The organism is Mycobacterium sp. NPDC050853 (assembly GCF_040653875.1).
In the GTDB taxonomy this organism is placed as follows: Bacteria; Actinomycetota; Actinomycetes; order Mycobacteriales; family Mycobacteriaceae; genus Mycobacterium.
In genome coordinates this window covers 115,343-170,638 of sequence record NZ_JBFAGW010000002.1, presented here as the reverse complement: position 1 = coordinate 170,638, position 55,296 = coordinate 115,343, and the positions used below count along the sequence as shown (strand labels likewise).

Below are 55,296 nucleotides of genomic sequence, written 5' to 3'. Positions count from 1 at the left end.
GGACGCCGGTGTTCCGGTGCTGCTGGCCTCGGCGACCGAGGCCGAGGCGGCACTGGGGGACGGATCGTGCGGAACGGTCTTCGCCGCACGACCGCAACGTATGTCGGCCCGTAAGTTCTGGGTGCGCTACGCCGCCGAGGCGACGGGTTCGCTGACGCTGGACGCCGGCGCGGTACGGGCGGTGGTGACTTCGCGGCGTTCGCTGCTGCCCGCCGGGATCACGGAGGTCTCCGGGCGGTTTCATGGTGGCGATGTCGTCGAGCTCCGTGATGCCGAAGGAGCCATGGTGGGCCGCGGTGTAGTGGCTTACGACGTGGGCGAACTGGCGACCATGCTGGGCCGGTCGACCAACGAGCTGCCGGAGGATCTTCGGCGCCCTGCCGTGCACGCCGACGACCTGGTCACCTGAGCGCTTCGCACATTTGCTCTAAAGAGTGGCGCATCGCAACGGTGCCTGATAGAAATTGTCAGCGGGTTCGCAGCTTGGGGATGTGCCCCGGGCTTCGTTTGGGAGGGTTTCAGATGGCAGGCCGGAAAATCGGGATCGTCAGCGCTTTTTTGAGCGCGGTGGCGCTAGTCGCGGGGTTGCTCAGCTCGATGGCCGTGGCAAGCGCCTCGCCCGACACCGCCGAGACGCAGATCAGGGGCCTCATCGCGGGCCAGCTGTCCGCGCTTCAGGCTGTCGATGCCGTGGCATACGGCGCAACCTACTGTGCGGAGTATCGCGACAAGATTGAGGCCGACCACAGCAAAATGTTCACGCCGCCCGATGTCACACGGCTTGAGGGTGCTAATGCCAAGAAGCTGCGCGCCAAGATCAAAGAGATCTTCCCCTCGGCGTCGAGCGTGGCAGTCGAGGCGTTTGTGCAGGCCGTTGCCGATGTGGACCAGAGCGAGGTTGACTCCGCGTGGCACCAGCTGTGGGCGAGCTCGTTTGCCAAGTTGTCGTATCGGGTGAAGAACGTCGACGTCACCGGTGACAGTGCCGAAGCCACCGTGGCAGTTCGCGTCGGCAGTAGCAGCAGTAACCAGCGCTGGGAGTTGATCCGCGAGGGCCAGGACTGGAAGGACTGCACAGCTCCGGCTGAGCAGGAGACCGCTCGTGGGCTTGTGGGCGGCCAAGGTCAGCAGGGTCTGCTGGACGCTCCGCTCACCGGGGAGTGACCCGAGTGTCGACAAGCAGAGAGGTGACGCACATGTCCCGACGGGTCTTCGGTTGGTTAGCAGCGTTTTTCGTGACCTTCGGGTTGCTTGCACAAACAGCGGTGGCGAGCGCCACGGAGACCGATGAGGCAGCGATCCGGGACGTGACCGCTGGTCGCCTCTCGGCACTGCAGACCGTTGACGCGGTTCAGTACGCCTCGTTCTTCTGTGGTGACTTGCGCGACAAGATCGAATCGGATTGGGGACAATCGTTCTCTCCGCCCGAGGTCAGCAAGCTGCAGGGTGCGAATTCGAAGAAGCTGCGCGCGAAGGTTCGTGAGATCTTCCCGCTCGCCTCGGACGCCACCATCAACGACTTCGTCACTGCGGTGGAAAACCAGGACCAGGACTCGTTTTCGTCCGCATGGCACCGTTTCTGGGTTGAGACCTTCGCCCACCTGACCTTCAAGGTGACCAAGGTGACGGTGAACGGTGATACGGCCAACGCCACCATCGCCTTCCGAAACACCCAGGGGCGCGGGAACGAGCCGAGGAAGTTTGTGCACGAGGCCGGAGTCTGGAAGGACTGCACGCCCGAGTCCACGCAGTCTGATTCGGCGATCGGTAACGATGCCCCCTTGCAGGAGAGCCTGATCGGTGCCGAGGGCTAGCCGGGCTGTTTCGGACGCGATCGCTAAGGCACCCGACCGGCTGCTGAGCGCCATTCCAGGCCCTCACTGACTGGTAGGTTTGCTCGGTGAGGGTGCACGAGCTGATCTTGACTGATAGAAATTAGCTCGGAGACGAGTGGTCGATACGAGCGAGGGTTGTCATGGTGTGCCGTAGATGGGCCGGAGCGGTGCTTTTGGGAGCGCTGCTGTTCGGTGGTGTGGGTTGCACGCAAACCGTCGCGGGGGACGGACAGCCCAACGCGGAAGCGCTCGCGACGGCGCATAGCGAGAATCAGATCAAGGCCCTGATCGAGCAGCAGAACACCTACACCGCGGGTTTCGATTTCGCGAAGCTGGCCGAGACCAAATGCGCCAAGTATCGGGAAGCCACCGCTAAGAGCGGACCGCCCATTCCGGCGATGAGTGAAATCGCGCCGCCGGAGATCGCCACGGTGCCCGGTGCAGGCGATGCGCTGCGGGGTTTGTTGGCTCAGAAGTTCCCCACGGTGCCGCCCGATGTCATCAATGCGGTGGTGGACAGCCTCGTCGCCCAGGATGAGCAGGCGTATCAGACGGCGATGCGGAATCTGCTGAAGTCGTTGATCACCGTCAAGGTCACCGATGTCCAGAACATCGAGATCAAGGGTGACCAGGCGACCGCGGATCTCACGATCACCACCACAGCGGGAGACAAGCCGCCGTCCCACGAGCAGCAGACCGTCAAGTACATCAAGGAAAACGGAAAGTGGCTGGACTGCGCGCCGCCGACCGGCGGGGCCTAGCCGGAAAGTAACGGACCCGGTGTCCTGGGGCGATAACGTCATGAAGCACTGCCAACCAGGGGAGGGAACCGTGAAGCGAGCGCTCGTCGTCGCCGCGGCGGTTGCCGTGCTGGCGACCCTCGGCGCCCCCGCTGCGGGTGCTGCGCCCAACCGAGACGCGGTGGCAGAACACGTTCGGGCCTGGGAAAAAGCGTACAACGATGTTGACACCAACAAGATCGGTGATCTGACCTGTGATAAGTACCGTGACCGGGAGATGGCGAACAACGAGTCCCGGATCCCGACCTGGGACGACTTCGTCAAGCCCACGGACCTGTACGCCAAGTTCCCCAAGCTCACCCAGGAAACCCTCGACCAGTTACTCGACGCCGCCAAGCGGAAGGATGCCGCAGCCTTCCGGCAGGCATCGGTCCAGGTGGTTCGGGAGAACTCGCATCTGACGGTCGCCAATATCGACAAGGTCAATGTCATCGAGGCCAAGAACGCGACGGTGACGGTGACCACGTCGACGGTGTGGGGCAACGACTCGCCCAAGACGTCCACGTCCGACTGGTACCTGACCTATGAGCGCGACGCGTGGCGCTACTGCAACCCGGTACTGACCGTCCGCTGATTCAGGCGCCCTTCAGCGACAGCTCGATCCGGGCCGCGCTCGGGGCGCAGTTCCCGGCGCCCGAGCGCAGCGTGGCGAGCGCACCGGCAACATTCGCGCGGCGTAGGGCGATCTCGGGTCCGTGCGGCCACCATGCCGCCAGCACGCCGGCGAATACGTCGCCGGCGCCGGTGGTGTCCAGCGGCCGCACCGGATACGACGGAACCGTGATCTCCCCCTGCGGGCTGCGGTAACGCGCCCCTTCGTCACCCAGCGTGGTCACCAGGTGTCGTGACGGGTACAGCCAGGATCTGGCCTCGGTCTCGTTGAGGACGACCACGCTCGCTCGAAAAGCCAGCTCCGCCAGGTCGGGCGAGCGTTCGGGCACCGGGGAAGCGTTGAGCACGAACTGTTTTCCCGCCTCGACGGCCCACCGCGCCGCCATCAGCGCGACGTGAACCGGGATTTCCAACTGGCATAACAGCACATCGTGGGAACAGATGATGTCCTTGTGCACCTTCTCGTCCAAGGCGAAGGCACCGTTGGCGCCCGGTGCCACCACGATGCTGTTCTCGCCGGAGTCCTCGACGGTGATGGCGGCCATTCCACTGGGACCGTCGACTTCGACGAGCCCGTCGACGCCGACATTGTTGTCCTCCAGGTGAGATCGCAGCATCGGTGCCGCGCCGTCGGTGCCCACCGCGCCGATGAACTGCACCGCGGCACCCGCGCGCGCAGCGGCGACCGCTTGGTTGGCGCCCTTGCCTCCCGGGGCAGGGCGAGCCGATGTGGCCAGCACTGTGGCACCAGGGGCGGGCAGCGAGTCCACCCGCAACGTCAGATCCATGTTGACGCTGCCGAGGACACATACCGTGGCTAACTCAGTCACTTGCCCAGGCTAGTACTGGCGAAGCTACATTTCGGGCACCCGGATACCCTGACACGATGAGCGTTTCAACCAACGAGTTGGCCCGCGGATCTGCCCAGCCCGCAGCGGGCGTCTCAGGCGCCCCTCCGGAGCCTGGAGTCGCAGTGTCGGCGACATCCGATCTGCGTGCGGACGTTCATGCTGCAGCCCGTCGAGCACGTGTCGCGGCCCGCGATCTGGCCCGGCTGACTGCCGACACCAAGAACACTGCGCTGCTCGCGGCCGCCGATGCCCTCATCGCCGCCACCGATTCCATCATTGCGGCCAATGCCGATGACCTGCAGCGCGCACGGACTGCCGGTATCGGTGACGCCATGCTCGATCGCCTGGCCCTCGACGCAGGCCGGATTGGCGGTATTGCTGCCGGGTTGCGTCAGGTCGCAGGTCTGCCCGACCCGGTCGGCGAGATACTGCGCGGCTCCACGCGACCCAACGGACTGCGACTACGCCAGATCAGGGTGCCGCTCGGGGTCGTCGGCATGGTGTACGAGGGGCGACCGAACGTCACGGTCGACGCCTTCGGATTGACCCTCAAGTCGGGAAACGCGGTGCTGCTTCGGGGTAGCTCCTCGGCCGCAACCTCCAATACCGAACTCGTCCGGGTGCTGCGTGAATCGCTGGTCGCCGGCGGGCTGCCCGCCGACACCGTCCAGCTGCTGGACAGCCAGGACCGGGCGACCGTAATCCATCTCATCCAGGCGCGCGGTCTGGTGGACGTGGTCATTCCGCGCGGTGGAGCCGGCCTGATCGATGCCGTGGTCCGCGATGCGCAGGTGCCCACCATCGAAACCGGGGTCGGTAACTGCCACGTGTACGTGCATGCCGATGCCGACCTCGATCTGGCCGAGCGGATCCTGTTGAACTCCAAGACCCGTCGGCCCAGTGTGTGCAACGCGGCAGAGACGCTGCTCATAGACCGGGATATCGCGGAGACGGCGGTGCCCAGGTTGATTGGCGCGCTGCAGGCGGCCGGGGTCACCGTGCACGGCGATCTAGCGGTACCGGGCGTCGTTCCGGCGACGGAAGAGGACTTCGGTACCGAATACCTATCGTTGGATATCGCGGCCGCCGTCGTGGACGACCTCGACGCCGCGGTTCGCCACATCGAGCAGTACTCCAGCGGTCACACCGATGCCATCGTCACCGCGAATCTCGGTGCGGCCCAGGAATTCACCGATCGCGTCGACAGCGCAGCCGTGATGGTCAACGCCTCTACGGCGTTCACCGATGGCGAGCAGTTCGGCTTCGGCGCCGAGATCGGCATCTCGACACAGAAGCTGCACGCCCGCGGCCCGATGGGGCTGCCCGAACTGACCACAACCAAGTGGATCGTCTTCGGAGACGGTCAGATCCGTCCCGCCTAACACCTGGAGAACGAGTGGATCGAACCGAGACCGCGCCGATGTTCACGAGCATCGACGACGTCATCGCCCGGCTGGCCGAGACCGGATATCTCGCTGACACCGCCACGGCGACAGCGGTATTCCTTGCCGACCGGCTGGGCAAGCCGCTGCTGGTGGAGGGGCCCGCGGGTGTCGGTAAGACCGAATTGGCCAGGGCGGTAGCGCAAACCACTGGCTCGGGCCTGGTGCGTCTGCAGTGCTACGAGGGCGTCGACGAGGCGCGCGCACTCTACGAGTGGAACCACGCCAAGCAGATCTTGCGTATCCAGGCCGGGTCCGGCGACTGGGACGAAACCAAGACCGACGTCTTCACCGAGGAATTCCTGTTGTCGAGGCCGCTGCTCACCGCGATCCGCCGCGAGGACCCCACGGTTCTGCTCATCGACGAGACCGATAAGGCCGATATTGAGATCGAGGGCTTGCTGCTGGAGGTACTCAGCGATTTCGCGGTCACCGTGCCCGAACTGGGCACCATCCAGGCCAGCCGGAAGCCCTTCGTCCTCTTGACCTCCAACGCCACCCGCGAGCTGTCCGAGGCGCTCAAGCGGCGCTGCTTGTTCTTGCACATCGATTTCCCCGATGCCGAGCTGGAGCGACGCATCCTGCTCAAGCGGGTGCCGGAGCTGCCCGCCGCGCTGGCCGAGGAGCTGGTGCGCATCATCGGCGTACTGCGCAATATGCAGCTCAAGAAGGTCCCGTCGGTGGCCGAGACCATCGACTGGGGGCGCACCATTCTGGCGCTCGGCCTGGACACCCTGGACGACGCGGTGATCGCGTCCACCCTCGGAGTGATTCTCAAACACCACTCCGATCAGCAGCGCGCCGCAGGAGAGTTGAGGCTGAACTAATGCCCGCGCGTAAGCCTCCCAAGGCGGTGCTGCCCCTGGCACCGCACGGGCTGCCTGGTCATCTGGTGGGCTTCGTGGAAGCGCTACGTGAACAAGGGATCTCGGTGGGCCCGTCGGAGACGGTGGACGCGGGCCGGGTGATGATGGTGCTGGGGCTGCAAAGCCGCACCGAGCTGCGCGAAGGCCTGGCCTGTGCGGTGTTGCGCCGCGCCGATCACCGGCCGACATTCGATGTGTTGTTCGACCTGTGGTTCCCACTCGCGCTGGGCGCGCGGTCCGTGGACGTTTCAGAGGGTGAGCCGCTCGATATTGACGATATCGAGCAAGTGCGTGATCAGCTGGTGGACCTGTTGGCTGCCGACGCGGGGGACGTTCCGCTCAACTCCTTGATTGCCCAGATCGTGGAGGCCTACGGCAAGTACAACTCGACACGGGGCACCTCGTACTCGGCGTACCAGGCCATGAAGTCGCTGTCGCTGGACCAGATCGAGGCCAAGCTGCTGATGGGCCTGCTCGGCAGTGGCGACGATGCGTCACCAACGGACCAGGCGGTCGCGAAAGCTGTTGCCAAACAGCGCATCTCAAAGGTGCGTCAGCTCGTGGAGGCGGAGACCAAGCGCCGCACTGCCGAACAGCTGGGGCGGGAACGGGTCACCGCCTACGGGGTGCCGCAGCTCGCCGAGAACGTGGAGTTTCTCCGCGCCTCGGGGGAGCAACTGCGCAATATGCGCCGGGTGGTGCAGCCGTTGGCGCGGATGCTGGCCAGCCGATTGGCGGCCCGGCGTCGGCGTGCGCATACCGGCCAGATCGATCTGCGTCGCACCCTGCGCAAGTCGATGTCTACCGGTGGCGTGCCGATCGACGTCGTGCAGAAGAAGCCGCGCCCGGCCCGCCCCGAGCTGGTGGTGCTGTGCGATGTGTCGGGATCGGTAGCAGGGTTCTCGCATTTCACCCTGCTGCTGGTGGACGCGCTCCGTCAGCAGTTTTCGAGGGTTCGCGTTTTTGCCTTTATCGACACCACGGACGAGGTGACTCACCTTTTCACGCCAAATACCGATCTGGCTGAGGCCATCGTGCGGATTACCCGGGAGGCGCAGGTGTTCACCGGCGACGGGCACAGCGACTACGGGCACGCCTTCAAGACGTTTGTCCAGAATTTTCCGACGGCACTGTCCCCGCGCAGCTCACTGCTCATCCTTGGCGATGGGCGCACCAACTACCGGAGTCCCGAGCTCGACACCCTGCGATCCATGGTGTCCTCCAGCCGCCACGCACATTGGCTCAATCCCGAGCCGAAGAACCACTGGGGAACGGGTGATTCGGCCGCCACTCGGTACCAGGACGCCATCACCATGCATGAATGCCGATCGGCTAAGCAGCTGGCTGCGGTGATCGACAACCTGCTACCGGTCTAACGCCGACCATCACTCCAGTAAGCTGGCCATTCGTGCCATCCGACCCGTCTCCTCTGCGCGTGAGCGGCTCATCGGCCCGACGACGACTTGGGGTAATGGGCGGAACCTTCGACCCGATCCACAACGGTCACTTGGTCGCCGCCAGTGAGGTCGCCGACCGGTTTGGGCTCGACGAGGTCATCTTCGTGCCGACGGGCCAGCCATGGCAGAAGCAGCGACGCAATGTCAGCGCCGCCGAGCACAGATATCTGATGACCGTCATCGCCACCGCGTCAAATCCGCGGTTCACCGTCAGCCGGGCAGATATCGACCGCGGCGGGGCCACCTACACCGCCGACACCCTCACGGATCTGCGTGATGCGCATCCCGATGCCGACCTGTACTTCATCACCGGTGCGGATGCGCTGGCATCGATCCTGTCGTGGGAGAACTGGGAACAGCTCTTCACCCTGGCCAAGTTCATCGGAGTGAGCCGACCCGGGTACGAACTGAGTTCCGATCACATCGCCCATGCCGAGCTGCCGCCGGACGGGCTCACACTTGTCGAGGTGCCGGCGCTCGCCATCTCGTCGACCGACTGCCGGGTACGGATGGGCCAATCGCGGCCCATCTGGTACCTGGTACCCGACGGGGTGGTGCAGTACGTCGCCAAGCACCAGCTCTACAGCGAAAATCGAGGAGACCCCGCATGACCGCCGCCCCAGACGCCATCGAGCTGGCGTCGCTGGCCGCCCAGGCCGCCGCTTCCAAGCTTGCCACCGATGTCGTCATCATCGACGTCTCCGAGCAGTTGGTCATCACCGACTGCTTCGTCATCGCCTCGGCGGCCAATGAGCGCCAGGTGAACGCGATCGTCGATGAGGTCGAGGAGAAGTTGCGCCGGGCCGGTCACAAGCCGGTACGGCGGGAGGGCGGCCGCGAGGGCCGTTGGACGCTTCTGGATTTCGTGGACGTCGTCGTGCATGTTCAGCACGAAGAAGAGCGTAATTATTACGCGCTGGAGCGTCTTTGGCGTGACTGTCCGACCATCCCGGTTGACCTGGATGCGCTGCCGGTGGACGGCCCGTCCGATGCTGAGGAAGACGCGTGATTCGGCGGTTGGTGCTGCTGCGGCACGGGCAGACGACCTTCAACGCCGATAGCCGGATGCAGGGACAGCTGGATACCGGATTGTCGGATCTGGGCCGGGCGCAGGCCATTGCCGCCGCCGAGGTGTTGGCCAAACGGCAGCCCCTGACCATCGTGTCCTCGGATCTGCAGCGGGCGTACGACACCGCAACAGCGCTGGAAGAGCGCTGCCATGTCCAGGTGTCCGTCGACGAACGCCTCCGGGAAACACATCTCGGCGATTGGCAGGGCCTGACACATCATGAGGTCGATGCCATCGCTCCCGGTGCCCGGGCCGCGTGGCGCGATGACGCAACGCTGGCGCCACATGGGGGAGAGAGCCGCATAGACGTGGCGAACCGCAGTAAGCCCCTCGTCGCGGAACTCGTTGACACGGTGAAGGAATGGGGAACCGATGAGCGCGATCATCCGGTGGTTCTCGTTGCGCACGGAGGTCTGATTGCGGCACTCACCGCGGCACTGCTTCGGTTGGACGTGAGCAATTGGCCGGTGCTCGGCGGGATGGGCAATGCGAGCTGGGTTCAGCTGGGCGGACATTCGGCGCCGGATGCCGGGTTCGAGGACATCCGGTGGCGTCTGGACGTGTGGAACGCCTCAGCGCAGGTAACCAATGACGTCCTCTGATCGGACCGACGACACCGAACGCAAGACGCTCCTGATATTCGCCGACTCGCTGTCGTACTACGGCCCCACCGGCGGCCTACCTGCCGACGATCCCAGGATATGGCCCAATATCGTCGGTCAGCACCTCGGTTGGGATGTCGAGCTGATCGCGCGAATTGGCTGGACCTGCAGGGACGTCTGGTGGGCGGCCATCCAGGACCCGCGGGCATGGGCGGCGGTACCACGCACAGGGGCGGTCATCTTCGCGACCAGCGGGATGGACTCCCTGCCGTCGCCGCTGCCGACGGCATTGCGGGAGTCGATCAGGCTGATCCGTCCGCCCAGATTGCGGAGCTGGATCCGCGACGGGTACGGCTGGCTGCAGCCCCGGCTTTCCCCCATTGCTCGGGTCGCGCTGCCGCCCAAACTCACCGTGGAATACCTCGAAAAGACTCGTGGTGCACTGGATTTCAACCGTCCAGGGCTTCCCATGATCGCCTCGTTGCCATCGGTTCACATCGCCGAGTCGTACGGTCGCGTGCACTCCGGCAGGGAGGCGACCGCGTCGGCCATCGAGGCATGGGCGTCCGAACACAAGATGCCCGTGGTGGACCTGAAGGAAGCCGTCGGCGAGGAGATCTTCTCGGGCCGGGGAAATCCGGACGGGATCCACTGGAACTTTGTCGCACATGAACGCGTTGCCGAATTGATGATCAACGCACTGCAGACCGTGCTGCCCGAGCTCAAGGTTCGGTGATCTATGCCGGTTGTAGTGGTGACGGATTCAGGGGCGCGACTGCAACCGCAAGACGTCGAGATGCTGGGCATCCGACTGGTGCCATTGCACGTGCTGACCGGCGATCTGGATCTGCGCGATGGCGTGGATCCCATTCCTGCTTCGGTGTATGAGAAGGGTCGCGCCACCACCGCAGGCGCGTCGCCTGCCGAGCTGGCCGAGGCTTACCAACGGGCCCTCATCGACAGCTGCGGCGACGGTGTGGTCGCGGTGCATCTGTCGGGACGGTTGTCGAGCACATTCGAGGCCGCCGAGCAGGCGGCCCGCGAATGCGGTGAGCAGATACGAGTGATTGATTCGCGGTCGGCGGCGATGGGCAGTGGTTTCGTCGCGCTGGCCGCGGCACGGGCCGCGGCCGCCGGCGCCGATCTGGGTGCGGCGTACCAGGCCGCACGGGATGCGGTGGGGCGCAGTCGATGTGTCATGGTGGTACACAAGCTGGACCATCTGCGGCGCAGCGGACGAATCAGTGCAACCTCGTCCTGGCTCGGCACCGCATTGGCCCTCAAGCCAGTGCTACAGATCGACGATGATGGCAAACTTGTTCTCGCGCAGCGTGTTCGTACCGCCACCAAGGCAATCGGGGCGATGGTCGACAACATTGTTGAATTCGTGGGTGAGCGTCGTGTCTCGGTGACCATCCATCACGTCGATAACGCCGAAACTGCCGAGAAGGTGAACGAGCTGGTGTGTTCCCGGTTGATCACCGCTCATGATCCGGTGATCTCGGAGATGGGTCCGGTGCTGGCGGTGCATGTGGGTCCCGGTGCCGTCGGGGTATGTGCCGAGCCCGTGGACTGACGTACGGCGTCCGCGGTTCTCCACAGATCAGAATTGATCCACAGTTTCCGTTCGTCCGCTGGTGGGACGGTCCGATGCTTTCTAGCGTCGAGACATGGAATCCGAGCTGCTGCACCGACGCCTGGCTCCGGCCGGTCGCGAGCTTGATGACGATGATGATGATGACGTCGTGGGGACGACGGCTGGGTTGGAGTCGGAATCGGCGTTGCGCTGGCTCCCGGATTCACTGACGACGGGCGGTGCGCGCGGCTGGCTGGAGTCCATCCGCACCGATCCTGGTCGTGCCGGCATAGTCGCGCTGGGTGCGGTCGGTGTGTTGGCGGTACTGGTCACTGTCTTCACGGTGATGCGTCAGCCGCCGCCTCCGGTGAGTGCGAACCTCCCTCCGGTGCAACCTGCTTCGTCGAGCTCGGTATCCGCGCCAAGTTCACTGGTCATCAGTGTGGTCGGACTGGTCAAGCGGCCCGGGCTGGTCACATTGTCCGGTGGCGCCCGCGTCGCCGACGCGGTGACCGCGGCCGGGGGAGCCGCGGACGGCGCCGATGTGGTCACGCTGAACATGGCTCGACCGGTGGTCGATGGCGATCAGATAGTGGTCGGTCTGGCTCCGGCGCCGGGACAGCCGGTCGGGATGGCGAGCTCGATTATCGCTGCCGGGCTGGCGTCGACCGGTAGTCCCGCCCCCAAGGAGACGGTTCAGTCGGGTCGGGTAAACCTCAACACCGCAATAGAATCCGAGCTCGATGCGCTACCCGGTGTGGGGCCGGTTATGGCGGCGTCAATAGTGCGGTGGCGATCCGAACATGGGAAGTTCACCAGCATCGACCAGCTGTCGGAGGTGGACGGAATCGGTCCCGCGCGGCTGGATAAGCTGCGAGCTTTTGTCGTGCTGTGACGCGTGCCCGCTCCGTGCATTCGGCCGGCGCCGACGAGCCTCTCCTGGATCTGCGACTGGTGCCGCCCGCGCTCGCCGCCTGGGCGGCGACCGCCGCGGGAATCCTGTGGCCGGTCGGCTATGTCACCGCAACAGTGCTAGGGAGCGGAGTACTTGCGGTGCGGCTGCTTCGCGGGCGGCTGGCCAAGGGCCTGGTCACCATGGCGCTAGCGGTCCTCATTGCCGGTATTGGATTCTCGGTGGCAGCGGCGATGAGATACCACGGGGTGCAAAATCACCCATTGGGATCCCTTGTTGGAAAAGTCGTTACGGTGCATCTACGGGTGACCGACGACCCGCGGACCATCACCGGTGGCCGCGCGATGGTGCGCGCAGATCTCGTCTCGATGGGCGAGCCGGCGCAGCCGAGCGCCGGCCCGGTGGTGGTCTTCGGGTCATCGTCGTTACTCAGCGCGGTCGCCGTCGGTGACACGTTTCAGTTGCGCGCGGCGGTCACGCGCTCCCGACGGCATGATCTGACTGTCGCCACACTAGCGGCGACCGGAGACCCCCGGGTGATCGGTGGCTCGCCAATTCATGGCACGGCCAACAGCATTCGTGATCGATTTGTCGATATTGCGCGAAGTGTGCTGCCCGCTGATCAGGCCGCGCTGTTGCCGGCGCTGGTCCTCGGCGACACCAGTGCGCTCGATGCGGGCACCATCGGGATGTTTCGGACATCGGGGCTCGCTCACCTGATGGCGGTGTCGGGAGCCAACGTGTCGATCGTGTGTGGGGCGGTGCTGCTGCTGGGGCGGCTGATCGGGCCGCGGGCCGCGGTGGTGTTGGCGGCGCTGGTTCTCGTCGGCTTCGTCATCCTCGTCAGACCTTCCCCGAGCGTGCTGAGAGCTGCGGTGATGGGTGCGATCGGCCTGCTTGGCGTGCTGACCGCGCGTCGCCGACAAGCCGTACCTGCCTTGGCGGCAACGATTTTGGTGCTGCTGGCAGTGTCACCAGGTCTTGCCGTTGATATCGGTTTTGCGCTGTCCGTGGTTGCCACCGCGGCGCTGGTGGTGTTGGCACCGCGGTGGTCGGCGCGCCTGACCTCGCGGGGCTGGCCCAAGCCGGTCGCTGACGCGTTATGCATTGCCGTGGCAGCCCAGTTGGTGACCGCGCCGCTGATCGCCGCGATCTCAGGGAGCGTCAGTGTGGCGTCCGTTGCCGCCAATTTGGTTGCGGGACTGGTCATCGCGCCGATTACCATCCTCGGCACCGCGGCAGCGGGGCTTGCCGTCATCTCCCCGGTGGCCGCGGGTCTCCTCGTGAGGTTCTGCGGCCCGGAACTGTGGTGGCTGCTGCGAGCCGCGGACTACTCGTCTGCGGGCGGATCGACCGCGATCCCGGTGCCATCGGGCGCGATCGGTTTCGTCGTTATCGCTGTCACGGTTGGAATTTCGGTGTGGCTATGGCGTCGACGGTGGTTCCGCTGGGTGGGGTGGTGCGGCGCGCTGTGCGTACTCGCGTTGATAGTGTCGGCAAGATTGGTGAGCTAGACGGCGACGCTTCCACTTGCCAATGTTGGGTCCGTTCCGGTCATTCGATGAGGTCGTCCAGGTTCGTGTCGCTCGTAGTCGGGCACCGCGGACTATGCCGCGGAAACGGCGAGTTCGAGGCGAGGTGCCTCCGCCGCTACCTTGTGTCGTCGCCAACTATGAGCGGCAACCCGGAGCAGGAATGCGGGTCGTCGCATCAGCGATGGTGAGTCGTGCAGGTGGTTGACGCGGAGGATCGTTTCGGTGATTCGAATGTCGTTCTGCGCCGCGGCCATCATCTTGCCCGCCCACCACGTCGTCAGTCTCCAGGAGACCCGTTGTCCGAGGCGGGCGTTCGCGGGCGGTGCGGTGAACAGGGGAGCTGCCATCTTGTTCTGCTGCCACACCACGTCGATGCGTTCGGCGACGGCGCCGAAGTACCGGTGGGCGAGCCCGGCATCACCTTCGTCGAGGCAGTCCCGCAACACAACCGCCTCGACGATGGCCATCGTCATCCCCTGGCCCTTGATGGGGTCCAGACTGCAGATCGCGTCGCCGATCACCAGCAGACCCTCCGGGAATTCCTGCATCTGGTCGTAGCGCCGCCATACAGCGTCGCGATGCCGAAAGGTGTGCACGTCGCCTATCGGTACCGCGGACCCGATGGTGTCCAATAGTGTTTGAGGAACGAATTGTTCTGCGAATGAAGTCATTTCGTGGAAGGTGGTGGGCGGTTCCTCCATATTGAACTTGCCAAGGGTCATCATCACGGTGCCGTTCTCGCAACGGGCGATGGCTCCGCCATGCGGGTGTTCTGGTGCCGGGTTGAAGAAGGTCAGCTTGTCCAAGGCGATGTCATCGGAAACGTGCAAGAGCTGACTGGCGTACGTTACGGGCGATGCCATGCGGACCTCGGCAGGCCTTTCGCACCCGAGCCGATCCAAGAAGGTTTGAGTCCGTGGAGTCCGTCCGGTGGCGTCGACTACCAGGTCCGCGATGAGGGTTGTGACCAGATTCGTGGATCGCCGCGCTACGCGAACGCCGGTGACGCGGTGCTCCTCGGTCATCGGCTCGATGACATCGTGTCCGTCGAGGAACCTGACATTGTCGATCAGTCGAACATGTTGTCGAACATGAGATTCCAGAAAGGGGCGGGTCGTGAGATAGAGCTTGAAAGTCTCTGGGTCACGGAACTTGTCTGATCGGTTGAACATCTCATGTGGCCCGATCAGAATCCTGACGCGCGAGAGGTCGCCCTCATCGCAGACCGTGGCTCCGTCCGCCCGGAGCTCTCCGAGAATTCCGGGGAACAGTTGTTCCAGCGCCTCGGTGCCTGAACTCATGAACATGTGGATGTGCTGACCCTGTCGCACGCCGTTGCGCGGGGTGGCACCCGCGCCCAATTCGTCGCGCTCGACCACAGTGACCGATTCGTAAGACTCCGACAGCACCCTGGCTGCCAGTAGTCCGGCCATCCCAGCCCCGAGGACTACCGCGTGATCTCTGTGTTCCCGCTTTTCAGGTGTCATCGCTGATCCTTTCGTCTCGATGCACCCTACTCTTACTACTCTCTTAATTTCTTAGAAAAACCTTAGATTTACATCTCTGAGACCTGTGCGGCTGGGCGCGCCGAGCTGTCTTCACCACGTGGGACGATCGTCGGGTGACCGAAGCGCTGCACCTGATCCTGGGAGACGAAGAACTACTGGTCGAGCGTGCGGTGACCTCGGTGCTCCATGCGGTCCGAGGCAAGGCGGGTGCTGATATCCCCGTCAACCGGCTGCGTGCGGGCCTGATCGATGTGGCGGAACTGGCCGAACTGCTGAGCCCCTCGCTGTTCTCCGACGAAAGGGTCATCGTCGTCGACGCCGCGGCCGAGGCGGGTAAGGACGCGGTGGTGCTCATCGAGCAGGCTGCCTCGGATCTGCCGCCGGGGACCTTTCTGCTCGTGCAGCATTCGGGTGGTGGCCGCGCGAAGGCATTGGCGACCACGCTGCAGAACCTCGGTGCCCGGGTGCACAACTGTGCGCGTATCGCTAAGGCCGCCGAACGGGCCGATTTCGTCCACAAGGAATTTCGTCGTCTCGGGCAGAAGGTCGATGCCGATGTGGTCGCCATCGTGATCGATGCCGTCGGCTCCGATATCCGCGAATTGGCGGCCGCGTGTTCGCAATTGGTATCCGATACCGACGGCAATGTCGACGAGGCCGCGGTGCGCCGCTACCACTCCGGACGTGCGGAGGTATCCGGATTCGATATCGCCGACAAGGCGGTGGTGGGGGATGTCGCCGGTTCGACGGAGGCGCTGCGCTGGGCGATGCAGCGGGGCGTTCCGCATGTGTTGTTGGCCGATGCGCTCGCCGAGGCGGTACACACCATCGCGCGGGTGGGACCTATCAAACAGAACGCCTACGCGGCCGCATCCGAGCTGGGGATGCCACCCTGGCGTATCGAGAAGGCACAGAAACAGGCACGCCGGTGGTCGCGTGATGCGGTGGCCGAGGCGATGCGAGTGGTGGCCGCGCTCAACGCCGATGTGAAGGGTGCGGCAGCCGATGCCGACTACGCCCTGGAATCTGCGGTGCGGCGGGTGGCCGAATTGGTGAACACGTGATGCGCCGGGGATGAGCCTTAGGGCACGAAAAAACGCCGAGTGTGCGCGTTAGCGCTCACTCGGCGTTGATCGGAAAGAAAAGAATCAGAGCTTGTTCAGGGCCAGGGCCAGCGCCGACTTCTTGTTGGCGGCCTGGTTCTTGTGGATGACGCCCTTGGTGACGGCCTTGTCCAGCTTGCGGCTGGTCGCCACGAGCAGTTCGCCCGCCTTGTCCTTGTCACCCTCGGCGACAGCCGCGCGGAAACCGCGGACGGCCGTGCGTAGGGACGACTTGGTCGCCTGGTTGCGCAACCGAGCACGCTCGTTGGTGAGGATGCGCTTTTCCTGCGACTTGATATTGGCCACGCGTCAGTTCCTTCGTCAATCGTCTAGTTGGGCGGCGGGCCTCCAGATCGTTGGATCCAGGGCAGCTGATCAGCGCCGCAAGGGAAGAGACTACCAGGCCACCGGCGGAACCTGAAACCGCAGGGATGCCGCCAACGGTCTGATGACCACCAGGTTGCCAGCAAGTATCGCCGATACGCGCGCTCGCCCTGCCGAATGCGCCGAATTGGTGCAGCATGTTTGTGGTGAGCCCGCGAACAGTGATGCCGAACTCGGGGCGGCCGACACGCACGGCGTCATCTCCCCGGCTAACCCGGCGCGATGACCAGATCTTCGGCGGATACCGCGCACTGGTGTCGGAGAAGGGCGCCTACTCCAAGGCCTTCGACGAAATGTTCGACGCGGAGGGCAACGTGCGAGGTCCCTACAAGGGGATCTACGCCGAGCTTGCGCCCACCGACGCCGCCGACCTGGCCGCGCGTGCCGACGCGCTGGGCAGGGCATTCGTCGATCAGGGCATCACCTTCTCGTTGTCCGGTCAGGAACGTCCGTTTCCGTTGGATCTGGTGCCGCGAGTCATCGCCGCCGCCGAGTGGTCGCGACTGGAGCGGGGTATCGCCCAGCGGGTCAAGGCGCTCGAGATGTACCTCGCCGATATCTACGGCGACCAGGAGATCCTGCGTGACGGGGTAATCCCACGTGCCTTGATCACCTCCTGTGAGCACTTCCACCGGGAGGCCGTCGGGATCAACCCGCCCAACGGGGTACGCATCCATGTCGCGGGTATCGACCTGGTGCGCGATGCGCAGGGCACCTTCCGGGTGCTCGAGGACAATCTGCGGTCCCCGTCCGGTGTGTCCTACGTGATGGAGAACCGCCGCACCATGGCGCGCGTGTTCCCCGACCTGTTCACCTCGCACCGAGTGCGCGCGGTGGACGACTACGCCTCGCATCTGCTGCGGGCCCTGCGCAAATCGGCGGCCACCAACGAGGCCGATCCGACGGTTGTGGTCCTCACACCGGGTGTGGCCAACTCCGCGTACTTCGAACACTCGCTGCTGGCACGCCAAATGGGTGTCGAGCTCGTCGAAGGCCGAGACCTGTTCTGCCGCGACAACCAGGTCTACATGCGCACCACCGAAGGCGAGCTGCAGGTGGATGTCATCTACCGCCGCATCGACGACACCTACCTGGACCCCATGCAGTTTCGGCCCGATTCGGTGCTGGGCGTCGCGGGGCTACTCAACGCCGCGCGTGCCGGGAACGTCGTCATTTCGAGCGCCGTCGGCAATGGGGTAGGGGACGACAAACTCGTTTACACCTATGTGCCGACGATCATCGAGTACTACCTCGGAGAGAAACCCATTGTGGCGAACGTGGATACCTACCGATGTTGGCTTGATGAGGAGCGCGAGGAAGTGCTTGATCGCATCGACGCGCTCGTCATTAAGCCCGTGGAGGGATCCGGCGGGTACGGCATCGTGTTCGGGCCGGATTCATCCGAGAAGGAACGCGCCGCGATAGCCAAGAAGATCAGGGCCGATCCGCGCGGGTGGGTCGCACAGCCGGTGGTCCAGCTGTCCACGGTGCCCACGAAGATCGGCGATCAACTGGTACCCCGGCACGTGGACCTGCGCCCGTTCGCGGTCAACGACGGTGATGACGTGTGGGTGCTGCCTGGAGGCCTCACCCGGGTGGCGCTGCCGGAGGGGTCGCTGGTGGTGAACTCCAGCCAGGGTGGCGGCTCCAAGGACACCTGGGTGCTGGCCTCGCGGGCATCCGTCGCCGACCGTGAGCTTTCGGGGGCTGAAGTGGTTCCCGAACTGCCGCAGGCGACGGAGGTTGAACAAGGGCCCGAGGCGGGTACCACGGGGCTGCAGGTGCAACAGCAACAACAACAGCAGCAGGTGATGTCCTAATGCTGGCGCGAAACGCGGAGTCGCTCTATTGGATCGGCCGGTACGTCGAGCGTGCCGATGACACCGCGCGCATCCTCGATATCACGGTGCATCAGCTGCTCGAGGACGCCAGCGTGGACCCCGACCACGCCTCCCGGGTGCTGCTGCGGGTGCTGGGCATCGATGCGCCGGACATCGAGCTCGATGTGTGGTCACTCACCGAGCTTGTTGCGTTCAGCCGGGGAGTGCAGGGCGGGTCGATCGTCGACTCCATCTCTGAAGCCCGCGAGAATGCCCGCGGCGCACGCGAAGTGACTTCTACCGAGATGTGGGAGTGTCTCAACACCACCTACAACGCGCTGGCGGATCGTGAGCGGGCGGCCCGCAGGCTCGGCCCGCACGAGTTCTTCACCTATGTGGAGGGGCGTGCCGCCCAGTTCGCGGGGTTGGCCGACTCCACCTTGAGCCGTGATGACGGTTACCGATTCCTGGTGCTCGGTAGGTCCATTGAGCGCGTGGATATGACTGTGCGGCTGCTGCTTTCGCGTGTCGGCGACCGGGCCTCCTCGCCGGCCTGGGTGACGCTGCTGCGCAGCGCGGGCGCACACGACACCTACCTGCGCACCTACCGCGGGGTGCTGGATGCCAATCGGGTTGTCGAGTTCATGCTGCTGGATCGGTTGTTCCCCCGATCGGTGTTCCATTCGTTGCGGCAGGCCGAGCTGAGCCTGGACGAGCTGGATCACCGACCGCACAGCCGAGTCGGTGCGCGTGCCGAGGCGCAACGGTTACTGGGCCGCGCCCGCAGCGAGCTGGAGTTCATGCGTCCCGGTGTGCTGCTGGAGGATCTGCCGACGCGGCTGGCCGGATTGCAACAAACCTGCCGAGATCTCGGTGAGGCGGTAGCGCTGCAGTACTTCCACGCCGCGCCATGGGTGGCGTGGAGCGATGCCGGTAACGATCAAGATCTGGAACCCATCGAGGAGGGGGAGCTCTGATGTGGCGCGTGCGCATCGTCCACGCCACCGGTTATGCCTACAAGACGCCGGTGACCGCCTCCTACAACGAGGCACGGTTGACGCCGCGTAGCGACGGTCGGCAGAACGTCATCCTCAACCGCGTGGAGACAGTCCCGCCCACGCGCTCGTATCGGTATGTCGACTACTGGGGTACCGCAGTCACGACATTCGACCTGCATGCGCCGCATACCGAGCTGGAGGTGACGGGTCTGTCGGTGGTGGAGACCGATCTCGTCGAAAAGCTCGAGGAGTCTGTGGACTGGGATGAGGTGCACACCACGGCGGTGATCGACCGATTTAACGAATACTTGTCGCCCAGCGCATATGTCCCGCACAGCAAGAGAGTTCAGGCGGTGGGCAAGAAGATCTCGAAGGACGTCACTCCCGCCGAGGCCATTGTCGCGGCGTCGAAATGGGTGCACTCCGAGCTCGACTACGTACCCGGGACCACCGGTGTGCACTCGTCGGCGCTGGATGCGCTCCGCGAACGCAAGGGCGTCTGCCAGGACTACGCACACCTAACACTGGTGCTGCTGCGCAGCATGGGCATCCCCGCACGCTATGTGTCGGGTTATCTGCACCCCAAGCGCGACGCGGTGGTGGGCGAGACGGTCGATGGACAAAGCCATGCCTGGATCCAGGGATGGGCGGGCGGTTGGTGGGACTACGACCCCACCAACGACAGCGAGATCAACGAGCAGTACGTCACCATAGGCATCGGTCGAGACTATTCCGACGTGAGTCCACTCAAAGGCATCTATTCGGGGGGCGGCTCGACGGATTTGGATGTCGTGGTCGAAATCACACGACTCGCCTAACGCGCTGGAATTTGCGGGTTATTGCACAGGTGTCTGGCAAGAAGAGTAATAATGCGTAGACCATGGTGACCAAACAAGCTACCGGGCTATACGGCGGACGAACGGCAGACGAGCGCCGCGCGGAGCGGAGGCGACGCCTCCTTGAGGCGGGGCTCGAGGTTATGGCCAGCTCAGGCTGGGCAGCGACAACGGTTCGGGAGATTTGCAAGACAGCCGGACTAAACACCCGTTACTTCTACGAGTGCTTCGACGGCCTCGACGAGCTGCTCGTCGCCGTCTTCGACTGGATCATCGAGGACAGCATCGCCACGGCAGGTTCGGCGATGGCCACGGCCGAGAAGGACTCACGCTCACAGGTGCACGCCGGCGTTGTGGGTGCGGTGACGGCCTTGACCGCCGACCCGCGGCGCGCTCGGGTGATAGCCACCGAGGCGATGGGTAGTCAGCGGCTCACTCGTCGTCGCATGCGGTTGACGCACTACATGGCGTTGATGCTCGGTGCCGCCCGTGCCGAGTTCGACCCGGATGCCGATCCGAACTACACCGCGGTTCAGGCCGAAGCCCTGGCTGCGGGAGTCGCAGGCACCGTACTTGCCTGGCTCGACGGACGGCTGCGTCTGGAGCGGGAGGAACTGGCCGAGTACACCGCCCAGTTCGTCGATCAGGCCATGTTCACGCCGTCGCCGGTGCACAACTCTGTAGAACACTGAGGCGCACTGATCCGTTGAGCGTTCAGCTCCAGGAGAAGTGTGTGCGCAGACGTGCCGCGACGATGTTGAATCGCTGCACGTCCAGAATCGCGCCCTCGCGCCGGATTCCCTCTTCGGGGACGTCCAGCACTCGGTCGAGTCGTACCCAGCTGGGTCGGCCGTCGTAGTCCCAGCTTCCGCTGCCGAGCGCCACCCAATCCGGGTCGGCCTCGTGACGGTCCTGGCTCGACAGCATCAAGCCGAGGAGTATCGCGCCGTCTCGTCCCACCACGAGCACGGGACGGTCCTTCCCCTGGCTGGGGTCGTCCTCGTAGACCACCCATGTCCACACGATCTCCCCGGGATCGGCGCGGCCGTCCAGGTCGGGCAGGTATTCGATCCGACGGGCCCGGTGGGCCGTGGGCACACTGCGGTTGGTTACCGGCCGACCGGGAATTGCGGTCTGCTGTTCGGTGTCTACGACGCCGATCGCCTCTAGGCCGCGTTGGAGTCCGCGTTGGACGAATTCCGACCCCTGTAGTTGCCGTAGCACCTTCGGGCCTTCGCGGAACACGATTGTTTCCGCGATCTTCCCGAGCCTCCGCCCGAGCGTCTGCCACTGTGACGCCATGGTGCGAGCATACTGACCGGTAGCGGGATGGGGCCCTCACAAGTGGGAGGTGCCCCCCGCGTGTGTAAGAAGCAGGTCTCTTGGCATGGGAGCATGGTGCGGTGCCAAGTTTTGCCGACACGACGTTCACGGACCCGGCGCGCATCCGTAACTTCTGCATCATCGCCCATATCGACCACGGGAAGTCGACGCTGGCTGACCGGATGCTGCAGCTGACCGGTGTGGTCGATGCGCGGTCCATGCGCGCCCAGTACCTGGATCGCATGGACATCGAGCGTGAGCGTGGCATCACGATCAAGGCGCAGAACGTTCGGCTGCCCTGGAAAATCAGCACGGCAGCGGATTCCGCCGAGTATGTGCTACATCTCATCGATACACCCGGGCACGTCGACTTCACCTATGAGGTGTCCCGCGCACTGGAGGCGTGTGAGGGCGCGGTGCTGTTGGTCGATGCCGCGCAGGGTATCGAGGCGCAGACGCTGGCCAACCTGTACCTGGCGCTGGACAAGAATCTGACGATCATCCCGGTCCTCAACAAGATCGATTTACCCGCCGCCGACCCCGACCGATACGCGCAAGAGATCGCGCACATCATCGGCTGCGAGCCCTCCGATGTGCTGCGGGTCTCCGGTAAGACCGGCGAGGGAGTCGAGGCGCTGCTCGACGAGGTGGTGCGGTTGATCCCAGCGCCGCAAGGCAATTCGGATGGCCCGGCGCGTGCGATGATCTTCGACTCGGTGTACGACATCTACCGCGGCGTCGTCACCTACGTGCGTGTGGTCGACGGCAAGATCACCCCTCGCGAGAAGATCGCAATGATGTCGACCGGCGCCACCCATGAGCTGCTGGAGGTGGGCATTGTCTCGCCAGACCCGAAACCCTCTGTGGGCCTAGGGGTCGGTGAGGTGGGGTACCTGATCACCGGGGTGAAGGATGTGCGTCAATCCAAGGTTGGTGACACTGTCACCTCAGCGCGCAGGGGCGCGACCGAGCCGCTCACCGGCTATCGCGAACCCAAGCCGATGGTGTACTCCGGGCTGTACCCGATGGACGGGTCCGACTACCCGAACCTGCGCGAGGCACTGGACAAGCTGCAGCTCAATGACGCCGCGCTGACCTACGAGCCCGAGACCTCGGTGGCGTTGGGCTTCGGATTTCGTTGCGGCTTCCTGGGATTGCTGCACATGGAGATCACCCGCGAGCGGCTGGAGCGTGAATTCGACCTCGAGCTGATCTCGACCGCACCGAACGTGGTGTACCGGTTGGTTACCGAGGATGGGACCGATACGCAGGTGACCAACCCGTCCATCTGGCCCGAGGGCAAGATCCGCTCGGTGTACGAGCCGGTGGTCAAGACCACCATCATCTCGCCGAGCGAGTTCATCGGGTCGATCATGGAGCTGTGCCAGGCGCGGCGCGGCGAGCTCGGCGGCATGGACTACCTGTCCCCGGAGCGGGTCGAGCTGCGTTACACCATGCCGATGGGCGAGATCATCTTCGACTTCTTCGACTTGTTGAAGTCGCGCACCCGCGGCTACGCCAGCCTCGACTATGAGGAGGCCGGCGAGCAGGAGGCGGATCTGGTCAAGGTCGACATCCTGTTGCAGGGAGAGGCTGTCGATGCCTTCAGCGCCATCGTGCATAAGGACAGCGCCGCGGCCTACGGCAACAAGATGACCGGCAAGCTCAAGGAGCTCATCCCGCGCCAGCAGTTCGAGGTGCCGATACAGGCCGCCATTGGGGCGAGAATTATTGCCCGCGAGAATATTCGGGCCATCCGCAAGGATGTGCTCTCCAAGTGCTACGGCGGTGACATCACCCGTAAGCGCAAGCTGCTGGAGAAGCAGAAGGAGGGCAAGAAGCGCATGAAGACCATCGGGCGGGTCGAGGTTCCGCAGGAGGCCTTCGTGGCGGCGCTTTCCACCGAGTCGGCCGCGGACAAGCCGAAGAAGTAGCCGTCGGCTGTTCGCCGGTCGGTAGTTCCGTCGAGCGTGCGGATGGTGTCGAGATCTCGCTGAATTCCGACCGAATCCGCACGCTCGGGCTCAGTGCTCGCACTCCTGACTAGGCATGCCGACGATGACCCCACCCTGCGGCCAGCCGGCGGGCGAGTCCTCCCACGGCTCCTGGCGTCCATACGGCGTCAGATCCAGGAATGGATACCCGACCGCGGAATGGTCCAGCCCGCGCGCGAAGGCCGAGTAGGTATGAAACACCTCATCACCGCGACGCACGAAGATGCTGGCGCCCGGCCAATCACCGTGCAGGTCCTCGTCGCTGAAACCGTCGGCGTGCAGCTCGTCGAGCGACTTGTAGTTGTACTGGATCGGAGCACGTGTCGGGTCGAGCGTGACGTGAAAGTCGTAACTGAAATCGCCGTCGTTGGTCGAGTACCACGGGAACGTCCACCCGTGCTCGTCCCGGTAGCGCGCGATGCTCGCATACGGTGCGCGGGACACGCAGGCGAAGGTGACGCCCTTGTCGGTCAACAGCTTGCGGTCCTTTTCGGTGAAGGTCATTTCGGCGGCCCCGGTGCAGCTGGGACACCCGCGGTCTATCTCGTCGATCCACATGAAGTGATGGATGTACAGGGTGTGTCGTCCCTCGAACATGTCGAGGAGCCGCACCGGCCCGTCGGGACCCTCGAAGAGATAGTCCTTCTCGACCTTGACCATGGGGAGTCGTCGGCGTTCGGCGTTCACGGCATCGCGCAGATGCGTGGCCTCCCGCTCGCGGGTAAGCAGCTTCTTCCGGGCCGCCAGCCAGTCCTCGCGGCTCGCGACGCTGGGGTGGGCAGTTGGAGTTGTCATATACATACCGACCCACTGTGGTTCGAAAACTCATCGCGTCGATACGCTGAGGTCTATGAGTACCGTGCTTGCCGGGCTTCGTCTTCCAGTGGTCGGTGCCCCGATGGCAGGGGGAATCACCACCGCCGCGCTGGCGCGAGGTGTAAGTGCGGCAGGCGGCTTCGGCCTGATGCCCGCCGGGTATCGGACCGTTGCGCAGCTGGAGCAAGACCGCGAGGCGTTGGGTGAGCTTCCCTTCGGTTTCAACGTGTTCGTGCCCACCCCGGATCTGGGTGCGGACCTCGGCGAGTATCTGGACAAGCTGAAGATCTGGGCCGACAAACTTGAGGTCGCACCGGGTGACCCGGTGTGGCATGACGATGCCTATGCCGACAAGATCGAATATCTGATCGCCAATCCGGTGCCCGTGGTGTCGTTCACCTTTGGGGTGCCTTCGGCCGCGGATGCGCACAGGCTGCGCGATGCCGGATCCGAGGTGTGGATCACCGTGACCAGTGCCGTCGAGGCCACGATCGCCGAGGGTATCGGCGCGGATGCGCTGATCGTGCAGGGTCCGGAGGCCGGTGGGCACCGCAGCAGTTTCGATGCCAGCGCCCCCGAGGAACCGCTGGCGGACCTTATTGCGAGCGTGCGGGGGGTGACCGCACTACCGCTGGTTGCCGCCGGCGGAATCATGGACGGCGCCGATATCGCGCGGGTGCTTGCCGCGGGGGCTGCGGCCGCCCAGCTGGGTACCGCACTGGTGGTAACTGAGGAGTCGGGGGCCAAACAGATTTACAAAGACGCTCTGCTGCAACCCGCCGAAACCGTGGTGACACGGGTGTTCTCCGGTCGGCCGGCGCGCAGCATTTCCAATGCATTTCAGCGGGATATGGAATCGGTTGCCCCGGTGAGTTTCCCGGCGCTGAACTCGGCGACCAAGGAGCTACGGGCAAGCGGCGACCCGGATGTGATGTCGCTGTGGGCCGGGACCCAACATCACCGTGCCCGCGCATTGCCGGTGGCGGAACTGATGGTCACCCTGGCCGCCGAGCTGAATGCGGCTCGGGGGTAGGCGCCGATATGAAACCGGTCACTCTGATCTGGGTCGTTGTCATCGCCGCATCCGTACTGATCGGCCTCGACCTGCTGATCTACTCGGCGGGGCCGCGTAGTGGAAGTTCGACGGGTGCCCTGGTGGGGCTCTTGGTCTTCAATCTGATTCTGTTCGCCGGACTCGGCATCTACCTTCGTCGCCGACGCTAAATAAACCGGGGTGTGCCCGGCGGCGCACATACGATGGTCCGATGGTGTCGTCCCTTGATCCCGAGCTGTCGTTAGAAGGACTGATTTCCAGTCAGTCTCCCACTCAGCGTCGCGGCCCCTTCCCGCCGATTGCCGACTACGCATTCCTCTCGGACTGGGAGAACACCTGTCTGATTGCCTCCAACGGGTCGGTGGAATGGATGTGCGTGCCACGGCCGGACTCGCCGAGCATCTTCGGGGCCATCCTCGACCGCAGTGCAGGCCATTTCCGGATCGGCCCGTACGGACACAGCGTCCCGGCCTCGCGGCGATATCTGCCGGGCAGCCTGATGGTGGAAACCACCTGGCAGACCAAGACCGGATGGCTCACCGTCCGCGATGCGTTGGTGCTGGGGCCCTGGCACGACGTCGATTCGCGGTCGAAAACACACCGGCGGACCCCGACGGACTGGGATGCCGAGCACATCCTGCTGCGTACTGTGCGCTGTGTCAGCGGGACTGTCGAGGTGCTGATGAACTGCGAGCCCGCCTTCGACTACCACCGTGACGGGGCCACCTGGGAGTACTCCGGCGATGGATACGGTGAGGCGATAGCCCGGGCAGACAAGAATCCCGAGGCCAATCCGACACTCAAGCTCACCACGAATCTTCGGCTTGGACTAGAGGGGCGGGAAGCGCGGGCACGTACCCGGCTCACCGAGGGCGACAGCGCCTTCGTCGCGCTCAGCTGGTCGAAACACCCTGTCCCGCAGACATATGCGGAGGCCTCCGACAAGATGTGGAAGACCGCCGAAGCCTGGCGGCAGTGGATCAACATCGGCGAATTTCCCGACCATCCCTGGCGCTCGTACCTACAGAGCAGCGCGTTGGTTCTCAAGGGGCTGGCGTACTCGCCGACCGGCGCGCTACTGGCGGCGTCCACCACCTCGCTTCCGGAAACGCCTGGGGGAATGCGTAACTGGGACTATCGGTATTCCTGGGTACGGGACTCGACGTTCGCACTGTGGGGTCTGTACACGCTGGGACTGGACCGTGAGGCTGACGACTTCTTCTCATTCATCGCCGACGCATCGGGTGCGAACAACGGGGAGAGACACCCGTTGCAGGTGATGTACGGAGTTGGTGGCGAACGCACATTGACCGAAGGGGAGCTGCCGCATCTGTCCGGGTACGACGGTGCGCGGCCGGTGCGGATCGGTAACGGCGCCTTCGATCAGATCCAGCATGACATCTGGGGAACCATGCTCGATTCGGTGTACGTGCATGCCAAGTCGAGGGAACAGATTCCGGCGACGTTGTGGCCGATCCTGAAGAATCAGGCCGAAGAGGCTGCGCGGCATTGGCGCGAGCCCGACCGCGGCATCTGGGAGGTGCGGGGAGAGCCACAGCACTTCACCTCGTCGAAGATCATGTGCTGGGTGGCGATGGACCGCGGCGCCAAACTCGCCGAGATGCACGGCGAAAAGAGCTATGCCCAGCAGTGGCGCGGTGTGGCCGACGAGATCAAGGACGACATCCTCGAACACGGCGTGGACAGCCGCGGGGTGCTGGTGCAGCGTTACGGTTCAACGGCTTTGGATGCGTCGCTGCTGCTCGCGGTGCTCAACCGTTTCCTGCCGCCCGACGATCCGCGGATTCGCGCCACCGTGCTGGCCATCGCCGATGAGCTGACCCATGACGGTCTGGTGCTGCGCTATCGGGTGGAGGAGACCGATGACGGATTGAGTGGCGAGGAAGGCACCTTCACCATCTGTTCGTTCTGGTTGGTGTCGGCGCTCGTCGAGATCGGCGAGGTGCGCCGCGCACGGCACCTCTGCGAGCGGCTGCTGTCCTTCGCCAGCCCACTGCAGTTGTACGCCGAGGAGATCGACCCGCGCACCGGACGGCACCTGGGTAACTTCCCGCAGGCGTTCACCCATCTGGCCTTGATCAACGCCGTCGTGCACGTGATTCGAGCCGAAGAAGAGGCAGATGTGAGCGGTACTTTCCAGCCCGCTAACGCACCCACATGAGGGCTCGGGCCGACGCCGCCGCGGTTGCGGTGATGCTGTGCGTGGTCGCGGGTGGTTGCGGCCGCACAGTCGATCAGTCCGAGCAGATGTCTACCGCGGCTCAGTCCTCTTCGGGGACAACGCCGTCCAGTTCTTCGATGGTGCCTGCGGCATTTGGGTATACCCCGATGTTGGAGGCGGTCAAGGGCGTTGAAGGGACAGTCACCTACGACGTGCACCTGCCGCAACTCGCCGGTGGCATGCCCGCCGTGCGAGATCGATTCAACGACGGTATGCGCACCGCATTGCGTGACCTGATCGACGGGCTGCTCGGACCTGAGAAGACGGTGGAGGTGTCGATCACAGACCTCGGGCCCGAGGCGGAGAGTAGTCGCGTCGCCATGATCGGACCGCACGTGGTGGCCGGTGTCCAGCTGTACCGGTCGTTCGCCGGCAGCGCGCACCCCACCGAGTCGGTCGCGACCATCGTGATCAATACCGACACCGCGCAACCCGTCACCTATGACGATCTGTTCCCTCAGCAATACGCGGCTCTGCAACGCCTCAAGCAGGTATTGCCCGAGCTCGATTCGACCGGGAGGTTACGGAGCGACGGTATCTATGGGCCACTTGAGCAATGGCTACCGGTACCGACCGGGTTGCGGTTCTATGTGCCGGTCTCGCACGCCGTGGGTGACTTCGTTCCGGTCACCGTGCCCTGGGAGAGGATCCGTGATCTGGTTACTCCCGAAATCTTGCCGGTGCTGAGCCAATAGCGGGGGTCTGTGCTTGTGAAATGTGGTCTCGGGTTGACGCTGGTGTTGGCGTGTGGCGTGGTCGGCGGGTGCCTCAAACCGCCGGATCAGCCCCAGCCGGTTGAAGTCCAGTCTTCCACCAGCACAACGACATCGAAACCGACGGTATCTCTCACCCCGGCGCAAGCGCCGCCGACCGCCAAGCCCGCGTTCGGGTTCACCCCGACGCTGGAGGCGGTGAGCGGTAAACAGGGGCGAGTGACCTACAAGGTCCAGCTGCCGCAGGTGACCGGGGATAAGGCCGCCGCTCGGGACAGATTCAACGAAGGCATGCGTGCGGCACTTCAGGATGTGGTGCGCGACTTGGATGATCCGAAGCTCACGAAACCGGCGACGATAGGCGACGGGCAGCTGGCGGTACGCGAATCGAGCCGGGTCTCCTTCATCGGCCCGCATGTGGTGGCGGGCCTGGCGGTATTTCTCTGGGATGGCGGCGGTGCACACCCCAACCAGTCGGCGGCGACGATCACCATCAACACCGATACGGCCCAGCCGGTGATGTTCGATCAGGTTTTCCTCGATCAGGAGGCGGCCCGAGTGCAGTTGCGGAAACTGGCCCTGGAGCTTGGTCCGCCCGATCGCATCAAGGCCGCCGGGGACATGAAGTCCGAGCAATTCCTGCATTGGCTGCCGGCACCTAAGGGGCTGACCTTCTATGTCTCCGTTCCGCATGTTGCCGGGGACTACATACCGGTTACCGTGCCCTGGGAGCGGATTCGCGATCTGGTGGCCCCGGAGATGCAGAAGGTGCTCAGCCAGTAGGGAAGCGGCGGGCGAAATCGGGTGCATGCTCGGGCAGCGGCCCGATCGCCACACCGTATGCCGGAATCGCTTGCAACCATGGGTATTTGGTGGCAATCGACAACACCGAAGCGATCCTGGTGCTTGGGGTGACCGTGGTCGCAGAGTCGACCGCCGAGAACACCCGCCGGTGTACGGCGCGTTGCACACGCTGGATGAGGGCGGTCGGCCCCCACCGGCGCAGCTGCACCTTGCGAAGGTCGGCGGTGGTGAGTGTTCCCTCGCGCAGCGGCTCGGCGAGGATGCGGGCGGTGGCCACCGCGTCGGCGATCGCGAGGTTGATACCGACGCCACCGACCGGGGACATGGCGTGTGCGGCGTCACCGATGAAAAGCAGGCCCTCTCGGTACCATTTACGGAGCCGATTCAGCTGCACATCAAGCAATTTCACGTCATCCCAGCTGGTAATGGCATCGGTGCGATCGGCCAGCCAGGGCACCATCTCGGCGATTCGGTCACGCAGCACCTGCACATCGCCGCTGCGCATCTGCGAGTCGGTGCCCTTGCCGATGAGATAGCCGCACTGGAAGTAGTCGCCGCGATCGAGCATCACCATGAATCGGTTGGCGCCGACCCGTGCGCGCGGCCCCTGCGGGTCATCGGGATGCTTGGGGAGGCGGAACCACCAGACGTCAATCGGAACGCCGAATGACCGAGGTCGCATTCCTGCCGCTGCGCGCAGCACCGAGCCGCGGCCATCGCAGGCAACGGTGAGATCCGCCCTGATCTTGCCGGTTTCTCCTGCAGCGGTGCGATATTCGACTCCGGTGATGAGGTCACCGGATCGCAGGAGCCCGGTGACCTCAGTGCTGCGCAGCAGCCGGAAGGTGGGCTCGGTCTCTGCGGCGCTGGCCAGCATTTCCAGGAAGTCCCACTGAGGTGCCATCGCCATGTGCTTATGCGGTCCGGGAAGCCGATTGAGATCGCCCAGCCGGAACGTCTGCTCACCGAGGTCCACCGTTACCTGCTGAACGAGGTTGTGCGGCATGGCTGCGAATTGCGGGCCGAGCCCCAACTCGTCGAGCAGGTTCAGGGTGCTGGCGTGCACGGTGTCTCCACGGAAGTCCCGCAGGAAATCGGGGTGTTTCTCGAGAACAGTGACGTTGACACCGGCACGTGCGAGCAGTAGCGCCAACATCATTCCGGCGGGTCCTCCTCCGGAGATCGCACAGGTGGTGCTCTGCGGCTGATCAGGTTTCGTCACGAGTTCTCCTCCATGCCGCGATCAGGATCCCGGCCAATGCGAACACGGGTATCAACGAGATCATCCAACTCAACCCCAGCGGCGGTCCCGGCTGGGGTAGCACCTCCAAGTTGAGGGTGCCCTTCCCGGGCCCGCGCGGACCGGTGATATCGAAGACGAACTGGTGCTGCCCTTCTTCTTGCAGGGCCCGGATATCCAAGCCCCAAACCTCGCGTTTGCGCGGGTGGCGGGCCAACGGTTCGGTGCGTGGCTGCCGCCCGTCGGGGGTCACAACGGTGAGCGTGCCCGACTTGCCGGTGATCCCATCGGCGGGGATGAAGCTGAAGTCCAGCGATTGCATGGCGCGCAGCGGCCAGGTCGAGAACCCGACGGTCAGCTGGTATGGGCCCGCGTTCACCTGTTCGGTGTGCACCACGTTGACGGGTGCGTAGGCATTCGCGGGGGCGCTGATCCCGAGGGACAGGCCGACGATGGCGAAGAGCGCCAGCAGCATTCGGGTGTATCTCATGCGACGGCCTCTACCGGGTCGGCGTCGTTCCCGGGTACCCGCAACATCAGTGCAATGCGTTGGGCCAGGAATCCGGCCAGCGCGCCCAACACCAGTCCGGCCAGGCCCACGGTGACGTAGCTGCTCGCGGATTCGGTCCCGTCGGGGTACAGCATCGCCCCCTGCGCCAGATAGCCCATGCCCGCAACCGAGCCCACAATGGCGCCGACGATCGTCATAGGCCGCCGTCGCCACGGATGATCCTTGACGAGGTACAGCAGTCCCGCGGCAAGCGCGGCGAAGATCCCGAGGAACATCGGCATCATTCCCGGTATTGTGGGTGGGCCGCCCCACAGGTCGTCCCGCAGGGGCAACCCCACCGCTGCGGCGTATTCGCGTGCGGCCCATGGCGAGAACCACCAGAAGATTGCCTGGAGCGCGCCCATGATCGCCGCCACGCCGAACGGAGCCAGTGGCGACCGCAATACGCCCGCAACGATCAGCAGGACGAGCGGAACGATGAACGCGGACCCCAGTGAGAGCGGGTTGAACTCGAATTTGAAGACGTACAGTGCGGTGAACGGAACGGCCGTCGTCGCCGCCACCAGGGACGACTGTGCCATCAAACCGACCGTGCCCCAGCGGAATCGGCGTGCCGCGGCGAAGGTGACGATGCTGCCGAGGTCGGCGACGGTCCCCGATACGAACAACGCGAAATGTGGTGGCGAGGCCAGGATGGCATCGAACCCGTACACCGTGTGCCACCACAGATCCAGTAGTCCGTACATGAGAAACGCTGCGGCGCCACAGCCGGAGATCAGGAAGCCCAGGGGCGCGGTAAACCTGCCGCCGAACACGCGGATCGGAACTCCACCCACCCAGCGCGGTATGTTTTCGCCCGCACGCTGTGCGGCCGTGCTCATCAAAACCATGATGAGGCTGGTGATCCCACCGATCGCGCTGCCCGAGTACAGGAACAGATGTGGCAGCGTGAAGAACGTGTCGGGTCCCACGTCGCTGTGCCATTGCACGTCCCAGGTGGTGCCAATCGCACCCACCACGCTTCCCAGCAGGACCCCGTACGCCCCCAGCGGTGCGTACTTCTCGACGGTGGCGCGGGTGATTCGTGTCGTCTGTTCTGTACCGGTGCTCATCTCAACCTCCACTTACCCATAGTGGCATCGTCGCGCGTTCGTCTGGGTCTCCCGACGGCGGCGTGACGGTCACGACTATCTCCCAGGGCCCGGCCATCGACAGCATCACCTGGTCGAACTTCGTGCGTCCGGATATGATCTCCCGCTGCGGCGGCATTGCGTGGCCCATCAACGGCATGACCAATTCGACTGTCACCGATTCAGATTCGGGGAGACCCGGATCCTCCCGGTCGGCGATGGCGATTTCCAGCGCGGTCATCCCGACGCGGGGATTGTCTACGGTCACCGTGATGGTGTAGTGCTCGGTACCGGAGTGCAGGGTGATGGCCTTGGGCGGGCTGGGCCAGGCAATCCATGCCAACGCCAATACCGCGGCAACGATCACCCCGAGCCCCACCCACACGCGACGTGTCATGAGATGTCCAGTCGTACCGGGATCGTCAGCACCCGATAGTCACGCTGGGACTGGATCCAGACGAGATACCGACCCGGCCGAGGGAAGGTGAAGGTGAACGGTACATCCGGCCCGAAGGCAGCCACCGTCTCATCGGGCGGGCTATCGCCGTTGAGGGGCGGCGCCCCCACCATCGGAGGTAGAGAAGACGCTGAATCATCTTGTACCGGTTCGCTATTACCCCGATGATTGGTGCCGTGCTCCATGCCGGGCATGTCGGCGCCGCCGTGACCGCCCATGGAATGAGCGTGCGCCCACACCGCCGAGTCCAATACCGCGGTCCCGAGATCGTCAGCGGGGGCGTCGCGCGGAATCGGGCCGGCGATCACCAGGTGACCGAGCATGCCCAGCCATGGCTGCAGCACGGGATCGGATCCGACGGTCGCGGTGAGCGTCGTCGGACGTCCCGCACGCAGGCCGGTGGCAGTCACGTGCACATGCAGCCCGTCGATCATGCGCATACCGGGTCCATCGAACGGCGCGGGTGCAGCGGGCTTTTCGCCGCGCGATATGAGCCCACCGGGTAGACGAACCGTCTGCACTCCGCCGCCGCGTCGGGTGAACTCGGCCGAGACCGCGTAGCGGCCTGCCGCCGTTGGCGACAGCGGCACCGAATAGCGGCCCGGCGCAACCCTTATCGGATGCAGATGGGAGAGCTGCCCGTCCGGGGCCACCACCAACAGATGGATCAATGCGCTGTCGTGGATGACCAGATCGTCGGCGGGCAGTCCGGTCGCCGTATCGATGAGTGAGAAGAAGACGTCTGTTGCATGCCCTGAATCCACCACCGGCTGTTCGGCGATGAGCATGGCCGAGGGGCGGGAGTAGTCGGTAACCGCGGGACGGTCGATCCGGTAGGGGTTGGCGGCGTTGTCGACGGTGGGGTCTCGTTGCAGCCCCGGTTCGGGCGGTGGCGGTGCCGACGTGGAGAGCACGGCGCCGGTAATCGCGACCGCGAGGGCCGTCACCGTGGCGGTCACCGGCAGCGCGATCCATACCCCGCGACGTACCCGCGTGGCCACGACGAGGGAAACCACCAACAGCAGTCCAGTGGTGGCCAGGCCCACATAGGCCACCCGCTCGGGTGGTGACATCGCCTGACCCACGAGGACCAACGGGATCCGAGCGGTGTGTACACCGTCGCTGATGGTGAGGTCGGTCGGCCCGGTGCGGTCGACGTCGAGGGTTGCACCGTACGGGCCGGGTTTTTCACCGAGGATCACCATCGCGGTCGACGTGGGAACGCCCGAAGCGGGTTGATATTCGTCGGTACTGGCGCCGGTGGGCACGAGCTGCAGCCGGAGCGGGCCGGCCGCGGTGCCCTGGTGAGTGATGACATCGACACGCAGCGGGCCGGGAATGCTGGTGACACGGCGCGCCACCACGGTGAGCTCGCGCTGGCCGAGACTCTGGGCGACCTGTACATCGGCACCTGCGTTCGCCGAGTCAGCCGCGGCCGTGGGTGTTGTGCTGAACAATGCGAGGAGTGCCAGTACCAGCGGTAGGCATATCTCGCGCAAGCGGCTCATCGTGATCCAGTCTGCCCTGCCCTGGCGAGCGCCCGTTGTGGTCCGCCTAAACTGGCGGCGTGTACAGCGACAGCGTGATCGGCCTACTGGGTTGGTGGGACGGCGTGGAGCTGTGGCTCAGCGGACGCGGGTTCATCTTGCAAACGATCATCGTGATGCCGGTGGTTCTGACTTTGGCGTATGCGATGGCGATGGCCGGTGACAAGATCTTGTTTCTCCTAATCGGCGCGGTGAACCACCTCGGTTGGTTTGACCCGGCGCGCCGTCGTGCCATCGAGACCTCCGTCGCCCCGGTGGACCCGTCATGAGTGGTATGCCCCAGTCGCGTGTGACGTTGGCGCTGATTGCGCTGGCGGTTTTGGTGATAGTCGCCTGGCTGTTGAGCCGCTAGCGCCTGCCGGTTGATCCATTAGTGCTCCTACCTGCTCGTTCATCCGTTAAGACGGCATCAAGAAGCTCTGCTACGCTTCCGCCCATGCACACCGCTCCCGGTAGCCGCGTGCGCCACATTTTGGCGCTCATCGCGGTCGGCACATGCGCTGTTGCAGACGTTCACTGTTGTCGCTAGACCCATACCCGTCCGCGGTTTGGTGTCGGTAGCGCCTGGTTCGAAGGCCCACTGGCTGTTTCGCTACCTTTCTGTCGTCACGGGATTCAGAGTATTGCCCCAGATAATCGCCATCCCACGAAAGGCATCCCATGTTTGACCCCCTGATCAACGTCGCGAAGACGGTCAGTGCCAGCCGCTGGCGCCGCATTGGAGTTCTTGCTGCAGCCGCAACTGTTCTCTCCGCCTGCGGTGGGGGAGCAAGCGATGTCGCCGGTGGCGAGTCGCACTCGAATGCGGACACCACCTTGACCCTGGTCGCCTACGCCGTTCCGGAGCCGGGCTGGAAGAAGATCATTCCGGCCTTCGCGAACACCGCCGAAGGCAAGGGTGTCGGGGTGACCACCTCATATGGGGCGTCCGGGGATCAGTCCCGCGCCGTGGTCGACGGCAAGCCCGCCGATATCGTGAACTTCTCGGTCGAGCCCGATGTGAGCCGTCTGGTGAAGGCGGGCAAGGTTTCCGAGGACTGGAACGCAGACGCCACCAAGGGTGTGCCGTTCGGTTCGGTGGTCTCGCTCGTCGTGCGCAAGGGCAACCCGAAGAACATCAAGGACTGGGATGACCTGCTCCAGCCCGGAATCACGGTAATCACCCCCAGCCCGTTGAGCTCGGGTTCGGCCAAGTGGAACCTCCTGGCGCCCTACGCGGCCAAGAGCAACGGCGGCCGCGATGACCAGGCGGGTATCGACTACGTCAGCAAGCTCGTTGGCGAGCACATCAAGCAGCGCCCCGGTTCCGGGCGCGAGGCCACTGACGTGTTCCTGCAGGGCAGCGGTGACGTGCTGATCAGCTATGAGAACGAGGCGATCAACGTCGAACGCCAGGGTAAGGACGTCGAGCACGTCAATCCGCCCCAGACGTTCAAGATCGAGAACCCGGTTGCCGTCGTCAAGGACAGCGCGCACCTCGACAAGGTGAACGCCCTGAAGAACTTCCTGTACACCCCGGAGGCGCAGAAGATCTGGGCGGAGGCAGGTTTCCGTCCTGTCGATCCGGCCGTTACGGCAGAATTCGCCAAGGACTTCCCGACGCCGGAGAAGCTGTGGACCATCGCCGAACTGGGCGGCTGGAAGACCGTTGACCCTGCACTGTTTGATAAGGAAAACGGCAGCATCACCAAGATCTACAAGAAGGCCACCGGATGACAGCGTCCACCGAACAGTCGACGGAACCGGCTTCCGAGCCGAAACCGTCTGCCCGGCCCGACCGTGAGGTCGGTGCCGGGCAGACGGGGGGGCTGTTGAGGCGCCGGTACGGCAGTACCTCGCTGCGGGTCGGTGCGGCATCGATTTGGCTCAGCATCATCGTGCTGCTGCCACTGGCCGCAATCATCTGGCAGTCGGCCGGCGGTGGATGGACCGCGTTCTGGAACGCCGTCACCTCTAACGCCGCGGTGAGCTCGTTCCGGGTCACCCTGGGGGTCTCGTTCGCGGTGGCCGTAATCAACCTGTTTTTCGGGCTGCTGGTGGCCTGGGTGCTGACGCGTGATGACTTCCCCGGAAAGCGGTTGGTTGACGCCGTCATCGACCTGCCGTTCGCGTTGCCGACGATCGTGGCGAGTCTGGTGATGCTCGCGCTGTACGGCCCGGGCAGCCCGGTGGGCATCCACATCCAGCACACCAGTTGGGGTATCGGGATTGCGCTGCTGTTCGTCACCTTGCCGTTCGTGGTGCGATCCGTGCAGCCGGTCCTACTGGAACTCGACCAGTCTGTCGAGGAGGCCGCCGCCTCCCTGGGGGCCGACAACTGGACGATCTTCCGGGCGGTGATCCTTCCGGCGCTGCTCCCGTCATTGTTATCTGGTGCGGGACTCGCCTTTTCACGTGCGATCGGCGAATACGGTTCGGTGGTGCTGATCGGTGGCGCCGTGCCCGGTGAGACGGAAGTGTCCTCGCAGTGGATCAGGACGCTGATCGAAAACGACGACCGAACCGGTGCCGCAGCGATCTCGATTGTGCTGCTGCTTATTTCGTTCGTTGTGCTGTTCATCCTGCGCACCATCGGGTCGCGTGCGGCCAAGCGAGAGGAGCTGGCGCAGTGACGCCGTCACCGCTCGTCAAGTATCTGGCCCGGTACGCGGCGCTGTTGTATGTCGGCATCCTGGTGATCGTCCCCGTGGGGCTCATCCTGTGGCGCGCGTTCGAGCCAGGGGTTGGGGCGTTCTTCGACTCGATCGCCACCCCGGCCGCAGTGTCGGCCCTGCAGCTGTCGCTGCTGATCGTCGCGATCGTGGTGCCGCTCAACGTTATCTTTGGCATTCCCACGGCCTTGGTTCTGGCGCGGAACAAGTTCCGCGGTAAAGCGGTGCTGCAGGCGATCATCGACCTCCCGTTCGCGGTCTCGCCCGTGGTAGTGGGCGTCGCGCTGATCCTGCTGTGGGGGTCGGCGGGCGTGTTCGGATTCGTTGAGAACGATTTCGGTCTCAAGATCATCTTCGGGTTCCCGGGCATCGTGCTCGCCAGCATCTTCGTCACGATTCCGTTCGTGATCCGTGAGGTCGAGCCGGTGCTACATGAACTCGGCACGGAGCAAGAAGAGGCGGCCGCGACGCTGGGAGCCACTGCCTGGCAGACGTTCTGGCGTATCACGTTGCCGTCGATCCGGTGGGGTTTGACCTACGGCATCGTGCTGACCGTCGCGCGCACGCTGGGTGAGTACGGCGCGGTGATCATGGTCTCGTCGAATCTGCCCGGGACATCGCAGACTCTGACTCTGCTGGTGTCCGATCGCCATCAGCGCGGCGCCGAGTACGGCGCCTATGCCGTTTCAGCGTTGCTGATGGCTGTTGCGGTGATCGTCCTGGTCGTCCAGGTGGTCATCGATGCGCGACGAGCAAAAGCCAATAGCGAATGAGCAAGGAGCCGAAAGAATGACTGACGCGATTACCGTTCGCGGCGCGAACAAGCATTACGGCGACTTCGCCGCGCTGGACAATATCGACTTCGAAGTGCCGTCGGGCTCGCTGACCGCGCTACTTGGGCCCAGTGGCTCGGGCAAGTCGACCCTGCTGCGGGCTATTGCCGGGCTGGACCAGCCCGATACCGGCACGATCACCATCAATGGGCGTGATGTCACCGGTGTTCCGCCACAGCGGCGCGGCATCGGGTTCGTGTTCCAGCATTACGCCGCTTTCAAGCACCTGACGGTGCGCGAGAATGTCGGATTCGGCCTCAAGATCCGTAAGAAGCCAAAGGCCGAGATCAAAGAGAAGGTCGACAATCTGCTGGAAGTGGTGGGGCTGAGCGGTTTTCACGCCCGCTATCCCAACCAGTTATCCGGTGGACAACGTCAGCGCATGGCGCTGGCCCGGGCGCTCGCCGTCGACCCCGAGGTGCTGCTCCTGGACGAGCCGTTCGGTGCGCTCGATGCCAAGGTGCGTGAGGATCTGCGGGCCTGGCTGCGTCGACTGCACGAGGAGGTGCATGTCACGACGGTGCTGGTGACCCACGACCAAGCCGAGGCTCTGGACGTCGCCGACCGGATCGCGGTGCTCAACAAGGGCCGCATCGAGCAGGTAGGTTCTCCCGACGACCTGTATGACCGCCCGGCGAACAGCTTCGTGATGTCGTTCCTGGGTCCGGTGGCCAAACTGAACGGAATTCTGGTACGCCCGCACGATATTCGGGTGGGCCGCAACGCCGATCTCTCTCGCGCTGCCGCGGAGGGCACCGGAGAGACCACCGGGGTTACCAAGGCGACGGTAGGACGGGTCGTGCATCTCGGTTTCGAGGTGCGTGTGGAGTTGACCAGTGCCGCCACCGGGGAGCAGTTCACCGCGCAGATCACGCGGGGTGATGCTGAAGCGCTCGGGCTGCACGAAGGTGACCACGTGTATGTGCGGGTCACGCGCGTTCCCGACTTGGGAGACCTGGCCGAGGTCGCGTCCTAGGGCCGAGCAGCGTTTCCGAAAGACACCTGCAGGTGCCCGGCTACGAGCGACAAAACCCGCTCTGTCGGTGGTGCGTGCCATGGTGCGGTCATGACGGCGAAGATTCGGGTACGTGGAATTGAGCTGCGGTATCTGCTGACGTTGTACGTACACCGGTTCGGTGCGACGACAGTGTCGGAACTTGTGGACATGTTGGATCACAAGGGGTTCGATACCGGCGGGCGTGCCTCGAAGGCGATATCCGACGCGCTGCGCTGGGAGGTACGCCGAGGCCGGGTGATCCACCACGACTGGGGGAGCTATGGCCCTGGCGGAATTCCACGCGGTACCGAACACCGCATGCTTCTGCGGGAGAAGGCGCTGTTGTCGCTCGTAGCCGGGCACAAGGGGAGTGTTTCTGTTCGGGGACAGATAAAGAAATGGCCCCCGGTGTTATCCGGAGGCCATTCGTTACCTGAGGTTTAGTGCTCGTCGTAGTGATCGCCGTGCGCTGCGTGGCGATGCCCGTCGTGGATGTAGTCCACGTGGTCGTCGTGGGTGACTGCCTCGTGACCGCAATCAGGGCCGTGAACATGATCAGGATGCGCGTGGGTTTCGTGCTCGGTGCTCGTCATGTGGACGAGACTATCGCATACATGCGCATGTAACAATGTGTTGAACAGAAGTGCCGGACGGCAAGGTATTTGATCCGGGCGGCAGGGTGCTGATTAGCGGGGCAACGGGGTGCGGCGGTCCAGCGCCGCCACTGTCGACACGTACCGTTCCACCACAACCTCGGCAACCAGTCGGTCCGCACCGAGCGGGGCCGCCACGCGGATGCCGGATTCAGCGGCCACGGCGCGCACCTGGTCCAGCAGCAGGCCGGGGGACAGGAACCACGGTGCAACAACGATTTCCGTGGCGCCGCGAGACCTCAGCGCGTCTGCTGCGTCGGCGAGGGTGATCGACTCACCCGTCGCGAAGACCGTGGTTGACCTCGTCCACTGCGCGGCCAGAGTCCGGGTGCGGGCATTGGCGGTGACGTCCGACGATCCCACCGCAGTAAGGATGACACCCGGATTGTCGACGCCGAGCTCGGCGATGCGACGTCGGGCCAGCCGCAGCAGCCGTTCATCGGCTCCGAGCACCGGGGCCTGCACCACCCGCAGCCCGATGGGCGCATGGTCGGACAACAGCGTCGGCAGGTCGATACGTGCGTGGTAGGCGTCGGACAGCAGTAGCGGCACCACAACGGCGTCACCGCTCAGGTCACCCAGCACATCAACGAGATTCGGCTCGGACAGCTCCAGGAACGCCAGCAGAACATCCAGGTCCGGCCGTAGCGTCCGTACCTGCGCTATCAAGCGGTGCGCATTCTCCGCGAACCGCGGGTCACGGCTCCCGTGCGCGACGGCGACAAGCGTTGGTTTACGCACGATTCAGTTCGACGGCGCGCAGGGCATCGCCGACCAGCCCTGCCGCCAACGTGTTACCGCTCGACGGATCGATCAGCAGGAAGCTCCCCGCCATCCGGTCGTCGACATACTCGTCGACACTGATCGCCTCGGCGAGGCGGATGCTTATCTGACCGATATCGTTGAGTTCCAATGACTCCGGCTGGGGATCGGCCGACAGGTTCTGCTCGTCGAATCGTTCCACCAGCTCCCCGATGATCGCGGGAACGGTGCGGGTTCCATGCTTGAGCAGCAGGCGCGCGCCAGCCTTCAATGGCTTATCGGCCAGCCAGCACACCGTGCCGTCAATCTCTGAAACCGGATCTGGCACATCGGGTGATGCGATCAGATCGCCACGCGACGCATCCACGTCATCGGCCAGGATCAGCGTCACGCTGCGGCCCGCCTCGGCGACCTCAAGTGGCCCATCGGCGGTGTCGATGCCCGCCACCGTGGTGCGCTGCCCGGCGGGAGAGATGACCACCTCGTCGCCCACCCGCACGACACCGGCGGCCACCTGCCCGGCGTAGCCGCGGTAGTCGGGGTACTCGGCGGTACGCGGCCGAATCACATACTGGACCGGGAAACGCAGACCCACGGTGCTCGACTCCTGGTGCGCCGGAATCGATTCCAGATGCTCGATGAGGGTCGGCCCACTGTAGAAACCTGTCCGCTCGCTGCGGGTTGCGATGTTGTCGCCGTGCAATGCCGATACGGGGATCTCCACGACGCTCTCCGGCTTCCAACCCAACGAGCTGGTCAGCTCGTGGAATTCGGCGCTGATCGCCTCGAAGATACGTGCGCTATCGGCAACCAGGTCGATCTTGTTGACCGCCAACACCAGCCGTGGCACACCCAGCAGTGCCAGCACCGCCGCGTGGCGACGGGTCTGCTCGATGACGCCCTTGCGTGCGTCAACGAGAAGGATCACCAACTGTGCGGTCGAAGCCCCCGATACCGTGTTCCGGGTGTACTGCACGTGCCCGGGGGTGTCGGCGAGGATGAACGAGCGCTTCGGGGTGGCGAAATACCGATACGCCACGTCGATGGTGATGCCCTGTTCGCGTTCGGCGCGCAGACCATCGACAAGCAGTGATAGGTCGGGGGCGTCGAGCCCACGTGACTTCGAAGCCTTTGCGACGGCATCGAACTGATCGATGAGCACCGATTTGGTGTCGTACAGCAACCGGCCCACCAGGGTGGACTTGCCGTCGTCGACACTGCCGGCGGTGGCAATGCGCAGAAGATCAGACATATCAGAAATACCCTTCTCGCTTGCGGTCTTCCATCGCCGCCTCGGACACTCGGTCATCGCCGCGGGTCGCGCCCCGCTCGGTGATCCGCGATGAGGCCACCTCGGCGAGCACTGCGTGGACGTCGGCAGCATCCGAGAGCACGGCACCGGTGGTCGATCCGTCGCCCACAGTGCGGTAGCGCACCGAAAGTGTTTGCAGCTCTTCGCCGTCGCGTGGCCCGCCCCACGGGCCGGGCGTCAGTAGCATGCCGTCACGGTTGAACACCTCGCGCTCATGCGCGTAGTAGAGATCGGCCAGCTGCACATTTTCGCGAGCGATGTAACGCCACACGTCCAGCTCGGTCCAGTTGCTGATCGGGAATACCCGGACGTGCTCGCCCGGTGCGTGCCGGCCGTTGTACAGGCTCCAGAGTTCGGGACGCTGCTTCTTCGGATCCCACTGGCCGAACGCATTGCGCAGGCTGAAGATTCGCTCCTTGGCACGCGAGCGCTCCTCATCGCGACGTCCGCCACCGAGCACGGCGTCGAACTTGTTGTCGGTGATGGCCTCAAGCAGCGGGATGGTCTGCAACGGGTTGCGAATACCGTCGGGCCGCTCGGTCAGTCGGCCGTCGGCCAGGTAGTCCTCAACTTTCGCGACGACCAGGCGCAAGTTGTGGCGTTCGACGATCTCGTCGCGGAAGGCCAGCACCTCGGGGAGGTTGTGTCCGGTGTCGACATGCAGCAGCGCGAAAGGAAGCGGCGCAGGCCAAAAGGCCTTGAGCGCGGTGTGCAACAGCACCGTCGAATCCTTGCCGCCAGAGAACAGCAGCACCGGCCGCTCGAACTCGCCGGCCACCTCGCGGATGATGTGAATCGACTCGGATTCGAGGTCGGTGAGGGTCTCAGTCTGATTCAACACAGATTCCGTTCCGATTTCGGTTGTCGTCATGAGGCGTGCAACCCGCATTCTGTCTTGGCCTGGCCCTGCCAGCGTCCGCTCCGCGCATCGCCGTCGAGAGCGGGCTTGGCTGTGCACGGGGCACAGCCGATCGACGGATACCCCTCGTCCACAAGCGGATTCACCAGCACTCCGTGCTCGTCGATGTACTTCTGCATGTCTTCATCGGTCCAGGCCGCGATCGCGTTGATCTTCACCAGCCCGAACGCCTCGTCGAAACTGATCAGCGGCGCGTTGGCTCGGGTGGGTGCATCGACGCGGCGCAGCCCGGTCACCCAGGCCGAGTATCCGGCGAGGGACTTGCGTAGCGGCACCACCTTGCGCAGTCGGCAGCATTCGGCGGGATCGCTCGCGAACAGGTCCTTGCCCAACAGCTCGTCCTGTTGTGCCACCGTCTGGTCGGGGCCCACATTGACGATGTGGATGTCGTACACCGATTCCACCGCATCGCGCGTGCCGATCGTCTCGGCGAAGTGGTATCCGGTGTCCAGGAACAACACGTCGACACCCGGATGCACCTGCGCGGCAAGGTCAATGAGCACCGCGTCCTGCATGTTGGAGGCGACGACGTATCCGTGGGGGTCGCTGCCAAAGTTCTCTTCGGTCCACCGCAGGAGCTCCTCGGCGGAGGCGCCCTCCAGCTCGGCGGCACCGCGAGCCGCGATGTCACGCAGCTGGTCGGTGTTCTTTTGGCCCTCCAGAACGCTCATCGAAGGTCAGCCTCCTCTGCGCGAACCGCCCACTGCGCGAAGCGCTCTCCGTCGGTGCGCTGCTTGACGAAGTTGCGTACCACCCGGTCGACGTAATCGCCGAGCTCGGTGCTGGTGACCTTGTGCTGGCGTAGCTTGCGGCCGAAACCGCTGTCCAGTCCCAGGCTTCCGCCCAGATGCACCTGGAAACCTTCGACGCTCGCGCCGTCGCCGTCGTCGACCATCTGGCCCTTGAAGCCGATATCGGCGACCTGTGAACGTGCGCACGAGTTCGGGCAGCCATTGATATTGATGGTGACCGGCGTGTCCAGCTGGGCGTTCAGGTCGTCCAGCCGCTGCTCCAGCTCGGGTACCAGATCCTGTGCACGCTTACGGGTTTCGGTGAAGGACAGCTTGCAGAACTCGATACCCGTGCAAGCCATCAGGTTCTTGCGCCAATGCGACGGACGCGAGGGCAGTCCCAGTGCGTCCAGCCCTTCGGTCAGTTCGCCAAGTTTGTCGTCGGGGACATCGAGGATGATCAGCTTCTGGTAGGGCGTGAAGCTCACTCGGTTCGAGCCCGCCTTCTCGGCGAGGTCGGCGACCGCGGAAAGGATGGTTCCCGACACCCGGCCCGCGATCGGGGAGAGACCCACGGCGTTGAGCCCGTTCTTGAGTCGCTGCACACCGACGTGGTCGATCGGATGCGTGGGGGGCACCAGCGCGGGGCCGTCGAGCAAGGGCCGCTTCAGGTACTCGGTTTCGAGAACTTCACGGAACTTCTCCACGCCCCAGTCCTTGACCAGGAATTTCAGCCGCGCCTTGGCCCGCAGTCGCCGGTAACCGTAGTCGCGGAAGATGCCGACGACGCCCTCCCAGACATCGGGAACCTCGTCGAGCGGCACCCACACACCCAAGCGCTGAGCCAGCATCGGGTTGGTGGACAGGCCGCCGCCCACCCACACGTCGAGACCCGGGCCGTGTTCGGGATGGACCACACCGATGAAGGCGACGTCATTGATCTCGTGCACCACATCCTGCAGACCGGAAATCGCCGTCTTGAACTTGCGGGGGAGGTTGGAGTACTCCTTCTTCCCGATGTACCGGCGCACGATTTCGTCGACAGCCGGTGTCGGGTCGAGCACCTCATCGAGCGACTCGCCCGCCAGCGGGGAGCCGAGGATCACGCGGGGGCAGTCGCCGCAGGCCTGAGTCGTGTACAGGCCAACCTCGTCGAGACGCCGCCAGATCTCGGGCATGTCCTCGACGCGGATCCAGTGGTACTGCACGTTCTCCCGGTCGGAGATATCGGCGGTATCGCGGGCGTATTTGGTGGACAGGTCACCGAGGGTACGCAGTGCATCGACCGAGAACGCGCCGCCATCGCAGCGGACCCGCAGCATGAAGTGCTCGTCCTCGAGCATGTCGGTGTTGTCGTCGCCGGTCCACGTGCCGTCGTAGCCGGGCTTGCGCTGGGTGTACAGACCCCACCAGCGGAAGCGGCCGCGCAGGTCGGTCTTGTCGATACTCTCGAATCCCTGCTTGGCGTAGATCGTTTCGATGCGCTCACGCACGTTGAGCGGGTGGTCGTCCTTTTTCACCTGCTCGTTGGAGTTGAGCGGTTCGTGGTATCCAAGCGCCCACTGGCCTTCGCTGCGCTGTTGCTTGGGGCGAGCGGGCCGTGTCTCGCTGGTGGTCATGGTGCTCCTCAAAAAGGCAGACACAGTCGTGGGCGACACACCGGGGGCTGACCGGAGGCGCAGATCCTCACGACCGTTGGGTGGCAGACGGGGTAGGACTACGTCACTAGGGGAGACAACACGCGCTACAGACACGCTTCAGGTCGATGTGTCGCCGCGCGACAAGAGGAACCTGATGTGTGCTCACCCGGCCAATTGTGCCATGCGAAGTTGATACCCTGCGCGACCGGGTCGTAATTCTGCTCACACTGAGCAAAACTCCCAGCGGGCTCACATTAATCCCGGCAGGAACCGCACAGAATTTTTCTCCTGCCGGGCACTGGCACACACTTGATCGGTGAGACCCGAAGCAATCGCGATACTGCCGCCGTTGGTGCCGGCGGCGGGGCGTCCCTTCGGGATCTACGTGCACGTGCCGTTCTGTGCGACACGCTGCGGATATTGCGATTTCAACACCTACACCGCCGATGAGCTCGGCGAGGGCACCTCGACCGGTGGCTGGTTGGAGGCGTTGCGTGTGGAATTGGAGCTGGCCGCGCGGACCCTGGGCGGGAATTCGCAGGTGGAGACGGTATTCGTCGGCGGCGGGACACCTTCCCTGCTGGGCGGTTCGGGGCTCGCCGAGGTTCTCGACGCGATCCGTGCCCATTTCACGTTTGCGCCGGGCGCCGAGGTCACCACCGAGGCCAACCCCGAATCCACCTCACCAAGGTTCTTCGAGACCATTCGCGCCGCCGGGTACACCCGCGTCTCGTTGGGCATGCAGTCCACGGCCCCGCACGTGTTGGCGACGCTGGACCGCGTGCACGCACCCGGACGTGCGGTGGCGGCCGCGCGTGAAGCGCGCGAGGCCGGTCTCGGGCACGTCAACCTCGACCTCATCTATGGCACCCCCGGAGAGACCGATGACGACCTGCGCCGGTCCGTCGACGCGGTGCTCGAGGCCGGAGTGGACCATGTGTCGGCCTACGCGCTGGTCGTCGAGGAGGGCACGGCCCTGGCCCGGCGTGTTCGCCGCGGTGAGCTACCGAACCCCGACGAGGACGCCCTGGCCGATCGCTACCAGCTCCTCGACACCGCGCTGTCGGAGGCGGGGCTCGGCTGGTACGAGGTCTCCAACTGGGCACGTCCCGGCGGGCAGTGCCGGCACAACCTTGGCTACTGGGCAGGCGGCGACTGGTGGGGTGCCGGGCCCGGTGCCCACGGACACGTCAACGGGGTGCGGTGGTGGAATGTCAAGCACCCCAACACTTATGCGAAGCAGCTGGGGGAGGGGCAGCTCCCCGTCGCTGGGTACGAGATCCTGGGTCCCGTCGAACGGCACACCGAGGAGGTGCTGCTGGCGGTGCGATTGAGCGCCGGAATCGCCTTGGCGGACTTGACAGTTGACGAGCGCGAGCGGGTACCCGCCGTGGTGGCCAAGGGGCTGGGGCAGCTGGTGGGCGATCGGCTGGTGCTCACCGATCAGGGACGGCTCCTGGCCGACGGCGTGGTGCGCACCATCCTGGACTAGGTGTCGCGTGCGGGGCCGACCTGGGAATCAAACAGCCCGCAACTGGTCCATATCGAAAACCCTGGCGTGCAGCACAACCCGATTACGAAGCGCCGCTCGCACGGCTCGATGCAACCCGTCCTCCAGGTAGATGACGCCCTGCCACTTCACGGCATGCGGAAACAGATCCCCGTAGAACGTCGAGTCCTCACTGAGCAGGCGGTCCAATGCGAGCACCGTGGTGGTGGTGACGAGCTCGTCGAGACGAATCTGCCGGGGCGGGATGCGTGACCAATCTCGGGTCGATAGCCCGTGCTCCGGATAGGGCTTTCCCTCGCGAACGCCTTTAAATATCACTGCAAATCAATCCGTATCGATCCGCCGTATCGGCCGTCATAACACCTGAGGTTAGCGTGAACGGCCTCGATGGAGGGTTGGCGCAGCCTGGCACCGTAAAATGAGGGCATATCGCGCCCGAGGGAGGTGACCATGGCTAGTGCCGACGATCGGCGATTCGAGGTGCTGCGCGCCATCGTCGCCGACTATGTCACTACCAAGGAGCCGATTGGGTCCAAGGCCCTGGTCGATCGGCACAGCCTCGGAGTTTCAAGCGCCACCGTCCGCAACGATATGGCGGTGCTGGAGTCGGAGGGCTACATCGCGCAGCCGCACACCAGCTCAGGGCGGGTCCCGACGGAAAAGGGCTACCGCGAATTCGTGAACCGGCTCGACGACGTCAAGCCGCTTTCGGGTGCCGAGCGCAAGGCCATCCTCAACTTCCTCGAAGGCGGCGTCGACCTCGACGACGTGCTGCGCCGGGCGGTGCGGCTGCTGGCACAGATGACCCGCCAGGTTGCCATCGTGCAGTACCCGACGCTGTCTTCGTCCAGCGTGCGTCACCTGGAGGTGGTGTCGCTCACCCCGGCCCGACTGCTGCTGGTCGTCATCACCGATTCCGGGCGGGTCGATCAGCGGATTGTCGAGCTCGGTGACGTCATCAACGACGAACAGCTGGCGAGGCTGCGGCTGCTGTTGGGTGCGGCGTTGGACGGGAAGAAGCTGTCGGCGGCCTCGGTGGCCGCCGCCGAATTGGCCGAGCAGGCCTCCGATGACCTGCGCGATGCGCTCACTCGGGCGGCAACGGTGCTGGTGGAGACGCTCGTCGAGCATCACGAGGAACGTCTACTGCTTGGTGGCACCGCCAACCTGACGCGTAACTCTGCCGATTTCGGCGGTCAGTTGCGCACGGTCCTGGAGGCGCTGGAGGAGCAGGTGGTGGTGCTGCGCTTGCTCGCCGCGCAACAGGAGGCCGGCCGCGTCACCGTGCACATCGGTCACGAAACCGCGGCTGAGCAGATGATTGGCACCTCCGTTGTCTCTACCCCGTATGGTGCGGGCGGAGCGGTATTCGGCGGCATGGGTGTGCTAGGACCCACACGGATGGACTATCCGGGAACCATCGCGAACGTCGCGGCGGTTGCCATGTATATCGGCGAAGTGCTAGCCAATCGCTAGCAGTATGTGAACAGATGAGGACGAACGAACACAGTGGCGCGTGATTACTACGGCATCCTCGGGGTGAGCAAGGGTGCCAGCGACAGCGAGCTCAAGCGGGTGTACCGCAAGCTCGCCCGCGAGCTGCACCCCGATATCAACCCCGATGAACAGGCGCAGGCGCGGTTCAAGGAGGTCAGCGTCGCTTATGAGGTGCTGACCGATCCCGAGAAGCGACGCATCGTCGACCTTGGCGGCGACCCGCTGGAGAACGGCGGCGGGGGCAATGGCTTCGGCGGCGGCTTCGGTTCGGGCTTCGGCGGTCTTGGCGATGTGTTCGAGGCGTTCTTCGGCGGATCGGCCGGCGGATCGCGTGGTCCGCGTGGCCGCGTGCAGCCCGGATCCGACTCCCTGTTGCGGATGCGGCTTGACCTCCTCGAGTGCGCGACCGGCATCAGCAAGCAGGTGACCGTCGATACCGCGATCCTGTGTGATGGATGTACCGGCAAGGGCACCCACGGGAACTCGGCGCCGAGCGCATGTGAGACCTGTGATGGTCGTGGTGAGGTGCAGACAGTGCAGCGCTCCCTGCTCGGACAGGTGTTGACCTCGCGTCCCTGCCCGACATGTCAGGGCGCCGGTGAGGTCATCACCGATCCCTGCCACAAGTGCGGCGGCGACGGCCGGGTGCGCGCGCGGCGCGATATCACCGTCAAGATCCCGGCGGGTGTCGGCGACGGGATGCGGGTGCGGCTCGCGGCCCAGGGCGAGGTCGGCCCCGGCGGCGGCCCGGCGGGTGACCTGTACGTCGAGGTGCATGAGAAGCCACACGACATCTTCATTCGCGACGGAGACGACCTGCACTTCACCGTGCGGGTGCCGATGGTCGAGGCGGCACTGGGCACCAGTGTGTCCGTGGACGCCATCGTCGACGGCCCGACCGTCATCAAGGTCGATCCGGGATCGCAGCCGGGTTCGGTGGTGACGCTGCGCGGGAAGGGCATGCCGCATCTGCGCACCGGCGTCCGCGGAAATCTGCACGCCCATCTCGATGTGGTGGTGCCGACCCGGTTGGATGCCAAGGAACGCGAACTGCTGCGCGACTTCAAGAAGACCCGGAGCAAGGAGGCCGCCGAGGTGGTGTGGGCGGAATCAGCCTCGGGCGGCGTGTTCTCGCGGCTGCGCGAGGCGTTCACGGGCCGGTAATCAATGGCGGCTGCCACGATCTTCTACGTCGAGCGGGTCCCCCGGGCCGGAGAAACGGTGGCCCTTGACGGGGACGAGGGGCACCACGCGGCGCGGGTGTTGCGCATGCGGGTCGGTGAACCGGTGATGCTGTGCGACGGTGCGGGCGAGGTTGGTGACGGCGTCGTTGCGTCCGTCGAACGTGCGGGCCTGTCGGTCGAGGTGACGCAGCGTTGGAGTGTCGCCGCGGCCCAGCCGAAAGTGACTGTGGTGCAGGCACTTCCCAAATCGGATCGTGCCGAGTTGGCCGTCGAGTTGGCCGTGGAGGCGGGTGCCGACGAGCTAGTCCCGTGGCAGGCGCTGCGCTGTGTGTCGCGCTGGGATGCGCAGAAGGCCGAGAAGGGGCAGCGGCGGTGGGAGGCGGTCGCCCGTGCGGCATCGCGGCAATCCCGGCGGGCTTTTGTGCCCGTGGTGGGGGCGCCGCGCTCGACGGCGGAGTTGGCGCATCTTGTTCGGGAACGGGCCGCCGCGGGGGCTGTGGTTCTGGTGTTGCACGAGTCGGCAACCACTGCGCTGAGCCTTGAGGGTGACCGGCTCGCGTCGGCACCGTCGGTGGTGCTGATCGTGGGACCCGAGGGCGGCGTCGCGGACGAGGAGCTGGGGGTTTTGACGGACGCGGGTGCGGTTCCGGTGCGCTTGGGGCCGACGGTGCTGCGTACGTCGACTGCCGCGGCCGTCGCGCTCGGCGCGCTTGGGGTACTCACCTCCCGGTGGGCGGCTGCCCCGCTGGAACACAAACGCGTGGAGCCTGACGGTTGCCAGCGGTAAACTCGAGGCAACTTCACAACCCAAGAAAGCAGGCGACCTTAACCACGTGACGAGCCGAGAACAAGGTGCTGCTGTGCCGTCTTCGGATGTACGCAGCAGCGTCGAGATTCCGAACGATCTCATCATGGGCCTGCTGGGTTCTGCTGATGAAAACCTGCGCGAGCTTGAGGACATGCTGGCGGCCGATGTCCACGCTCGCGGAAACACCATTACCTTCACCGGCGAACCCGCCGAGGTGGCGTTGGCCGAGCGTGTGGTCTCCGAGCTGATGGTGATCGCCGGTCGGGGCCAGCAGCTGACGCCCTCGACGGTGCGCCATACCGGGGCAATGCTCACCGGCGACCACGGCGAGTCACCCGCCGAGGTGCTGAGCCTGGACATCCTGTCGCGGCGCGGCAAGACCATCCGCCCGAAGACGCTGAACCAGAAGCGTTATGTGGATGCCATCGACGCCAACACGGTGGTTTTCGGTATCGGCCCGGCCGGTACCGGCAAGACCTACTTGGCGATGGCCAAGGCGGTCAACGCGTTACAGAGCAAGCAGGTGACCCGGATCATCCTGACCCGCCCGGCGGTCGAGGCCGGGGAGCGGCTGGGCTTCCTGCCCGGCACGCTGAGCGAGAAGATCGACCCGTACCTGCGGCCGCTGTACGACGCGCTGCACGACATGATGGACCCCGAACTCATCCCCAAGCTGATGTCGGCCGGGGTCATCGAGGTTGCGCCACTGGCATATATGCGGGGTCGGACACTCAACGACGCGTTCATCATTCTGGACGAGGCGCAGAACACCACCACCGAGCAGATGAAGATGTTCCTTACCCGCCTCGGCTTCGGCTCCAAGGTGGTGGTCACCGGTGACGTGACACAGGTCGACCTGCCGGGTGGCGCCCGTTCTGGGCTGCGTGCCGCAGCCGACATTCTCGACAATATCGAGGGAATTCACTTCTCGGAGTTGACCAGTGCCGATGTGGTTCGCCATCGGTTGGTGGCGGAGATCGTGGACGCCTATGCACGATTTGAAGACTCCGACGTGCAGGCGGGTAATCGAGAGCAGCGACGTGCGTCGGGGAATCGGAGCCGGCACCGATGAGCATCGAGGTTGTCAACGAGTCGGGTATCGACGTTGCCGAGGGCGAGTTGGTCAGTGTCGCGCGGTTTGCCATCGCGGCAATGGATGTCCATCCGGCAGCGGAACTTTCGATGATGCTCGTCGATCTCGCGGCGATGGCCGACCTGCACATGCGGTGGATGGATCTGCCCGGACCCACCGATGTGATGTCGTTCCCGATGGACGAGCTCGAGCCCGGCGGACGCCCCGATGCTCCCGAGCCCGGGCCGTCGATGCTCGGAGACATCGTGTTGTGCCCGCAGTTCGCCGCGGAACAGGCTGAGGCGGCGGGACATTCGTTGGCTCATGAGCTGGCGCTGCTGACTGTGCACGGCGTGCTGCACCTGCTTGGGTACGACCACGCCGAACCCGAGGAAGAGCGCGAGATGTTCGCGCTCCAGAACCAGCTGCTGCTGGACTGGTACGAGCAGCAGGCCCAGCTGTATCGCGATAGCCGGCTGCTCGACAAATCCCGCAACTTCGACGAGTGATGAGCGTCTTGCGCGAAGAACCTGAGGCCCGAGCATGAGCGGTATAGGGCTGCTGCTGTCGGCGATTCTGCTGGTCGGCCTCGGCGGTGCGTTCGCGGCCATCGATGCGGCTATCAACACGGTGTCCTCGGCGCGCGTCGATGAGCTTGTTCGCGAGGAAAGGCCCGGTGCGGTAAGGCTTTCTGTGGTGATCCGGGAGCGCCCGCGATACATAAACCTGGTCGTGCTGCTGCGCACCGTGTGTGAGATCTTGTCGACGGTGTTTCTGGTCGGATACCTGACCGCGCGGATGAGCCTGGGTGCCGCGCTGATGATTTCGGCGATCGTCATGGTGGTGACGAGCTTCGTGGCGATCGGGGTGGGTCCGCGTACGTTGGGGCGCCAGCATGCGTACTCGATCGCGTTGGGTGCCGCCGTTCCGCTGCAGGTTATTTCGGTTCTGCTCGGGCCCATTTCGCGACTGCTCATCCTGCTCGGTAACGCGGTGACCCCCGGACGTGGCTTCCGCAACGGTCCGTTCTCCTCCGAGATCGAGCTGCGTGAGGTGGTCGATATGGCGCAGCAGCGCGGTGTGGTGGCCGATGACGAACGCCGGATGATTCAGTCGGTGTTCGAGCTGGGCGATACCCCCGCTCGCGAGGTGATGGTGCCGCGCACCGAGATGGTGTGGATCGAATCTGACAAAACAGCAGGTCAAGCGACCTCTTTAGCCGTGCGCAGCGGGCATTCGCGTATCCCGGTGATCGGCGAGAACGTCGACGACGTCATCGGCGTGGTATTCCTCAAAGACCTTGTGCAGCAGACGTACTACTCGGTGAACGGTGGCCAGGACGTCAGGGTGACGCAAGTGATGCAGCCCGCGGTGTTTGTTCCGGACTCCAAGCCGTTGGATGCGCTGCTTCGGGAGATGCAGCAGCACCGCAAGCACATGGCGTTGCTTGTCGACGAGTACGGGGCGATCGCCGGGTTGGTGACCATCGAGGATGTGCTGGAGGAGATTGTCGGGGAGATCGCCGACGAGTACGACCACGATGAGGTCGCTCCGGTGGAGGATCTGGGCGACAAGAACTTCCGGGTGTCGGCGCGGCTGCCGATCGAGGACCTGGGGGAGCTGTACGACATCGAATTCGACGAGGACCTGGACGTCGAGACGGTGGGTGGGTTGCTGGCACTTGAGCTGGGTCGCGTTCCGCTCCCGGGCGCCGGGGCCACCTCGCATGGACTTTTGTTACAGGCCGAAGGTGGACCGGATGCGCGTGGTCGGGTACGCATCGGCACGATCCTGGTGCAACCCGACCCCGACTGCGGTGCGGTGGCAGCGGGCGATAAAGCGGAGGTAAGAGATGAGTGAGTTGGACGCTGAAGATAACAAGCTCGTGGTGCTGGCTCGTGGAGCGATGGGGCGCGCCGAGGCGAGATCGGGCGCGGCGGTGCGCGATGGTGATGGCCGCACCTATGCCGGTGCGCCGGTGACGCTTTCGAAGCTGTCGCTGACGGCGTTGCAGGCGGCCGTGGCGGCGGCGGTGTCCAGTGGAGCATCAGCCATTGAAGCGGCGGTGCTGGTCGGTGGTTCTCACGAGGACCCGGGTATCGAGGCGGTGCGGGAGCTGTCACCGTCGGCGACCGTCATCGTGACCGATCGCACCGGCGTGCCTGCGGGGCAATTGTGAGTGGATCCGATGCGGCGTTCAAATCCGGGTTCGTCTGTTTCGTCGGGCGACCGAACACCGGCAAGTCGACGCTGACCAACGCCCTGGTGGGGCAGAAGGTGGCCATCACCTCGAGCCGGCCGCAGACGACCCGGCACACGATTCGCGGGATCGTGCACCGCGAGAACTTCCAGATCGTGCTCGTCGACACCCCGGGTCTGCACCGGCCCCGCACGCTACTGGGTAAGCGGCTCAACGAATTGGTTCGCGACACGTATTCCGAGGTCGATGTCATCGGGCTGTGCATCCCGGCGGATGAGGGAATTGGCCCGGGAGACAAGTGGATTCACGAGCAGATCAAGCTGGTCGCGCCGCGCACCACGCTGATCGCCATCGTCACCAAGATCGACAAGGTGAGCAAGGAGCGCGTCGCCGAGCAGCTGCTCTCGGTGTCCAAGCTCGTGGGCCCCGATGTGGACATCGTGCCGGTGTCAGCGGTTTCCGGTTCTCAGACCGATGTGCTGACAGATGTTTTGGCGTCCAAGCTGCGGCCCGGGCCGGCGTTCTACCCGGACGGTGAGCTGACCGATGAGCCTGAAGAGGTGCTCATGGCCGAGCTGATCCGTGAGGCGGCGCTCGAAGGTGTGCGCGACGAGCTTCCGCACTCGTTGGCGGTGGTCATCGACGAGGTGAACGAACGCGAGGACCGGCCCGAGGGCTCGGAGCTGATCGACATACACGCCATCCTCTACGTCGAGCGGGACAGCCAGAAGGGCATCGTCATCGGCAAGGGCGGTTCGCGGCTGCGCGAAGTAGGGACCAACGCGCGCAAGCAGATCGAAAAGCTGCTCGGCACCAAGGTGTATCTGGATCTGCGGGTCAAGGTCGCCAAGAACTGGCAGCGCGATCCCAAACAGCTCGGCAAGCTGGGGTTCTGAGCTGCGCTCAGAACCCCAGCTCCCGCCGACACGCCGTGTGGTGGCGGATTCGTATCGCTCGTTTCCGCCACTAACGGGCGTGTCGGCGGCTCGGCTGGCCTTGTCGGTGGTGCGTGGCAGGGTCCGCGCATGGACAAACTCATTGTGGGTAGCGAGGCCATCGCTGCGGGGGTGCTCACACGGCATGAGCTTCGTCAGCACTACGACACGGTCTTCCGCGATGTGTATCTGCCTGCCGGGGCCGAACTAACTGCGGGTGTGCGCGCAAGGGCGGCATATCTGTGGGCCGGCAGACAGGGCGTTATCTGTGGGGTGTCGGCCGCTGCGTTGCATGGCAACTCGTACATCTCTGGTGATCGTGTGGTGGAGCTGAATCGGCAGCGGCGGAATGCGCCGAAGGGAATCGTCATCCGCGGTGACTGTTTGTCGTCCGACGAATGCACGATGGTCGGCGATGTCGCAGTGACTACGCCGGCGAGAACCATCTTCGATATCGGTCGACGAGTACAGACGAGTCGAGCCGTCGAGCTGACTGATGTGCTGCTCCGTGATTGTGATGCCACCGAAGTGGACGCACTGATCGCTCGGCATCGCGGCGCTCGCGGGCTTCGGCGCCTGCAGAATGTGCTCTTCCTGGCGGATCCTGGGGCCGAATCGGTGCAGGAAACACGGCTGCGTCTTTGTCTTGTGGGCGCAGGGCTTCCGCGGCCCGAAACGCAGATCGAGCTGCGGGGTTCAAACGGTCGGGTGGTTCGCCTCGACATGGGCTGGCGCGCAGAATGTTTGGCAGCGGAGTTCGACGGGGCGCAGCACTGGGGGGACTCGACGCAGCATCGTCGCGACATTGAACGGCAGGAGTTCATCGCAGTGATGGGCTGGAAGCTCGTCCGCGTGAGCGGTGATCAGCTGGCCAACGACCCTGGTGCGGTTGTGGCGCGGGTCAGGGCGGCCTACCGCGCTAGGGCGCGGGCCGCATGACCGCCGACACGCCCGCTTATGGCGGAAACGTGCGATACGAAACCGCCACAACACGGCGTGTCGGCGGCGAGGTGAGGTGAGGGCGGTGAGGGGGCGGTGCCGGGCACGGCGCAGGTCACCACCAGGGGTCGGGGGTCTCCGACGCCCAGTTGTTAATCGACTCCAGCTGCGCGGCAAGGGAAATCAGCAAAGGTTCGCTGTTCGCCGGCCCCATCAGCTGGACGCCGATCGGCAGCCCGTCCTCGGTGAACCCGGCGGGCACATTGATCGCCGGCCACCCGAGCACATTCCACGGCCACGTCATGGGACAGGCGCCAATCTGCCCGCGATCCGTTGCGACACTGCCGATACCGTCGAAATCGTAGATACCCGTGGGTGGTTGCGCGGTCGTCGGTGCCAGCACGACGTTGAAGCTGCCGAAGATCTTGCCGACGCGAGCCTGCAGCCGCGGCTCCGCCGCTCGTGCCCGTCGCAAGGCCCAGCCGGCGAGTTGCCGACCCGTTCGCATGTTCGCCAATGTGCGCTGGTCCCAATGCGCCCCGGCGTCCAGCCGCTCCCGCCATGGCAGCAGCCCGGCGGTCGCTCGTGGCAGGAAGTTCAGGCCGAGACCGATTC

Annotated in this window: 61 protein-coding genes and 1 pseudogene (2 of these 62 only partly in view); 43 read left to right on the top strand and 19 right to left on the bottom strand. The window is 64.7% G+C overall.

The window, feature by feature from the left end:
- The 5 genes from proB to AB0H22_RS09100 all read left to right on the top strand — a co-directional run.
- Positions 1 to 409, top strand: partial view of a glutamate 5-kinase gene (proB, locus tag AB0H22_RS09120; protein WP_180751762.1) — the end only. 710 nt of this gene lie to the left of the window's left edge; 409 of the gene's 1,119 nt are visible here — the last part of the coding sequence; its start codon lies off the left edge, out of view; its stop codon occupies positions 407 to 409.
- Between the two features lie 113 nt (positions 410 to 522).
- A complete protein-coding gene (locus tag AB0H22_RS09115; protein ID WP_358146403.1) occupies positions 523 to 1,164 on the top strand; it encodes a hypothetical protein in 642 nt (213 codons plus the stop codon).
- Between the two features lie 32 nt (positions 1,165 to 1,196).
- A complete protein-coding gene (locus tag AB0H22_RS09110) occupies positions 1,197 to 1,814 on the top strand; it encodes a hypothetical protein (protein WP_358146401.1) in 618 nt (205 codons plus the stop codon).
- Between the two features lie 188 nt (positions 1,815 to 2,002).
- Complete coding sequence (locus AB0H22_RS09105) at positions 2,003 to 2,596, top strand: hypothetical protein (protein WP_180751917.1); 594 nt, start codon at positions 2,003 to 2,005, stop codon at positions 2,594 to 2,596.
- Between the two features lie 70 nt (positions 2,597 to 2,666).
- A complete protein-coding gene (locus AB0H22_RS09100) occupies positions 2,667 to 3,209 on the top strand; it encodes a hypothetical protein (RefSeq protein ID WP_358146399.1) in 543 nt (180 codons plus the stop codon).
- Between the two features lies 1 nt (position 3,210).
- On the opposite strand, the gene AB0H22_RS09095 is transcribed toward AB0H22_RS09100, so the two are convergent.
- Positions 3,211 to 4,077, bottom strand: coding sequence for a ribokinase (locus AB0H22_RS09095; protein ID WP_358146397.1), 867 nt, complete (start codon positions 4,075 to 4,077; stop codon positions 3,211 to 3,213).
- A gap of 56 nt (positions 4,078 to 4,133) precedes the next feature.
- On the opposite strand from AB0H22_RS09095, the gene AB0H22_RS09090 reads away from it, so the two are divergent.
- From AB0H22_RS09090 to AB0H22_RS09045, 10 genes are all read left to right on the top strand, one after another.
- Complete coding sequence (locus AB0H22_RS09090) at positions 4,134 to 5,480, top strand: glutamate-5-semialdehyde dehydrogenase (protein WP_180751766.1); 1,347 nt, start codon at positions 4,134 to 4,136, stop codon at positions 5,478 to 5,480.
- Between the two features lie 38 nt (positions 5,481 to 5,518).
- A complete protein-coding gene (locus AB0H22_RS09085) occupies positions 5,519 to 6,367 on the top strand; it encodes a MoxR family ATPase (protein WP_180751919.1) in 849 nt (282 codons plus the stop codon).
- Positions 6,367 to 7,782 (top strand): VWA domain-containing protein, encoded by a 1,416-nt coding sequence (locus AB0H22_RS09080; RefSeq protein WP_358146395.1) that lies wholly within the window; start codon positions 6,367 to 6,369, stop codon positions 7,780 to 7,782. Before AB0H22_RS09085 ends, AB0H22_RS09080 begins: the two co-directional genes overlap by 1 nt.
- Positions 7,783 to 7,841: 59 nt before the next feature.
- Complete coding sequence (nadD, locus tag AB0H22_RS09075) at positions 7,842 to 8,474, top strand: nicotinate-nucleotide adenylyltransferase (RefSeq protein ID WP_358146393.1); 633 nt, start codon at positions 7,842 to 7,844, stop codon at positions 8,472 to 8,474.
- A complete protein-coding gene (rsfS, locus tag AB0H22_RS09070) occupies positions 8,471 to 8,872 on the top strand; it encodes a ribosome silencing factor (protein ID WP_180751768.1) in 402 nt (133 codons plus the stop codon). Before nadD ends, rsfS begins: the two co-directional genes overlap by 4 nt.
- On the top strand, positions 8,869 to 9,534 hold the full coding sequence (gpgP, locus tag AB0H22_RS09065) for a glucosyl-3-phosphoglycerate phosphatase (protein ID WP_358146391.1): 666 nt from the start codon (positions 8,869 to 8,871) through the stop codon (positions 9,532 to 9,534). The genes rsfS and gpgP overlap by 4 nt, the downstream gene beginning before the upstream one ends.
- Complete coding sequence (gene octT / locus AB0H22_RS09060; RefSeq protein ID WP_358146389.1) at positions 9,521 to 10,270, top strand: diglucosylglycerate octanoyltransferase; 750 nt, start codon at positions 9,521 to 9,523, stop codon at positions 10,268 to 10,270. The genes gpgP and octT overlap by 14 nt, the downstream gene beginning before the upstream one ends.
- A gap of 3 nt (positions 10,271 to 10,273) precedes the next feature.
- Positions 10,274 to 11,110, top strand: coding sequence for a DegV family protein (locus tag AB0H22_RS09055; RefSeq protein WP_180751771.1), 837 nt, complete (start codon positions 10,274 to 10,276; stop codon positions 11,108 to 11,110).
- A 94-nt stretch (positions 11,111 to 11,204) separates the two neighbouring features.
- On the top strand, positions 11,205 to 12,005 hold the full coding sequence (locus AB0H22_RS09050) for a helix-hairpin-helix domain-containing protein (RefSeq protein ID WP_180751772.1): 801 nt from the start codon (positions 11,205 to 11,207) through the stop codon (positions 12,003 to 12,005).
- A 14-nt stretch (positions 12,006 to 12,019) separates the two neighbouring features.
- Complete coding sequence (locus tag AB0H22_RS09045; RefSeq protein ID WP_358146696.1) at positions 12,020 to 13,537, top strand: ComEC/Rec2 family competence protein; 1,518 nt, start codon at positions 12,020 to 12,022, stop codon at positions 13,535 to 13,537.
- A gap of 92 nt (positions 13,538 to 13,629) precedes the next feature.
- Here AB0H22_RS09045 and AB0H22_RS09040 read toward each other — a convergent pair whose 3' ends face one another.
- Entirely contained in the window at positions 13,630 to 15,045 is a 1,416-nt protein-coding gene (locus AB0H22_RS09040; protein ID WP_358146386.1) for an FAD-dependent oxidoreductase, read from the bottom strand.
- A gap of 134 nt (positions 15,046 to 15,179) precedes the next feature.
- Here AB0H22_RS09040 and holA point away from each other — a divergent pair, with 134 nt between their 5' ends.
- The gene (holA, locus tag AB0H22_RS09035; RefSeq protein ID WP_180751774.1) at positions 15,180 to 16,130 is read left to right on the top strand and encodes a DNA polymerase III subunit delta; all 951 of its coding nucleotides are present in this window, start codon (positions 15,180 to 15,182) and stop codon (positions 16,128 to 16,130) included.
- 84 nt (positions 16,131 to 16,214) lie between these two features.
- Here the strand turns inward: holA and rpsT are convergent, their stop codons facing one another.
- A complete protein-coding gene (gene rpsT / locus AB0H22_RS09030) occupies positions 16,215 to 16,475 on the bottom strand; it encodes a 30S ribosomal protein S20 (RefSeq protein ID WP_180751775.1) in 261 nt (86 codons plus the stop codon).
- Between the two features lie 242 nt (positions 16,476 to 16,717).
- Here rpsT and AB0H22_RS09025 point away from each other — a divergent pair, with 242 nt between their 5' ends.
- The 4 genes from AB0H22_RS09025 (at position 16,718) to AB0H22_RS09010 (ending at position 20,899) form a co-directional block, all read left to right on the top strand.
- Positions 16,718 to 18,373 carry a circularly permuted type 2 ATP-grasp protein gene (locus tag AB0H22_RS09025; RefSeq protein WP_180751922.1) on the top strand — a complete coding sequence of 552 codons (1,656 nt, stop codon included), beginning with the start codon at positions 16,718 to 16,720 and terminating at the stop codon, positions 18,371 to 18,373.
- Positions 18,373 to 19,350 (top strand): alpha-E domain-containing protein, encoded by a 978-nt coding sequence (locus AB0H22_RS09020; RefSeq protein ID WP_180751776.1) that lies wholly within the window; start codon positions 18,373 to 18,375, stop codon positions 19,348 to 19,350. Before AB0H22_RS09025 ends, AB0H22_RS09020 begins: the two co-directional genes overlap by 1 nt.
- On the top strand, positions 19,350 to 20,189 hold the full coding sequence (locus tag AB0H22_RS09015; protein WP_180751777.1) for a transglutaminase family protein: 840 nt from the start codon (positions 19,350 to 19,352) through the stop codon (positions 20,187 to 20,189). Before AB0H22_RS09020 ends, AB0H22_RS09015 begins: the two co-directional genes overlap by 1 nt.
- Before the next feature lie 62 nt (positions 20,190 to 20,251).
- Positions 20,252 to 20,899 carry a TetR/AcrR family transcriptional regulator gene (locus AB0H22_RS09010; protein ID WP_180751778.1) on the top strand — a complete coding sequence of 216 codons (648 nt, stop codon included), beginning with the start codon at positions 20,252 to 20,254 and terminating at the stop codon, positions 20,897 to 20,899.
- Positions 20,900 to 20,921: 22 nt separating this feature from the next.
- On the opposite strand, the gene AB0H22_RS09005 is transcribed toward AB0H22_RS09010, so the two are convergent.
- Entirely contained in the window at positions 20,922 to 21,509 is a 588-nt protein-coding gene (locus AB0H22_RS09005; RefSeq protein ID WP_358146382.1) for a type II toxin-antitoxin system PemK/MazF family toxin, read from the bottom strand.
- Positions 21,510 to 21,610: 101 nt separating this feature from the next.
- Here AB0H22_RS09005 and lepA point away from each other — a divergent pair, with 101 nt between their 5' ends.
- Positions 21,611 to 23,464 (top strand): translation elongation factor 4, encoded by a 1,854-nt coding sequence (gene lepA, locus AB0H22_RS09000; protein ID WP_358146694.1) that lies wholly within the window; start codon positions 21,611 to 21,613, stop codon positions 23,462 to 23,464.
- 90 nt (positions 23,465 to 23,554) lie between these two features.
- Here lepA and AB0H22_RS08995 read toward each other — a convergent pair whose 3' ends face one another.
- The gene (locus AB0H22_RS08995; RefSeq protein WP_358146379.1) at positions 23,555 to 24,319 is read right to left on the bottom strand and encodes a DUF899 domain-containing protein; all 765 of its coding nucleotides are present in this window, start codon (positions 24,317 to 24,319) and stop codon (positions 23,555 to 23,557) included.
- Between the two features lie 55 nt (positions 24,320 to 24,374).
- Between AB0H22_RS08995 and AB0H22_RS08990 the strand changes: the two genes are divergently transcribed.
- From AB0H22_RS08990 to AB0H22_RS08970, 5 genes are read left to right on the top strand one after another with little or no spacing between them, the layout of a single operon-like run.
- Positions 24,375 to 25,373 carry a nitronate monooxygenase gene (locus AB0H22_RS08990; protein WP_358146377.1) on the top strand — a complete coding sequence of 333 codons (999 nt, stop codon included), beginning with the start codon at positions 24,375 to 24,377 and terminating at the stop codon, positions 25,371 to 25,373.
- Positions 25,374 to 25,381: 8 nt separating this feature from the next.
- Positions 25,382 to 25,564, top strand: a complete 183-nt coding sequence (locus AB0H22_RS08985; RefSeq protein ID WP_180751783.1) for a hypothetical protein — start codon at positions 25,382 to 25,384, stop codon at positions 25,562 to 25,564.
- A gap of 41 nt (positions 25,565 to 25,605) precedes the next feature.
- Positions 25,606 to 27,576 carry a glycoside hydrolase family 15 protein gene (locus AB0H22_RS08980; RefSeq protein ID WP_180751784.1) on the top strand — a complete coding sequence of 657 codons (1,971 nt, stop codon included), beginning with the start codon at positions 25,606 to 25,608 and terminating at the stop codon, positions 27,574 to 27,576.
- A complete protein-coding gene (locus tag AB0H22_RS08975; protein ID WP_358146374.1) occupies positions 27,573 to 28,331 on the top strand; it encodes a hypothetical protein in 759 nt (252 codons plus the stop codon). Before AB0H22_RS08980 ends, AB0H22_RS08975 begins: the two co-directional genes overlap by 4 nt.
- Before the next feature lie 15 nt (positions 28,332 to 28,346).
- The gene (locus tag AB0H22_RS08970) at positions 28,347 to 29,132 is read left to right on the top strand and encodes a hypothetical protein (RefSeq protein WP_358146372.1); all 786 of its coding nucleotides are present in this window, start codon (positions 28,347 to 28,349) and stop codon (positions 29,130 to 29,132) included.
- Here AB0H22_RS08970 and AB0H22_RS08965 read toward each other — a convergent pair.
- Genes AB0H22_RS08965 through AB0H22_RS08945 form a run of 5 tightly spaced genes read right to left on the bottom strand, consistent with a single transcriptional unit; the run spans position 29,122 to position 33,999 of the window.
- Positions 29,122 to 30,375, bottom strand: coding sequence for an FAD-dependent oxidoreductase (locus AB0H22_RS08965; protein ID WP_358146370.1), 1,254 nt, complete (start codon positions 30,373 to 30,375; stop codon positions 29,122 to 29,124). The two genes, AB0H22_RS08970 and AB0H22_RS08965, sit on opposite strands and share 11 nt — an antisense overlap.
- Complete coding sequence (locus AB0H22_RS08960) at positions 30,362 to 30,883, bottom strand: hypothetical protein (protein WP_358146368.1); 522 nt, start codon at positions 30,881 to 30,883, stop codon at positions 30,362 to 30,364. The genes AB0H22_RS08965 and AB0H22_RS08960 overlap by 14 nt, the downstream gene beginning before the upstream one ends.
- Complete coding sequence (locus tag AB0H22_RS08955; RefSeq protein ID WP_358146366.1) at positions 30,880 to 32,016, bottom strand: hypothetical protein; 1,137 nt, start codon at positions 32,014 to 32,016, stop codon at positions 30,880 to 30,882. The genes AB0H22_RS08960 and AB0H22_RS08955 overlap by 4 nt, the downstream gene beginning before the upstream one ends.
- Position 32,017: 1 nt before the next feature.
- Positions 32,018 to 32,431, bottom strand: a complete 414-nt coding sequence (locus AB0H22_RS08950; RefSeq protein WP_358146364.1) for a hypothetical protein — start codon at positions 32,429 to 32,431, stop codon at positions 32,018 to 32,020.
- A complete protein-coding gene (locus tag AB0H22_RS08945) occupies positions 32,428 to 33,999 on the bottom strand; it encodes a hypothetical protein (RefSeq protein WP_358146362.1) in 1,572 nt (523 codons plus the stop codon). Before AB0H22_RS08945 ends, AB0H22_RS08950 begins: the two co-directional genes overlap by 4 nt.
- 59 nt (positions 34,000 to 34,058) lie before the next feature.
- Here AB0H22_RS08945 and AB0H22_RS08940 point away from each other — a divergent pair, with 59 nt between their 5' ends.
- From AB0H22_RS08940 to AB0H22_RS08910, 7 genes and pseudogenes are all read left to right on the top strand, one after another.
- Positions 34,059 to 34,307, top strand: coding sequence for a hypothetical protein (locus AB0H22_RS08940; protein WP_180751791.1), 249 nt, complete (start codon positions 34,059 to 34,061; stop codon positions 34,305 to 34,307).
- A 167-nt stretch (positions 34,308 to 34,474) separates the two neighbouring features.
- Entirely contained in the window at positions 34,475 to 34,567 is a 93-nt protein-coding gene (locus tag AB0H22_RS08935) for an Ms4533A family Cys-rich leader peptide (RefSeq protein WP_358146360.1), read from the top strand.
- 131 nt (positions 34,568 to 34,698) lie between these two features.
- Positions 34,699 to 35,754, top strand: coding sequence for a sulfate ABC transporter substrate-binding protein (locus AB0H22_RS08930; RefSeq protein WP_180751792.1), 1,056 nt, complete (start codon positions 34,699 to 34,701; stop codon positions 35,752 to 35,754).
- The gene (cysT, locus tag AB0H22_RS08925) at positions 35,751 to 36,650 is read left to right on the top strand and encodes a sulfate ABC transporter permease subunit CysT (protein ID WP_180751793.1); all 900 of its coding nucleotides are present in this window, start codon (positions 35,751 to 35,753) and stop codon (positions 36,648 to 36,650) included. Before AB0H22_RS08930 ends, cysT begins: the two co-directional genes overlap by 4 nt.
- Positions 36,647 to 37,462: a sulfate ABC transporter permease subunit CysW gene (cysW, locus tag AB0H22_RS08920; protein WP_358146357.1), complete on the top strand. Its 816-nt coding sequence runs from the start codon at positions 36,647 to 36,649 to the stop codon at positions 37,460 to 37,462. Before cysT ends, cysW begins: the two co-directional genes overlap by 4 nt.
- 16 nt (positions 37,463 to 37,478) lie before the next feature.
- Positions 37,479 to 38,498: a TOBE-like domain-containing protein gene (locus AB0H22_RS08915; RefSeq protein WP_134063736.1), complete on the top strand. Its 1,020-nt coding sequence runs from the start codon at positions 37,479 to 37,481 to the stop codon at positions 38,496 to 38,498.
- 90 nt (positions 38,499 to 38,588) lie between these two features.
- Positions 38,589 to 38,882: pseudogene (locus AB0H22_RS08910) on the top strand (hypothetical protein); the annotation flags it as partial.
- Between the two features lie 77 nt (positions 38,883 to 38,959).
- On the opposite strand, the gene AB0H22_RS08905 reads toward AB0H22_RS08910, so the two are convergent.
- The 7 genes from AB0H22_RS08905 to AB0H22_RS08875 form a co-directional block, all read right to left on the bottom strand.
- Positions 38,960 to 39,112 carry a zinc transporter permease gene (locus AB0H22_RS08905; RefSeq protein WP_180751796.1) on the bottom strand — a complete coding sequence of 51 codons (153 nt, stop codon included), beginning with the start codon at positions 39,110 to 39,112 and terminating at the stop codon, positions 38,960 to 38,962.
- Between the two features lie 93 nt (positions 39,113 to 39,205).
- Positions 39,206 to 39,913, bottom strand: a complete 708-nt coding sequence (locus AB0H22_RS08900; protein WP_358146355.1) for a sirohydrochlorin chelatase — start codon at positions 39,911 to 39,913, stop codon at positions 39,206 to 39,208.
- Positions 39,906 to 41,186, bottom strand: a complete 1,281-nt coding sequence (locus AB0H22_RS08895; RefSeq protein ID WP_358146353.1) for a GTP-binding protein — start codon at positions 41,184 to 41,186, stop codon at positions 39,906 to 39,908. The genes AB0H22_RS08900 and AB0H22_RS08895 overlap by 8 nt, the downstream gene beginning before the upstream one ends.
- Position 41,187: 1 nt before the next feature.
- Positions 41,188 to 42,117 (bottom strand): sulfate adenylyltransferase subunit CysD, encoded by a 930-nt coding sequence (cysD, locus tag AB0H22_RS08890; RefSeq protein WP_255486065.1) that lies wholly within the window; start codon positions 42,115 to 42,117, stop codon positions 41,188 to 41,190.
- Entirely contained in the window at positions 42,114 to 42,836 is a 723-nt protein-coding gene (locus AB0H22_RS08885) for a phosphoadenylyl-sulfate reductase (RefSeq protein ID WP_358146350.1), read from the bottom strand. The genes cysD and AB0H22_RS08885 overlap by 4 nt, the downstream gene beginning before the upstream one ends.
- Complete coding sequence (locus tag AB0H22_RS08880) at positions 42,833 to 44,515, bottom strand: nitrite/sulfite reductase (protein WP_358146348.1); 1,683 nt, start codon at positions 44,513 to 44,515, stop codon at positions 42,833 to 42,835. The genes AB0H22_RS08885 and AB0H22_RS08880 overlap by 4 nt, the downstream gene beginning before the upstream one ends.
- Before the next feature lie 106 nt (positions 44,516 to 44,621).
- Complete coding sequence (locus tag AB0H22_RS08875) at positions 44,622 to 44,702, bottom strand: Ms4527A family Cys-rich leader peptide (protein WP_358146693.1); 81 nt, start codon at positions 44,700 to 44,702, stop codon at positions 44,622 to 44,624.
- A gap of 150 nt (positions 44,703 to 44,852) precedes the next feature.
- On the opposite strand from AB0H22_RS08875, the gene hemW reads away from it, so the two are divergent.
- The gene (gene hemW, locus AB0H22_RS08870; protein ID WP_358146346.1) at positions 44,853 to 46,028 is read left to right on the top strand and encodes a radical SAM family heme chaperone HemW; all 1,176 of its coding nucleotides are present in this window, start codon (positions 44,853 to 44,855) and stop codon (positions 46,026 to 46,028) included.
- Positions 46,029 to 46,055: 27 nt separating this feature from the next.
- On the opposite strand, the gene AB0H22_RS08865 is transcribed toward hemW, so the two are convergent.
- Positions 46,056 to 46,364: a type II toxin-antitoxin system VapB family antitoxin gene (locus tag AB0H22_RS08865; protein WP_180751802.1), complete on the bottom strand. Its 309-nt coding sequence runs from the start codon at positions 46,362 to 46,364 to the stop codon at positions 46,056 to 46,058.
- A gap of 132 nt (positions 46,365 to 46,496) precedes the next feature.
- Here AB0H22_RS08865 and hrcA point away from each other — a divergent pair, with 132 nt between their 5' ends.
- The 9 genes from hrcA to AB0H22_RS08820 all read left to right on the top strand — a co-directional run bounded on the left by hrcA (position 46,497) and on the right by AB0H22_RS08820 (position 54,681).
- Positions 46,497 to 47,522 (top strand): heat-inducible transcriptional repressor HrcA, encoded by a 1,026-nt coding sequence (gene hrcA, locus AB0H22_RS08860; RefSeq protein WP_180751803.1) that lies wholly within the window; start codon positions 46,497 to 46,499, stop codon positions 47,520 to 47,522.
- A gap of 33 nt (positions 47,523 to 47,555) precedes the next feature.
- Entirely contained in the window at positions 47,556 to 48,707 is a 1,152-nt protein-coding gene (dnaJ, locus tag AB0H22_RS08855; protein WP_180751804.1) for a molecular chaperone DnaJ, read from the top strand.
- Positions 48,708 to 48,710: 3 nt separating this feature from the next.
- The gene (locus AB0H22_RS08850; protein WP_358146343.1) at positions 48,711 to 49,514 is read left to right on the top strand and encodes a 16S rRNA (uracil(1498)-N(3))-methyltransferase; all 804 of its coding nucleotides are present in this window, start codon (positions 48,711 to 48,713) and stop codon (positions 49,512 to 49,514) included.
- A gap of 124 nt (positions 49,515 to 49,638) precedes the next feature.
- A complete protein-coding gene (locus tag AB0H22_RS08845) occupies positions 49,639 to 50,607 on the top strand; it encodes a PhoH family protein (RefSeq protein WP_219603457.1) in 969 nt (322 codons plus the stop codon).
- Positions 50,604 to 51,116, top strand: a complete 513-nt coding sequence (gene ybeY / locus AB0H22_RS08840; RefSeq protein ID WP_180751807.1) for an rRNA maturation RNase YbeY — start codon at positions 50,604 to 50,606, stop codon at positions 51,114 to 51,116. Before AB0H22_RS08845 ends, ybeY begins: the two co-directional genes overlap by 4 nt.
- Positions 51,117 to 51,150: 34 nt before the next feature.
- Positions 51,151 to 52,467 (top strand): hemolysin family protein, encoded by a 1,317-nt coding sequence (locus tag AB0H22_RS08835; RefSeq protein ID WP_180751808.1) that lies wholly within the window; start codon positions 51,151 to 51,153, stop codon positions 52,465 to 52,467.
- Positions 52,460 to 52,786, top strand: coding sequence for a cytidine deaminase (locus tag AB0H22_RS08830; RefSeq protein ID WP_180751809.1), 327 nt, complete (start codon positions 52,460 to 52,462; stop codon positions 52,784 to 52,786). The genes AB0H22_RS08835 and AB0H22_RS08830 overlap by 8 nt, the downstream gene beginning before the upstream one ends.
- Positions 52,783 to 53,703 (top strand): GTPase Era, encoded by a 921-nt coding sequence (era, locus tag AB0H22_RS08825; RefSeq protein WP_358146340.1) that lies wholly within the window; start codon positions 52,783 to 52,785, stop codon positions 53,701 to 53,703. The genes AB0H22_RS08830 and era overlap by 4 nt, the downstream gene beginning before the upstream one ends.
- A gap of 129 nt (positions 53,704 to 53,832) precedes the next feature.
- A complete protein-coding gene (locus tag AB0H22_RS08820) occupies positions 53,833 to 54,681 on the top strand; it encodes a DUF559 domain-containing protein (protein WP_358146338.1) in 849 nt (282 codons plus the stop codon).
- A 115-nt stretch (positions 54,682 to 54,796) separates the two neighbouring features.
- On the opposite strand, the gene AB0H22_RS08815 is transcribed toward AB0H22_RS08820, so the two are convergent.
- Positions 54,797 to 55,296 carry the 3' portion of an amidase gene (locus AB0H22_RS08815; RefSeq protein ID WP_358146336.1) on the bottom strand. 901 nt of this gene lie beyond the right edge of the window, so only the last 500 of its 1,401 coding nucleotides appear in the window; its start codon lies off the right edge, out of view; the stop codon is at positions 54,797 to 54,799.

What these genes read in the sequence shown, in the direction of transcription:
- AB0H22_RS09115 (WP_358146403.1), top strand. Translation starts at nt 523, where the DNA reads ATGGCAGGCCGGAAAATCGGGATCGTCAGCGCTTTTTTGAGCGCGGTG.
- AB0H22_RS09110 (WP_358146401.1), top strand. Translation starts at nt 1,197, where the DNA reads ATGTCCCGACGGGTCTTCGGTTGGTTAGCAGCGTTTTTCGTGACCTTC.
- AB0H22_RS09090 (WP_180751766.1), top strand. Translation starts at nt 4,134, where the DNA reads ATGAGCGTTTCAACCAACGAGTTGGCCCGCGGATCTGCCCAGCCCGCA.
- AB0H22_RS09085 (WP_180751919.1), top strand. Translation starts at nt 5,519, where the DNA reads ATGTTCACGAGCATCGACGACGTCATCGCCCGGCTGGCCGAGACCGGA.
- AB0H22_RS09080 (WP_358146395.1), top strand. Translation starts at nt 6,367, where the DNA reads ATGCCCGCGCGTAAGCCTCCCAAGGCGGTGCTGCCCCTGGCACCGCAC.
- rsfS (WP_180751768.1), top strand. Translation starts at nt 8,471, where the DNA reads ATGACCGCCGCCCCAGACGCCATCGAGCTGGCGTCGCTGGCCGCCCAG.
- octT (WP_358146389.1), top strand. Translation starts at nt 9,521, where the DNA reads ATGACGTCCTCTGATCGGACCGACGACACCGAACGCAAGACGCTCCTG.
- AB0H22_RS09055 (WP_180751771.1), top strand. Translation starts at nt 10,274, where the DNA reads ATGCCGGTTGTAGTGGTGACGGATTCAGGGGCGCGACTGCAACCGCAA.
- AB0H22_RS09050 (WP_180751772.1), top strand. Translation starts at nt 11,205, where the DNA reads ATGGAATCCGAGCTGCTGCACCGACGCCTGGCTCCGGCCGGTCGCGAG.
- AB0H22_RS09040 (WP_358146386.1), bottom strand. Translation starts at nt 15,045, where the DNA reads ATGACACCTGAAAAGCGGGAACACAGAGATCACGCGGTAGTCCTCGGG.
- AB0H22_RS09025 (WP_180751922.1), top strand. Translation starts at nt 16,718, where the DNA reads ATGCCGAACTCGGGGCGGCCGACACGCACGGCGTCATCTCCCCGGCTA.
- AB0H22_RS09020 (WP_180751776.1), top strand. Translation starts at nt 18,373, where the DNA reads ATGCTGGCGCGAAACGCGGAGTCGCTCTATTGGATCGGCCGGTACGTC.
- AB0H22_RS09015 (WP_180751777.1), top strand. Translation starts at nt 19,350, where the DNA reads ATGTGGCGCGTGCGCATCGTCCACGCCACCGGTTATGCCTACAAGACG.
- AB0H22_RS09010 (WP_180751778.1), top strand. Translation starts at nt 20,252, where the DNA reads ATGGTGACCAAACAAGCTACCGGGCTATACGGCGGACGAACGGCAGAC.
- AB0H22_RS09005 (WP_358146382.1), bottom strand. Translation starts at nt 21,509, where the DNA reads ATGGCGTCACAGTGGCAGACGCTCGGGCGGAGGCTCGGGAAGATCGCG.
- AB0H22_RS08995 (WP_358146379.1), bottom strand. Translation starts at nt 24,319, where the DNA reads ATGACAACTCCAACTGCCCACCCCAGCGTCGCGAGCCGCGAGGACTGG.
- AB0H22_RS08990 (WP_358146377.1), top strand. Translation starts at nt 24,375, where the DNA reads ATGAGTACCGTGCTTGCCGGGCTTCGTCTTCCAGTGGTCGGTGCCCCG.
- AB0H22_RS08985 (WP_180751783.1), top strand. Translation starts at nt 25,382, where the DNA reads ATGAAACCGGTCACTCTGATCTGGGTCGTTGTCATCGCCGCATCCGTA.
- AB0H22_RS08980 (WP_180751784.1), top strand. Translation starts at nt 25,606, where the DNA reads ATGGTGTCGTCCCTTGATCCCGAGCTGTCGTTAGAAGGACTGATTTCC.
- AB0H22_RS08975 (WP_358146374.1), top strand. Translation starts at nt 27,573, where the DNA reads ATGAGGGCTCGGGCCGACGCCGCCGCGGTTGCGGTGATGCTGTGCGTG.
- AB0H22_RS08960 (WP_358146368.1), bottom strand. Translation starts at nt 30,883, where the DNA reads ATGAGATACACCCGAATGCTGCTGGCGCTCTTCGCCATCGTCGGCCTG.
- AB0H22_RS08955 (WP_358146366.1), bottom strand. Translation starts at nt 32,016, where the DNA reads ATGAGCACCGGTACAGAACAGACGACACGAATCACCCGCGCCACCGTC.
- AB0H22_RS08950 (WP_358146364.1), bottom strand. Translation starts at nt 32,431, where the DNA reads ATGACACGTCGCGTGTGGGTGGGGCTCGGGGTGATCGTTGCCGCGGTA.
- AB0H22_RS08945 (WP_358146362.1), bottom strand. Translation starts at nt 33,999, where the DNA reads ATGAGCCGCTTGCGCGAGATATGCCTACCGCTGGTACTGGCACTCCTC.
- AB0H22_RS08935 (WP_358146360.1), top strand. Translation starts at nt 34,475, where the DNA reads ATGCACACCGCTCCCGGTAGCCGCGTGCGCCACATTTTGGCGCTCATC.
- AB0H22_RS08930 (WP_180751792.1), top strand. Translation starts at nt 34,699, where the DNA reads ATGTTTGACCCCCTGATCAACGTCGCGAAGACGGTCAGTGCCAGCCGC.
- cysT (WP_180751793.1), top strand. Translation starts at nt 35,751, where the DNA reads ATGACAGCGTCCACCGAACAGTCGACGGAACCGGCTTCCGAGCCGAAA.
- AB0H22_RS08915 (WP_134063736.1), top strand. Translation starts at nt 37,479, where the DNA reads ATGACTGACGCGATTACCGTTCGCGGCGCGAACAAGCATTACGGCGAC.
- AB0H22_RS08905 (WP_180751796.1), bottom strand. Translation starts at nt 39,112, where the DNA reads ATGACGAGCACCGAGCACGAAACCCACGCGCATCCTGATCATGTTCAC.
- AB0H22_RS08895 (WP_358146353.1), bottom strand. Translation starts at nt 41,186, where the DNA reads ATGTCTGATCTTCTGCGCATTGCCACCGCCGGCAGTGTCGACGACGGC.
- cysD (WP_255486065.1), bottom strand. Translation starts at nt 42,117, where the DNA reads ATGACGACAACCGAAATCGGAACGGAATCTGTGTTGAATCAGACTGAG.
- AB0H22_RS08885 (WP_358146350.1), bottom strand. Translation starts at nt 42,836, where the DNA reads ATGAGCGTTCTGGAGGGCCAAAAGAACACCGACCAGCTGCGTGACATC.
- AB0H22_RS08880 (WP_358146348.1), bottom strand. Translation starts at nt 44,515, where the DNA reads ATGACCACCAGCGAGACACGGCCCGCTCGCCCCAAGCAACAGCGCAGC.
- hrcA (WP_180751803.1), top strand. Translation starts at nt 46,497, where the DNA reads ATGGCTAGTGCCGACGATCGGCGATTCGAGGTGCTGCGCGCCATCGTC.
- AB0H22_RS08850 (WP_358146343.1), top strand. Translation starts at nt 48,711, where the DNA reads ATGGCGGCTGCCACGATCTTCTACGTCGAGCGGGTCCCCCGGGCCGGA.
- AB0H22_RS08845 (WP_219603457.1), top strand. Translation starts at nt 49,639, where the DNA reads ATGGGCCTGCTGGGTTCTGCTGATGAAAACCTGCGCGAGCTTGAGGAC.
- ybeY (WP_180751807.1), top strand. Translation starts at nt 50,604, where the DNA reads ATGAGCATCGAGGTTGTCAACGAGTCGGGTATCGACGTTGCCGAGGGC.
- AB0H22_RS08835 (WP_180751808.1), top strand. Translation starts at nt 51,151, where the DNA reads ATGAGCGGTATAGGGCTGCTGCTGTCGGCGATTCTGCTGGTCGGCCTC.
- AB0H22_RS08830 (WP_180751809.1), top strand. Translation starts at nt 52,460, where the DNA reads ATGAGTGAGTTGGACGCTGAAGATAACAAGCTCGTGGTGCTGGCTCGT.
- AB0H22_RS08820 (WP_358146338.1), top strand. Translation starts at nt 53,833, where the DNA reads ATGGACAAACTCATTGTGGGTAGCGAGGCCATCGCTGCGGGGGTGCTC.